The organism is Rhodococcus sp. 5G237, from assembly GCF_053764735.1.
Genome location: NZ_JBSNCD010000005.1, coordinates 1 through 56,738 on the forward strand (window position 1 = coordinate 1; position 56,738 = coordinate 56,738).

Annotated in this window: 54 protein-coding genes and 1 pseudogene (1 of these 55 running past the window's edge); 22 read left to right on the plus strand and 33 right to left on the minus strand. The window is 67.1% G+C overall.

Annotation, left to right across the window (positions count from 1 at the left end):
* From ACWPOC_RS12375 to ACWPOC_RS12440, 14 genes are all read right to left on the minus strand, one after another.
* Positions 1-948: ABC transporter ATP-binding protein (locus tag ACWPOC_RS12375; protein ID WP_455408738.1), on the minus strand; the 948-nt coding region annotated here is incomplete at its 3' end.
* A gap of 65 nt (positions 949-1,013) precedes the next feature.
* Positions 1,014-1,733 (minus strand): oxygenase MpaB family protein, encoded by a 720-nt coding sequence (locus tag ACWPOC_RS12380; RefSeq protein ID WP_455408739.1) that lies wholly within the window; start codon positions 1,731-1,733, stop codon positions 1,014-1,016.
* A 7-nt stretch (positions 1,734-1,740) separates the two neighbouring features.
* Positions 1,741-2,646 (minus strand): oxygenase MpaB family protein, encoded by a 906-nt coding sequence (locus ACWPOC_RS12385; protein WP_455408740.1) that lies wholly within the window; start codon positions 2,644-2,646, stop codon positions 1,741-1,743.
* A gap of 23 nt (positions 2,647-2,669) precedes the next feature.
* Entirely contained in the window at positions 2,670-3,224 is a 555-nt protein-coding gene (locus ACWPOC_RS12390; RefSeq protein WP_455408741.1) for a mce associated protein mas1a, read from the minus strand.
* Positions 3,211-4,428: an MlaD family protein gene (locus ACWPOC_RS12395; RefSeq protein WP_455408742.1), complete on the minus strand. Its 1,218-nt coding sequence runs from the start codon at positions 4,426-4,428 to the stop codon at positions 3,211-3,213. Before ACWPOC_RS12395 ends, ACWPOC_RS12390 begins: the two co-directional genes overlap by 14 nt.
* Positions 4,425-5,519 carry an MlaD family protein gene (locus ACWPOC_RS12400; RefSeq protein ID WP_455408743.1) on the minus strand — a complete coding sequence of 365 codons (1,095 nt, stop codon included), beginning with the start codon at positions 5,517-5,519 and terminating at the stop codon, positions 4,425-4,427. The genes ACWPOC_RS12395 and ACWPOC_RS12400 overlap by 4 nt, the downstream gene beginning before the upstream one ends.
* On the minus strand, positions 5,516-6,640 hold the full coding sequence (locus ACWPOC_RS12405) for an MCE family protein (RefSeq protein ID WP_455408744.1): 1,125 nt from the start codon (positions 6,638-6,640) through the stop codon (positions 5,516-5,518). Before ACWPOC_RS12405 ends, ACWPOC_RS12400 begins: the two co-directional genes overlap by 4 nt.
* A complete protein-coding gene (locus tag ACWPOC_RS12410) occupies positions 6,631-7,683 on the minus strand; it encodes an MCE family protein (RefSeq protein WP_455408745.1) in 1,053 nt (350 codons plus the stop codon). Before ACWPOC_RS12410 ends, ACWPOC_RS12405 begins: the two co-directional genes overlap by 10 nt.
* On the minus strand, positions 7,680-7,901 hold the full coding sequence (locus ACWPOC_RS12415) for a hypothetical protein (RefSeq protein ID WP_455408746.1): 222 nt from the start codon (positions 7,899-7,901) through the stop codon (positions 7,680-7,682). The genes ACWPOC_RS12410 and ACWPOC_RS12415 overlap by 4 nt, the downstream gene beginning before the upstream one ends.
* Positions 7,901-8,941 (minus strand): MCE family protein, encoded by a 1,041-nt coding sequence (locus ACWPOC_RS12420; RefSeq protein WP_455408747.1) that lies wholly within the window; start codon positions 8,939-8,941, stop codon positions 7,901-7,903. Before ACWPOC_RS12420 ends, ACWPOC_RS12415 begins: the two co-directional genes overlap by 1 nt.
* Positions 8,938-10,212 carry an MCE family protein gene (locus ACWPOC_RS12425; RefSeq protein WP_455408748.1) on the minus strand — a complete coding sequence of 425 codons (1,275 nt, stop codon included), beginning with the start codon at positions 10,210-10,212 and terminating at the stop codon, positions 8,938-8,940. The genes ACWPOC_RS12420 and ACWPOC_RS12425 overlap by 4 nt, the downstream gene beginning before the upstream one ends.
* A gap of 3 nt (positions 10,213-10,215) precedes the next feature.
* Complete coding sequence (locus ACWPOC_RS12430; protein WP_455408749.1) at positions 10,216-11,070, minus strand: MlaE family ABC transporter permease; 855 nt, start codon at positions 11,068-11,070, stop codon at positions 10,216-10,218.
* Positions 11,067-11,879: an MlaE family ABC transporter permease gene (locus ACWPOC_RS12435; protein ID WP_016696353.1), complete on the minus strand. Its 813-nt coding sequence runs from the start codon at positions 11,877-11,879 to the stop codon at positions 11,067-11,069. The genes ACWPOC_RS12430 and ACWPOC_RS12435 overlap by 4 nt, the downstream gene beginning before the upstream one ends.
* Positions 11,880-12,047: 168 nt before the next feature.
* A complete protein-coding gene (locus tag ACWPOC_RS12440) occupies positions 12,048-12,272 on the minus strand; it encodes a hypothetical protein (protein WP_059383518.1) in 225 nt (74 codons plus the stop codon).
* A gap of 339 nt (positions 12,273-12,611) precedes the next feature.
* Between ACWPOC_RS12440 and ACWPOC_RS12445 the strand changes: the two genes are divergently transcribed.
* From ACWPOC_RS12445 to ACWPOC_RS12455, 3 genes are all read left to right on the plus strand, one after another.
* Entirely contained in the window at positions 12,612-13,880 is a 1,269-nt protein-coding gene (locus tag ACWPOC_RS12445; RefSeq protein ID WP_455408750.1) for a TetR/AcrR family transcriptional regulator, read from the plus strand.
* A 212-nt stretch (positions 13,881-14,092) separates the two neighbouring features.
* Positions 14,093-15,082, plus strand: coding sequence for an NAD(P)H-dependent flavin oxidoreductase (locus ACWPOC_RS12450; RefSeq protein ID WP_106199766.1), 990 nt, complete (start codon positions 14,093-14,095; stop codon positions 15,080-15,082).
* Positions 15,083-15,101: 19 nt separating this feature from the next.
* The gene (locus ACWPOC_RS12455) at positions 15,102-15,686 is read left to right on the plus strand and encodes a PadR family transcriptional regulator (RefSeq protein ID WP_455408751.1); all 585 of its coding nucleotides are present in this window, start codon (positions 15,102-15,104) and stop codon (positions 15,684-15,686) included.
* A 173-nt stretch (positions 15,687-15,859) separates the two neighbouring features.
* Here ACWPOC_RS12455 and ACWPOC_RS12460 read toward each other — a convergent pair whose 3' ends face one another.
* From ACWPOC_RS12460 to ACWPOC_RS12485, 6 genes are all read right to left on the minus strand, one after another.
* On the minus strand, positions 15,860-18,118 hold the full coding sequence (locus ACWPOC_RS12460) for an NADP-dependent isocitrate dehydrogenase (protein ID WP_120282593.1): 2,259 nt from the start codon (positions 18,116-18,118) through the stop codon (positions 15,860-15,862).
* 569 nt (positions 18,119-18,687) lie between these two features.
* Positions 18,688-19,137, minus strand: coding sequence for a cupin domain-containing protein (locus ACWPOC_RS12465; RefSeq protein WP_120282591.1), 450 nt, complete (start codon positions 19,135-19,137; stop codon positions 18,688-18,690).
* A 110-nt stretch (positions 19,138-19,247) separates the two neighbouring features.
* Positions 19,248-20,024 carry a VOC family protein gene (locus tag ACWPOC_RS12470; protein WP_455408752.1) on the minus strand — a complete coding sequence of 259 codons (777 nt, stop codon included), beginning with the start codon at positions 20,022-20,024 and terminating at the stop codon, positions 19,248-19,250.
* A gap of 189 nt (positions 20,025-20,213) precedes the next feature.
* Complete coding sequence (betT, locus tag ACWPOC_RS12475; RefSeq protein ID WP_455408753.1) at positions 20,214-22,454, minus strand: choline BCCT transporter BetT; 2,241 nt, start codon at positions 22,452-22,454, stop codon at positions 20,214-20,216.
* A gap of 170 nt (positions 22,455-22,624) precedes the next feature.
* Entirely contained in the window at positions 22,625-23,122 is a 498-nt protein-coding gene (locus ACWPOC_RS12480; RefSeq protein WP_120282588.1) for a hypothetical protein, read from the minus strand.
* Positions 23,123-23,281: 159 nt separating this feature from the next.
* A complete protein-coding gene (locus ACWPOC_RS12485) occupies positions 23,282-24,187 on the minus strand; it encodes a macrolide 2'-phosphotransferase (RefSeq protein ID WP_120282587.1) in 906 nt (301 codons plus the stop codon).
* A 543-nt stretch (positions 24,188-24,730) separates the two neighbouring features.
* Between ACWPOC_RS12485 and ACWPOC_RS12490 the strand changes: the two genes are divergently transcribed.
* The 5 genes from ACWPOC_RS12490 (at position 24,731) to ACWPOC_RS12510 (ending at position 26,995) form a co-directional block, all read left to right on the plus strand.
* On the plus strand, positions 24,731-25,501 hold the full coding sequence (locus tag ACWPOC_RS12490) for an 8-oxoguanine DNA glycosylase OGG fold protein (protein WP_120282585.1): 771 nt from the start codon (positions 24,731-24,733) through the stop codon (positions 25,499-25,501).
* Positions 25,502-25,650: 149 nt separating this feature from the next.
* Entirely contained in the window at positions 25,651-25,962 is a 312-nt protein-coding gene (locus tag ACWPOC_RS12495; protein WP_455408754.1) for a hypothetical protein, read from the plus strand.
* Between the two features lie 41 nt (positions 25,963-26,003).
* Positions 26,004-26,378 (plus strand): gas vesicle protein GvpJ, encoded by a 375-nt coding sequence (gene gvpJ, locus ACWPOC_RS12500; protein ID WP_120284271.1) that lies wholly within the window; start codon positions 26,004-26,006, stop codon positions 26,376-26,378.
* A 51-nt stretch (positions 26,379-26,429) separates the two neighbouring features.
* Complete coding sequence (locus ACWPOC_RS12505; RefSeq protein ID WP_455408755.1) at positions 26,430-26,759, plus strand: hypothetical protein; 330 nt, start codon at positions 26,430-26,432, stop codon at positions 26,757-26,759.
* A gap of 32 nt (positions 26,760-26,791) precedes the next feature.
* Positions 26,792-26,995 (plus strand): zinc-ribbon domain-containing protein, encoded by a 204-nt coding sequence (locus ACWPOC_RS12510; RefSeq protein WP_016694796.1) that lies wholly within the window; start codon positions 26,792-26,794, stop codon positions 26,993-26,995.
* 6 nt (positions 26,996-27,001) lie between these two features.
* Here the strand turns inward: ACWPOC_RS12510 and ACWPOC_RS12515 are convergent, their stop codons facing one another.
* On the minus strand, positions 27,002-27,808 hold the full coding sequence (locus ACWPOC_RS12515; protein ID WP_455408756.1) for a crotonase/enoyl-CoA hydratase family protein: 807 nt from the start codon (positions 27,806-27,808) through the stop codon (positions 27,002-27,004).
* 216 nt (positions 27,809-28,024) lie between these two features.
* Between ACWPOC_RS12515 and ACWPOC_RS12520 the strand changes: the two are divergent.
* A pseudogene (locus tag ACWPOC_RS12520) lies at positions 28,025-29,497 on the plus strand (Hsp70 family protein).
* Positions 29,498-29,501: 4 nt separating this feature from the next.
* On the opposite strand, the gene ACWPOC_RS12525 reads toward ACWPOC_RS12520, so the two are convergent.
* The gene (locus tag ACWPOC_RS12525) at positions 29,502-30,113 is read right to left on the minus strand and encodes a hypothetical protein (RefSeq protein WP_455408757.1); all 612 of its coding nucleotides are present in this window, start codon (positions 30,111-30,113) and stop codon (positions 29,502-29,504) included.
* Positions 30,114-30,279: 166 nt separating this feature from the next.
* Here ACWPOC_RS12525 and ACWPOC_RS12530 point away from each other — a divergent pair, with 166 nt between their 5' ends.
* A complete protein-coding gene (locus ACWPOC_RS12530) occupies positions 30,280-32,940 on the plus strand; it encodes a LuxR C-terminal-related transcriptional regulator (RefSeq protein ID WP_455408758.1) in 2,661 nt (886 codons plus the stop codon).
* 13 nt (positions 32,941-32,953) lie between these two features.
* On the opposite strand, the gene ACWPOC_RS12535 is transcribed toward ACWPOC_RS12530, so the two are convergent.
* A complete protein-coding gene (locus tag ACWPOC_RS12535) occupies positions 32,954-33,502 on the minus strand; it encodes a DinB family protein (protein ID WP_455408759.1) in 549 nt (182 codons plus the stop codon).
* A 100-nt stretch (positions 33,503-33,602) separates the two neighbouring features.
* Here ACWPOC_RS12535 and ACWPOC_RS12540 point away from each other — a divergent pair, with 100 nt between their 5' ends.
* On the plus strand, positions 33,603-34,565 hold the full coding sequence (locus tag ACWPOC_RS12540; protein ID WP_159418338.1) for a helix-turn-helix transcriptional regulator: 963 nt from the start codon (positions 33,603-33,605) through the stop codon (positions 34,563-34,565).
* 80 nt (positions 34,566-34,645) lie between these two features.
* The gene (locus ACWPOC_RS12545; RefSeq protein ID WP_120282579.1) at positions 34,646-35,722 is read left to right on the plus strand and encodes an alkene reductase; all 1,077 of its coding nucleotides are present in this window, start codon (positions 34,646-34,648) and stop codon (positions 35,720-35,722) included.
* A 9-nt stretch (positions 35,723-35,731) separates the two neighbouring features.
* Here ACWPOC_RS12545 and mqo read toward each other — a convergent pair whose 3' ends face one another.
* The gene (mqo, locus tag ACWPOC_RS12550; protein WP_455408760.1) at positions 35,732-37,246 is read right to left on the minus strand and encodes a malate dehydrogenase (quinone); all 1,515 of its coding nucleotides are present in this window, start codon (positions 37,244-37,246) and stop codon (positions 35,732-35,734) included.
* Positions 37,247-37,333: 87 nt separating this feature from the next.
* On the opposite strand from mqo, the gene ACWPOC_RS12555 reads away from it, so the two are divergent.
* The 4 genes from ACWPOC_RS12555 (at position 37,334) to ACWPOC_RS12570 (ending at position 44,824) form a co-directional block, all read left to right on the plus strand.
* Positions 37,334-38,251 (plus strand): LysR family transcriptional regulator, encoded by a 918-nt coding sequence (locus tag ACWPOC_RS12555; protein WP_455408761.1) that lies wholly within the window; start codon positions 37,334-37,336, stop codon positions 38,249-38,251.
* Positions 38,252-38,583: 332 nt separating this feature from the next.
* Positions 38,584-40,062 (plus strand): aldehyde dehydrogenase family protein, encoded by a 1,479-nt coding sequence (locus ACWPOC_RS12560; protein ID WP_455408762.1) that lies wholly within the window; start codon positions 38,584-38,586, stop codon positions 40,060-40,062.
* Positions 40,063-40,334: 272 nt separating this feature from the next.
* Positions 40,335-43,340 (plus strand): FAD-binding and (Fe-S)-binding domain-containing protein, encoded by a 3,006-nt coding sequence (locus ACWPOC_RS12565; protein WP_183070696.1) that lies wholly within the window; start codon positions 40,335-40,337, stop codon positions 43,338-43,340.
* Positions 43,337-44,824 carry an NAD-dependent succinate-semialdehyde dehydrogenase gene (locus ACWPOC_RS12570; protein WP_120282574.1) on the plus strand — a complete coding sequence of 496 codons (1,488 nt, stop codon included), beginning with the start codon at positions 43,337-43,339 and terminating at the stop codon, positions 44,822-44,824. The genes ACWPOC_RS12565 and ACWPOC_RS12570 overlap by 4 nt, the downstream gene beginning before the upstream one ends.
* Before the next feature lie 121 nt (positions 44,825-44,945).
* Here ACWPOC_RS12570 and ACWPOC_RS12575 read toward each other — a convergent pair whose 3' ends face one another.
* From ACWPOC_RS12575 to ACWPOC_RS12600, 6 genes are all read right to left on the minus strand, one after another.
* A complete protein-coding gene (locus tag ACWPOC_RS12575; RefSeq protein WP_120282573.1) occupies positions 44,946-46,415 on the minus strand; it encodes an FAD-dependent monooxygenase in 1,470 nt (489 codons plus the stop codon).
* A 114-nt stretch (positions 46,416-46,529) separates the two neighbouring features.
* Positions 46,530-47,006, minus strand: a complete 477-nt coding sequence (locus ACWPOC_RS12580; RefSeq protein ID WP_120282572.1) for an SRPBCC family protein — start codon at positions 47,004-47,006, stop codon at positions 46,530-46,532.
* Between the two features lie 51 nt (positions 47,007-47,057).
* On the minus strand, positions 47,058-47,714 hold the full coding sequence (locus ACWPOC_RS12585) for a GntR family transcriptional regulator (protein WP_016692755.1): 657 nt from the start codon (positions 47,712-47,714) through the stop codon (positions 47,058-47,060).
* A 101-nt stretch (positions 47,715-47,815) separates the two neighbouring features.
* Positions 47,816-48,805, minus strand: coding sequence for a transketolase family protein (locus tag ACWPOC_RS12590; protein WP_120284262.1), 990 nt, complete (start codon positions 48,803-48,805; stop codon positions 47,816-47,818).
* Positions 48,802-49,695: a transketolase gene (locus tag ACWPOC_RS12595; protein ID WP_120284264.1), complete on the minus strand. Its 894-nt coding sequence runs from the start codon at positions 49,693-49,695 to the stop codon at positions 48,802-48,804. The genes ACWPOC_RS12590 and ACWPOC_RS12595 overlap by 4 nt, the downstream gene beginning before the upstream one ends.
* Positions 49,692-51,092 carry an MFS transporter gene (locus ACWPOC_RS12600; protein ID WP_085468180.1) on the minus strand — a complete coding sequence of 467 codons (1,401 nt, stop codon included), beginning with the start codon at positions 51,090-51,092 and terminating at the stop codon, positions 49,692-49,694. The genes ACWPOC_RS12595 and ACWPOC_RS12600 overlap by 4 nt, the downstream gene beginning before the upstream one ends.
* 152 nt (positions 51,093-51,244) lie before the next feature.
* On the opposite strand from ACWPOC_RS12600, the gene ACWPOC_RS12605 reads away from it, so the two are divergent.
* The 4 genes from ACWPOC_RS12605 (at position 51,245) to ACWPOC_RS12620 (ending at position 53,679) form a co-directional block, all read left to right on the plus strand.
* Positions 51,245-52,099 carry a sugar phosphate isomerase/epimerase family protein gene (locus ACWPOC_RS12605; protein ID WP_455408763.1) on the plus strand — a complete coding sequence of 285 codons (855 nt, stop codon included), beginning with the start codon at positions 51,245-51,247 and terminating at the stop codon, positions 52,097-52,099.
* A gap of 23 nt (positions 52,100-52,122) precedes the next feature.
* Entirely contained in the window at positions 52,123-52,896 is a 774-nt protein-coding gene (locus tag ACWPOC_RS12610) for an SDR family oxidoreductase (protein ID WP_120282571.1), read from the plus strand.
* 84 nt (positions 52,897-52,980) lie between these two features.
* Positions 52,981-53,307 carry a WhiB family transcriptional regulator gene (locus tag ACWPOC_RS12615; RefSeq protein WP_120282570.1) on the plus strand — a complete coding sequence of 109 codons (327 nt, stop codon included), beginning with the start codon at positions 52,981-52,983 and terminating at the stop codon, positions 53,305-53,307.
* Between the two features lie 108 nt (positions 53,308-53,415).
* Positions 53,416-53,679 carry a GlsB/YeaQ/YmgE family stress response membrane protein gene (locus ACWPOC_RS12620; RefSeq protein WP_120282569.1) on the plus strand — a complete coding sequence of 88 codons (264 nt, stop codon included), beginning with the start codon at positions 53,416-53,418 and terminating at the stop codon, positions 53,677-53,679.
* A 44-nt stretch (positions 53,680-53,723) separates the two neighbouring features.
* Here ACWPOC_RS12620 and ACWPOC_RS12625 read toward each other — a convergent pair whose 3' ends face one another.
* Entirely contained in the window at positions 53,724-54,095 is a 372-nt protein-coding gene (locus ACWPOC_RS12625; protein WP_120282568.1) for a winged helix-turn-helix transcriptional regulator, read from the minus strand.
* Between the two features lie 79 nt (positions 54,096-54,174).
* On the opposite strand from ACWPOC_RS12625, the gene ACWPOC_RS12630 reads away from it, so the two are divergent.
* Positions 54,175-54,585 carry a RidA family protein gene (locus tag ACWPOC_RS12630; RefSeq protein WP_120282567.1) on the plus strand — a complete coding sequence of 137 codons (411 nt, stop codon included), beginning with the start codon at positions 54,175-54,177 and terminating at the stop codon, positions 54,583-54,585.
* 10 nt (positions 54,586-54,595) lie between these two features.
* On the opposite strand, the gene ACWPOC_RS12635 is transcribed toward ACWPOC_RS12630, so the two are convergent.
* Positions 54,596-54,949 (minus strand): Zn-ribbon domain-containing OB-fold protein, encoded by a 354-nt coding sequence (locus ACWPOC_RS12635; RefSeq protein WP_060653435.1) that lies wholly within the window; start codon positions 54,947-54,949, stop codon positions 54,596-54,598.
* A gap of 522 nt (positions 54,950-55,471) precedes the next feature.
* Between ACWPOC_RS12635 and ACWPOC_RS12640 the strand changes: the two genes are divergently transcribed.
* A complete protein-coding gene (locus ACWPOC_RS12640; RefSeq protein ID WP_455408764.1) occupies positions 55,472-56,494 on the plus strand; it encodes an alpha/beta hydrolase in 1,023 nt (340 codons plus the stop codon).
* 7 nt (positions 56,495-56,501) lie between these two features.
* Here ACWPOC_RS12640 and ACWPOC_RS12645 read toward each other — a convergent pair whose 3' ends face one another.
* A protein-coding gene (locus tag ACWPOC_RS12645; protein WP_120282566.1) for a helix-turn-helix domain-containing protein crosses the window boundary here: on the minus strand, positions 56,502-56,738 show its final stretch. The gene runs 1,092 nt beyond the window's last position; only the last 237 of its 1,329 coding nucleotides appear in the window; its start codon lies beyond the right edge, outside the window; it ends in the stop codon at positions 56,502-56,504.

The window sequence follows — 56,738 nt, forward strand, 5'->3', positions numbered from 1 at the left end:
CTGGGCGGCCGGGGGCAGAGTGTGCAGGATCGAGCGCACCCGCTCCTGCCGACGCGCCACCGCCTGCCGCTCCGGCATCCCCGGCGTGGCCTGCATCTGCGGCACGATCCCCTCGACATCATCGACACCACCGGCATGATGACCCGCCTCGACGAGCGCCTGCTCGTGCGCCATCGTCGCCTCGTCCTTCTCCTCCGACATCCCGATCGGACCGATCATCGTGCCGTTGAGGAACTGCTTGACCACCGGCTCATCCGAAGTCAACAACACCTCACGCGGACCGAACATCACCAACTGCCGACGGAACAACATCCCGATATTGTCCGGCACCGTGCGCGCCAGATTGATGTTGTGCGACACGATCAGAATCGTCGCATCGATCTCCGCATTGATATCGATCAACGTCTGCGAAATATAGGTCGTGCGCACCGGATCGAGACCCGAATCCGGCTCGTCCACCAGGATGATCTCCGGATCGAGCACCAACGCCCGCGCCAGCCCGGCGCGCTTGCGCATCCCCCCGGAGATCTCCCCGGGCAGCTTGTCCTCGGCGCCGAGCAGACCGACGAGCTCGAGCTTGCTCATCACGATCTGCCGGATCTCCGACTCGGACTTGCGGGTGTGCTCGCGCAACGGGAAGGCGACATTGTCGTAGAGGTTCATCGACCCGAACAACGCACCGTCCTGGAACAGCACCCCGAACAACTTGCGGATCTCGTAGAGCTCCTTGCTCGAGCACTGCAGGATGTCGGTGCCGTCGATGACGATCGAGCCCTCCTCCGGGCGCAGCAGACCGATCAACGACTTGAGGAACACCGACTTACCCGTACCCGACGGACCGAGCAACGCACTGACCTCACCGGCCGGCAACGTCAACGTCACGTCCTGCCAGATACGTTGCGAGCCGAAGGACTTGGTCAGCCCCTCGACGGAAACCTCGACTCCCACACTTACCTCCTGATGGACCCGGCGCGGTGCCGGGTGATGATCCGTTCTGTCGATCCGCGGTGCGGTTACCGCGTGATCGGTCCTCGACGCAGTCGCCGGTACGTCGCGTACGCGGCCAGTGCGCGTCGATCGGCGGCGCCGACGTCGACTTCCCACAGCGTGCGCGCGGCCGGGTGCAGCAGCGCGCGGACGGCCCGGGCCGGGATCCCGCGCTGGACCCAGTCGCGGGGACGCAGGATCTGGTCGCGGTAGCGGTCGCCGCTGGGTGTGCGTGCCAGGACCGAGGCGCAGGCGTCGTCGAAATAGTCCGTGAACTCTGTCCAGTCCTGCGGCATCCGCCGATCCGAGATGCCGTAGCGCCGGTACCACGCGCAGCTGTCCCGGTAGAGCGCCTCCTTCTCCCCAACCTCGAGGCGCCGGACGAAGACGTCGATCATCGTCACGAGCGTGTCGACGTAGGTGGCGTGTTGGAAGAAGAAGACGTCCGGGTCGAGCGCGTGGTACCGGCGGCCGAGGTCGTCCGTTCCCTTCACGTCCTCGTGCGCGAACCGGACGATCGGGCGGATGTGTCGATCATCGTAGGCGGCGCGGACGAGCACGGGCACCGTCCGGCGTTTGTGCAACCAGAGCCGGCGCGGTGTCCGCGAATGGTCCATGCCCGCCGCGATCGCCGGATGCAGCATCTGCAGCGCCACCGCGCGCGGCAGGACGAGCAGGAAACGCCGGTCGTGCAGGTAGCGCCGGAGCAACCCGTCCGGGTCGATGTCGGTGTCGGGAACGGTCATGCGCCTGTCAGATCAGATTGCGGCCGGACTTGACGCGGCGACGCAGATCGGCGACGAGCGCTTCGCTTCCACCGTGCCGCAGGAAACGCGGGATGAACCGGTTGACGAACGAGACGAACACGAACAGATGCTCGTAACGCCGGCGGTCGGCTTCGCTCCATTCCAGATCGAGCGCTTCCCGGAAGATCGGGGGCAGGCTCCCGATGGTGAGGAAGCGCAGCAGATTCCGGAACATCAGACGCATCGGCCAGTTGATCATCTTCAGATCCACCAGGTCGATCAGGTACGCCTTGGTGGTCTCGTCGAAGACGACCCTCTCGCACGCGATGTTCCAGTACCTGTCGAAGTCGGCTCGCGTCGTCGGCCACATGTCCTCGGTGACCTGCAGGGTCGTGCCGAGAGTGGAGCCGGTGCGGTAGAACGCCTCGAGCTGCTCGTCGTCGAGCTTGCCGTGCAGCAGTTGGTACATGTCCTCGATGCCGATGTACAGGCAGGCCGCGACCCACAACTGCAGCTCGCGGTTGAACGCGTTGTACTTGACCGGGCTGTTCTCGTCGGAGCGCACGAACCGGTGGGCACCGTTGACGGCCTCGCGGTAGGCCTTGCGGTCCTCGTCGTTGCCGAGGATCGCCACAGCCAGGTAGGTGGCGGTGGTGCGGGCCCGCTTCCACGGGTGTTTGACCAGCGAACCGGATTCGACCTTGCTCTCCATGACGCCGTACGCCACTTCGGGCCAGCCGAGCTGCATGATGACGTTCGCGGCGGCCCCGGCGAACGACCAGAAGTCGACGGCGTCGGAGACCTTGTGCTGCTTGCGACTCCACCGGTTGGGGCCGCTGGTGATGGTGATGCGGGTCCGGCGCGAGCTCAGTACCGGTTCCCGGTCCAGGTCGTCGAGATAGGGAGTGGGCATCGCGTGTCTCCTCGTGGTGTGGGTCAGAGTGTTTCGACGTTGTCGACGAGCCAGCGGTCGTCGACGCGGACCAGGGAGAACACCATGCGGAAACGCGAGGTTCCCCCGTCGGGCGTCGAGACGTTCGTGGCGTTCTGGTCGGCGAAGACGAGCACCGTGGCGATGTCGCCGTCGGAGTGCTCGGCGGCCGCGTGCAGCGCCTGCGCTTCGGCGCTCCCCTGCCCCTCGGTGACGAGTTCGCGCAGCGCGTCGACCATCGATCCGTAGCGTTCGGCGAAGGCCGGCGTGGACATCTCCGCGATCCGTTCGCGGTTGGCGTCGAGGTTCTGGTAGTCGAAGGTCGACATCACCACGGCGTACTCGCGCGCCAGTGCCACCGCCTCCTGCTCGGTCTGCTCGCCGGTGCGGTGCTCGACGAGGACCACGACGAGCGCTGCCAGCATCACGAGCAGAGCGTTGATCGAGAGGATCAGCGCGACCACCAGCCCGCGGGGTTTCGACGAGCGTCGTTCGACGGTCGCGGACTCTGCGACCGGAGTCTTGTCGAGGACTGCCGTACCGGTGTCATCGTGTGCCATGAATGTTGCCTTCCAGCAGGCTCTTCCAGAAGTGCAGCAGTTCGGTGCCGCTCGGGATGAGGATCGGATCGGCGACGACGGGTGGTCCGATCACCGTTCCCGGGGTGGTGCCTCCGAGCCCGAGATCGTTCGGGCGGGGTGCGTTGCGGGAGCCGCGTTGCTCGAGGTCCTGCCCCGGTGGGCAGTAGTAGTCGAGGTTCGGTTCGACCGGGGACGTGTCGCCGAGCGCGCGGCGGGGATTGTCGTAGTAGCAGGCCGGTCCCTGCGTGGCAATCAGGGCGAAGTCCGCGCGGTCACCGTGCACGATCGATTCGAGTGCCGCCAGGCCGCGGGGAATCGCGTCCAGGCCGGTGCGCAGCGCCGCGGACCGGTCGGAGATCACCGGACCGACGGCGCCGAGGTTGGCGAGCACCGCGGAGAACGACTCCTGGTTCGCGCCGATGGCCTCGTCGGCACGGCGCATCGCGTCGGGGCCGGTGGCCATCATCGAGGCGATGCGATCCTCGTTGGCCTGTAGTGATTCGGCGACGGTCCGCGCCGACGCCATCCCGTCGACGAACTCTGTGGAGTTCTCGGCCATGGTGCCTGTCAATCCGGCCGCGCGGTCGAGCAGTTCGGCGACGGCGGGCGCGTCCTCGGCCAGCTGCGCGGAGAGCCGGTCGGCGTCGGTGACGAGACGGGCCAGGTCGGGTCCGAGTCCTTCGAAGGCGCTGCCGAGCTCCTGACCGACGGTCGAGATCACCGCGGGGTCGATGGTTTCGAGCAGATCGGCGGTATGGGCGAGCGTTTCGGAGATCTGGGTGGGCTGTTCGTCCGCGGGCATCGCGATCTCGTCGCCGTCGGAGAGATAGGGGCCGTGGTCGACACGCGGAAAGATGTCGACGTTGAGCATGCCGGCCATGGTGCCCTGGGTGATCTTGGCGTAGGAGTCGACGGGGATACGGGTGTCGCCGTCGAGCGCGAAATCGATTCGGACACGCCGGGTTTCGGAGTCGAATCCGATGTCGGTGACCATGCCCGCCTGGACACCGCGATAGGTCACGACGGTGCCCTCGCCGACACCGAGGGCGTTGTCGACCGTGGCGTGGATGTTGATGCGGTCGCCGACGCCGGTGGGTCCGACGATGTAGTAGATGCCGTAGGGCACCACGGTCAGCGCGGTGATGACGAACAGGACCAGCTGGACGACGACGATCTTCTTCATCGCTCTCCTCCGAGCAGTTCTTCCAGCGAGGCCGGTGCGGATGCGTCGTCGAATCCGGTGAAGTCACCGGTGAAATAGCCGCCGGTGAAGATCGTGTCGAGACTCTCCGGGATCTCCAGGGCACCGTCGAACACCAGGTAGTCGCCACGGACGGAACTGTCGAAGGCGGCCATGAAGGCGTTCATGTTGGCGAGGGTGGTGCCGATGCGGTCGTTGAACGACGCGAGCGTGGCGGTGATCGTGTCGGCGTCGCGCAACAGTCCGCCGACCCCCTCGGGGGTCGCGGCGGTCAACTCGTTGACGTTCGCCGCCAGGCGCGTGGTGGCGTCGAGCAGAGAGGCCATGCTCTCGCGCTGGGCCACCAGCACGTCGACGGCGCCGGCGGATTCGACGAGATAGCGGTCGAACATCTCCTCCTCCTCGACCATCCGTCGGGTGACGTCGGCGGCGAGCGTCATGGCCTGGTCGAAGGAGGTCTGTTCGTCGATCGCGCGGGTCATCATCTCGGTGGCGGTGTCGGCGAGGGCCTGGACGCTTCCGGATCGGCCGGTGAACGCAACGTTGAGTTCGCGCACAACGGTTTCGAGTTGGGTCAGGCCGCTGCCGCTGACGACATTGCCGAGCGCGGCGAGCATCGTCTCGACCCGGGGACCGAGGTCGACATTCTGCTCGGAGACGACGTCACCGTCGGCGAGCAGCGACGAACTCGGGTTCGGTGGCGGGACGAGCCGCAGGTACGGACTGCCCAGCGCGGACGGGATCTCGACGGAGACGAGGACATCGGACGGGACCTCGAGCTCCTCCTCGAGCGAGACCCGCACGTCGGCGCCCCCGGGCGCGGTGTCGAGTCCGGCGACGCGACCGACGATCTGCTGGCCGTAGCGCACGTCGGCTCCGAGGACCAGGCCGTCCGCGGACGGCAGTTGCACGGTGACCTCGAAGTCGCCACCACCGATGGAGCGTCCGACGGGGAGATCCTGAATGCCGTAGCCGCATCCGGACATCACTGCCGCGCAGGTGAGAGCAGCACCGACGAGGGCCGGGCCCCGCGTCACGGATCGACGCGGTGACGCTGCAGAAACTGGGCTCACGGGTTGCCTCCTGGTTGTCCACCGGTGACCGCGCTGACGATGCCGAGCGGATCCGAGGCGCTGATCGGGAAGGAGATCGGGTTGGTGAAACCGGCTCCCGTGCACAACGGGAGCGGGTGCTCCGCGCACAGTGGGGCCGCGACCGCGAACTGCGTCAGCGCGGTGGAGATGTTCAGACGGATGCGGCCGCGACCGTCGGGGCCGATCGTGTTGGTCAGGTTCTCCATCATCAACGGGACGAGGTCCATGAACTCGGCCAGGCCCTGCGGGTTGTCGCCGAGCGTGTCGCCGATGACCTTCAGGTTGTCGGAGATCGCACCGAAGCTCTCCTGGTGCTGAGCGACGAAGGTGTCGACCTCGTCGAACACGACCTGCAGTTGCTGCAACGGCTCGGTGACGTCGAGATCGCTCTCCTCCCAGACCGCGGCGAGCGCACTGAGATCGGTGACCATGCTGTCGAGACCCACCGACCGTTCGTCGAGGGCGCGCAGCAGCATCGACAGATTCTCGACGAGCAGTGCGAAGTCCTCGCTGGATGCCCCGACGACGCCCGTGGCGGCGGCGAGATCGGCGATGGCGTCGTGGAAGGCCGCGCCGCGCCCCTCCCACACGTCGGCTCCGCTGGTGAGGACGGCGCCGAGGTCGGCGTTGTCCGGTCCCATCGTCTCGATGATCGCGGACAGGCTGTCGAGCATGTTGTCGATGTCGATCGGCGAGTGGCTGCGCTCCTTCGAGATCACCCCGCCGTCGGCGAAGGTGGGACCGCCGTCGTAGGCGGGGCCCAGTTCGACGTAGCGTTCGCTGATGATCGCGGGGCTCATCACGTAGGCGGAGACGTCCTCGGGCAGGGTCACCTCGTCGGGGACGGTCATCGTCACCCGCACGGAGGTTCCCTGGGGTTCGATGTCGGTGACGGTGCCGACCTCCACGCCGAGCACGGCGACGGTGCTGCCCACGTAGATGCCGTTGACGTATTCGAAGTCGGCGTGCACGGTGTGGCTGCGGTCGGTGCGGCCGAAGACGTACCACGCGGGCAGAGCGATCAGGAGGAGTAGGACAAGGGTCGCCGCGACGATCTTCTTCCGTCGCGAGGTTCCCGTCGGTGCCGAGGTCACCGGCATTCCTGCATCACTCCGATCGCGCAGAGAAGATTGTCGGGAAGGACCGTGGCCGGGGTGACGACGTCCGCCCACGAACCGTTGCCCGTGGCATCGGTGACGGTGCGCAGGGCCGGAGGCAGGCGGTCCATGAGCAGGCCGATCTGATCGGCGTTGCGCTGGAGGGTCCCGGAGACCTCGACCAGGTCGGTGACGAGCCGGTCGGCGTCGGCGCGGTTGGCGGTGAGTGTCTCCGACATGGTCGCGATGACGACCCGCAGGTTCTCGACGAGCCGGGTGAGCGTGTCCTTGCGGACGACGAGGGTTTGCACGAGGGTGCGGGCGTCGACCGCGTTCTGCACCAGGGTGTCCTGCTGGTCGACCGCCATCTCCGACAGTTTCCGGGCGGTGTCGAGGAGTTGGTCGAACTGTTCGCCGTGCCGGGAGAACGCGGTCGAGGCGGCGCTGATACCGGTGAGGGCACGGTCGAGCTCGTCGCTCTCCCGCGGCAGCACCTGCGACAGGGTGCTCATCATCTCGGTCATCGCGTCGAGGTCGAGGTCCTCGGCGACCGCATCGGCGCCGGCTCCGATCTCGTCGAGCGAGTAGGGAACGGTGGTGCGGGCCAGCGGGATCCGGTTCGCTCCGTCGTCGACCCCGGCGGGACGGAGGTCGAGATACCGCTTGCCGAGCACGGTTTCGAGCCGCACCGACGCGGTGGAGGTGTTGCCCACGGCGCGCTGCTTGTCGAGGCGGAAGTCGACGTCGACGTGGGTGCCGGCGAGCCGGATGTCCTCCACGCGCCCGGCGGGCACGCCCGCGACGTAGACGGGGTCGCCGGTGGCGAGTCCGGCGGCGTTGGTGAACTCGGCCGTGTACGGCTCGGTGCGCACCTGGTACCACACCCGCGGAAGTCCCACGGCGGCACCGAGACCGATGACGAGGACGAAGATTCCGATGGTTCCGAGTACGAGCGGCATGTGGGTGGTGTTCTGCCGTCGGCCACCGCCGAACAGGAATTCGAGGGCACCGACGAAGACGTCGATGAGCTTGACGAGGAACATCATCGGGTGCGTGCCCCTCCCCCGGCTGCCGAGGCTGCGTCGCCTTCGAGGACGTGGACGAGATCGTCGATGTAGGCGATGCCCACCGCGACAAGCGAGACACCGGCGACCGCCACCACGACGACGACCGTCCAGGCCGCGAACTGGGGCACGCGGCCGATGCGGCCACCGAGTGCGGTGACGAAACGCACGAGCAGATCGATGATTCGGGTGAGGGTCATCATGAGCACACCGGCGAATGGGTCGGGCCGAAGATGTTCACTTCCGCGTCGCCTGCTTTCAGGGTGAAATTGCAGAGGTAGAGACTGATGAAGCTGCCGTACTGCCCCGTGTGGTTGATGTTGTCGGCGAAGGCGGGCAGGCCGGCGAGCATACGCTCGAACTCGGGTGTCGATGCGATCCACTGGTCGGTGACGGCGCCGAACTGCTGCAGGCTGCGGGTGAAGGCGCCCTGCGAGTCGGCGATGGTGTCCGCCAGTGCGGACACGCTCTGCGCACCGGTGTCGAGGAAGGCGGCCAGTTGCTGCCCGTCCCCCACCACCGAGGCGCTGAGCGCGGCGAGCCCGTCGGTGAGGTCGCGTAGTTCGTCGTGCCGGTTGTCGAGCGAACCGAGGATGCGGTTCATGTTCGTGGTGACCTCGCCGAGGATGTGCTCGCGGTCGCCGAGCTGCGTCGACAGCACCGCCACCCGGTCGAGGAACCGGGCGACCGCGTCGCCTCGGCCGTTGAAGGTGTCGACCACGTTCCGGGCGAGGACGTTCACCTCCTGCGGGGGCAACGACTCGAACAGGGGCCGGAAACCGTTCATGAGGGCGGTGAGGTCGATGGGCGGGGTGGTTTGCGAGACGGGCACCACCCCTCCCGGTTCGAGCACCTCGGTGCCGTCGGATCCGGCGGGGACCCCCGCCTCGGGCAGGGTGAGCGCCACATAGCGGGCGCCGAGCATGTCGCCGTACCGGACGGACGCCTCGACGTCCTTCGGGAGGGTGCGCCCGCGTTCGACCTCCACGGTGACGCGGGCGAGCGCGCGACCGTCGTCGGTGTCTGCGACGTCGACCGCGTCGACCCGGCCCACCCGCACCCCGGACAGGGTCACGGGGTTGCCGGGGTTGAGCCCTTCGACATCGGTGAACTCGAGGACGTAGTTGTCGCTGGCACCCCGCACCGGCACGGCCAGCGCGTTGTAGACGAGGGTGCTGCAGACGGCGCCGATGGTGCAGTAACCGACCAGGGTCGAAATTTGGAGTCGTGTCAGTTTCACGGAATCCGTACCTCGCTTCCGCGGAAGAGGGGGGCGAGCAGTGCCGTCACCGCGGCGTGCGGTCCGGTCGGCTCCGCCGTGTCCTGTTCCGCCGGCGCCGCGGCGGGCTCGCCGCGCAATTGCTGTTCGAGAAGTTGCAGGGGACCGGCCTCGTCGGCCGCGTTGATCACCGGCTTGGCGGCACTGTAGGAGCCGTTACCGGGACTGTTGCAGTTCGCGCCCGTGAGGGACCCGTAACTGGGGCAGTCCGCAGCGGTGTAGGGCAGCGGGCCGGCGAAGGTCGGGACGGCGGTGATGTCGAACCGGCCACTGCCGAAGACCCGGGCACCGGCGGCGCCGAAAGTCTCCGCGTTCGCGAGGGTGGCGTAGAGGCCGTCCGGGTCGGCACCGGTGGTCGCGAGGATCGTGCCGATCGAGTCGGTGACCGTGATCATCGTGTCCAGTCGGGGGCCGGTGAATCCGTCGACGGAGGCGGCGAGCAGAGTCGCCGCTCCCATCGTGTCGGCCAGGTCGCCGCGGTGTTCGACGAGGGCCCGGAAGACCTCGGTCGCGGCGGAGAGCATGCCCACCATGTCCGGGGTCGCGGTCTGGATCGATTCCATGATCGTGACGAATTGCGGTGTTGCGTCGATGAACTCGTTCAGCGACGGGGTGAGCTGGTCGGTGCTCGCGGCGAGCCGGTCGATGGTGCGTCCGATGGTCTCACCGTTGCCGTCCAGGGCTCGCCCGAGCGCGTCGAGGGCCTTGGCCATCTCCTGCGGCTGCATCTGTTCGAGCACACTCGACATGCGGGTGAACACGTCGTACATCGCGACGGCCTCGGGGCCGGTGTCGACGGCGATGGAGTCGACGTCGGCGAGGGCGACCGCCTCGGTGCGCGCGGAACTGCGGCGCGCAGCATTCTCTTCGTCGGTATCGGCCACCAGTTCGACGTAGATGTCGCCGAAGAAGGTTCGGGGTACCACGCGCGCCAGGACGTCGGACGGGATCGTGCGGGAGGCATCGATGTCGACGGCCAGTCGCACCCGCGATTCGGTGGCGCCGGCCTCGATCGAGGCGATCCGACCGATGTCGACGCCGAGATACCGGACCGGCGCTCCGGCGTTGACGAGGCCGACGGCCGAGGGCACCTCGACGAAGACGTCTTCGGTCCGATCGAGCGCACCGGTGCCACGCAGCACCATCACGGCCGCGACCCCGACGGCCACGGTGAACGCCACGGCACCGCGGACCAGGTAGCTCAGTCGTTCGTGTGAACTGGGACGGTCCACGAATCACACCCCCATACCAGAAATTTCGGGAACCAGTCCCCACAGCGCGAAGGTCAGCAGCACGTCGAGCACACCGATGGACAGGATCGCCGTGCGCAGCGCCCGGCCCGCGGCGGCACCGACGCCGGCGGGACCGCCCGAGGCGTAGTAGCCGTAGGCGCAGTGCACCAGGCTGACGACCATCGCGAAGACCATGGCCTTGATGCCCGAGTACAGCAGGTCCTGCGGGGTGAGCACGAGGTGGAAGAAGTAGTCGTAGGTGCCGGCGGACGCGCCGTTGAACACCACCACGACCAGCCGGGTGGACAGGTAGCTGGCAAGCAGCCCGATCATGTAGATCGGGATGACACACACCATCGCGGCGATGGTGCGGGTGGCGGCCAGGAACGGGATCGACTTGATGGCCATCGAGTCGAGCGCGTCGATCTCGTCGGAGATGCGCATTGCCCCGATCTGGGCGGTGAAGCCGACGCCCACCTTCGCCGACAGGGCGATGGCGACGACGACCGGCGCCAGCTCGCGAGTGTTGGCCACCGCGGAGAGCATGCCCGACATCGTGGTCATCCCGACGAGTTCGAGGCCGCGCTGGGTCTCGACGCCGAGCATCATGGCCGCGGCGAGCGACATCGCGAAGACGATGCCGATCGTGCCACCACCGGAGAGCAGTGACTGGGTACCGAAGCTGACCTCGCTGATCTGCGCGATGACGTGCTTGCGGAATCGGGTCAGCGCGTACGGAATCGACGCAATGGTGCGGCAGTAGAAGGTGACGTGCATCCCGAGTGTCGCGAGATTGTCGCCGGTCTGTCGGAGCGGCTGCGCCAGCCGGGTGGCCTGCAATCGGACATCGGTGCTCATCGGAACTCACCCACTGCCGGGACGATCACCGTGTACAGCGCCGACAGAGCGGTGTTGACGATGAAGACGAGCGCGAAGGCGATGACGACGGCTTCGTTCACCGCGTCGGCCACCCCGCGCGGGCCGCCCTTGGTGTGCAACCCCTTGAACGTGGCGACCAGCGCCGCGAGCAGGCCGAAGACCGCGGACTTCACGAGGGCCATGACGAAGTCGGCCGGGCGGCCGTACTCGGCGAAGGTCGCCATGAACGTGCCGGCGGGCAGATGCTGCACGTAGATGTGGTAGAGCCAGCATGCGGCGACACCACCGACCGTGACCATCGAGCACAGCGCCAACGAGACGATGACCGCTCCGACGAGCCGGGGGGCGACGAGGCGCTCGAGGATGTCGAGACCCATCACCTCCATCGCGTCGATCTCCTCGCGGATCTTGCGGGACCCGAGATCGGTGCAGATGGCGGAGCCGGCGACGCCGGCGAGCATGAGCGCGCAGACCAGGGCCGAGGCCTGGCCGACGATGATGAACGCGACGACGGCACCCGAGTAGCCGCCGGCTCCGATGCGGCCGGCGAGTTCGCCGACGGACACCGCGATGAACACCCCCACCGGGACCATGAGCAGCAGGGACGGCCCGGTACAGACCCTCCCGATGAAGAGTGTCTGAGTGACCGTCTCGTGCAACGAAAGTCGCCGTCTGAGTACCGCGGCCGCGAGGACCACGAGCGATTGGACGGCGAAGCCGATGAGATAGCCACCTTCCGTCGCGACGTCCCTGATGGGACCACGCGAGTTCGGCAACTCGTAGGTCATCTACCGGTTCCCTTCATCGAACCCCCTGGATGTCGGCGCCGGAAACCGCCCGTCGGCGCCGAGTGGAACTGTCCGGCCGGTGGCGGAGCACGTCACGGTCCGAGCGCGTGAAGTGTGCCACACCCGCCCTGTGCCGGACAAGAGCTAAGTGAACACCCATTCCGACGTTCACGTCATGCACACGTCGGAGAAGATAAGGACCGGCCAGCACACGATCGATCCGAGGAACGAGATCACCAGATCCACCCCGTCCATGGCACCGAGATGCGAGGTGTGGGTGAGGGTCCAGATCACCCCGACCAGGCCGTAGGGGATTGCGACGAGGATGACGAGTCCGATGAACTCGGCGACGGTCATCTCGTAGGACAGGATCCTGCGGGCGATGGCAAGCATGGCAGAGCCCTCCTCGATGGATGGAAGAACGAGCGGAGAACGACGGTCCCGGCCCGGGCCGGATCAGGATCGACCGAACCGGTCCGCCGGCACGACCGCCGGGGAGGTTATCAGGAACATCCGGAATTTGTGAACGGCCATTCCGACCGTCTCCGAAGACCCGATCGACGTCGCGCGGACATCGTTCAGACCGCGCCGATGGCAACAAGGAACCGGCCGCTCGGATGGATCGATGCCCCGCCGGTGTGTACGCTGCTCGCAGAACGGGTCGAGAATTCCCCCGGCGGAGCGACACCGATCCTCCGCGAACGACATCCAGAATCAGTGAGGCGAACACGCGTGGTCGGCAAGACGTCCCCCGACACCGGACGACGAACCCGCCCGAAGGATCGTCGTGCGCGAATCGCCGCCGCAGCTGCCGTCGCCTTCGCCGAGCGCGGCTACCACGGTGTGAGCGTCGAGGACATCGCGACAGAAGTCGGTGTCACCAAGTCCGCGTTGTACCGGCACTTTCCGGGTAAGTACGCACTGTTCCTGAATTCGGCGCTCATGCTGATCGATTCGCTCGAGGGCGCTCTCGATTCCGTGCACGATAATCCCGCACGCCATCCACGCGAGACCCTCCGTGCCCAGGTGTCCGCGATCGTCGCGGTGACGGTCGAGCAGCGTCGGTCGGCCGGGATCTACCGATGGGAACGCAGGTATCTCCGCGAGGAGGACCGGCCCGCCATCCGGGAACGCTCGTGGGCGGTCAACGCCCGCATCCGTCGCACACTGCAACGGATCCGGCCGGATCTGTCCGATGAGGACGCGTTCGTGCTCGTCGCGGCGATGCTCAGCACCATCGGCAGCATCACCGTGCACAATCTGACGTTGCCGCCGCGGTACATGGAACAACTCTTGCTCGATGCGTGCACCGCACTCGCCGAGACCTGCTTCTCCCCCGCTCCCGCCGCACCCGAGCGTGCCGCCGCCGCGGATCGTCCGGGCCAGGACAACATGCGGGAGAACCTGTTGCGCTCGGCGATCGTGCTGTTCCACCAACGGGGCTACAACGAGGTCGCGGTCGAGGACATCGCTGCCACGGTCGGTCTCCCCGCTTCCGGGATCTACCGTTATTTCGTGTCGAAGGCCGACATCCTCGCCGCGGCTTTCCACCGAGCGGCCGACCGACTCGAGACGGCCGTGGCCTCCGGGACGGCCGCAGCGTCCGATCCGGAGGACGCGCTGCGGTCACTGGTCTCGATCTACGTCGACCTGTCGTTCTCCCAACGGGAACTGATGTCGGTGTACTTCGCCGAGCTCGTCAACGTTCCGGATGCCTCGCGCGCCGATCTGCGACTACGACAGCGCGCCAATGTGGAGCAGTGGTCGTCCTATCTGCAGGCGATCTGCGACGGCCTGTCCGCGGCGGATGCCCGCTTCCTCATGTACGCCGCGATCAACCTGGTGCCGGACCTCGGGGTCCTGCTGGGCACGTCCGCGGCACAGCAGCAGGCGGAGAACATCCACCGGTGCATGCTCGCCGTGCTGCTGAGCCGGTCCGGGCAGCGGGTCGACCACGACGAGGACGCCCAGTGCACGCCGACGATCGGGTCCGCGCACTGAGCGATCACGCTCAATACGCACCGAGCGGTGCCCCTCGTTGCACACTGAGCGAGATCACCCGCTGACGCCCGTAGTGCCACTGGGTGCACTCAGCTGTGATCCCCGAAAATACTCTGTTCCAATCTAGGTGACGTCGACCCATTGTTTTTTGCACCTTGTTGCACATAGTCTGACGGCAGAGGGACCGTTCGGAGACGAAGAAGGAACACACCATGACGCTGCCACCGATTCTGTCCGGCCCGCTGAGCGTGCCCCTGGTCGCTTCCCCGATGTTCATCGCGTCGGGACCGGAACTGGTGTCCGCCCAGTGCCAGGCCGGAGTCGTCGGGTCGTTCCCGGCACTCAACGCCCGTCCCCAGTCGATGCTCGTCGACTGGCTGCAGCAGATCACCGAGAGCAACGCCGACTACGCGGCGCGCCACCCCGAGGAGTACGTCGCGCCGTTCGCCGTCAATCAGATCGTGCACCGCTCCAACGAGCGACTCGAGCAGGACCTCGAGGTGATCGTCGAGCATCGGGTCCCCATTGTGATCACCTCGCTCGGTGCCCGCGAGGAGGTCAACGAGGCTGTTCACTCCTACGGCGGCATCGTCCTCCACGACGTGATCTCGAACGAGTTCGCGCACAAGGCGATCGACAAGGGCGCGGACGGCATCGTCGCCGTCGCCGCAGGCGCAGGCGGCCACGCCGGGACGCAGTCACCGTTCGCATTGCTCCAAGAGATCCGCCGGTGGTTCGACGGCCCCCTGCTGCTGTCCGGCTCCATCGCCCACGGCCGCTCGATCCTCGCTGCCCAGGCCGCCGGCGCCGACCTCGCATACGCCGGCACGGCCTTCCTCGCCACCGAGGAGGCCCGCAGCGCCGACGACTACAAGAACATGATCGTCGACAGCACCGCCAAGGACATCGTCTACAGCAACCTGTTCACCGGCGTGCACGGCAACTACCTGCGAGGAAGCATCGTCGCCGCCGGACTCGACCCCGACGACCTCCCCGAGTCCGATCCGTCCGCCATGAACTTCGGGTCCGGCGGCAACACCGACGCCAAGGCCTGGCGCGACATCTGGGGCGCCGGCCAGGGCCTCGGCGCGATCGAGTCCGTCGTCCCCGCCCGCGAGCTCGTCCAACGACTCCGCGACGAATACGAGCAGGCGTGGACGTCCCTCGAACGACGCCGAGTCGCCATGATCGACGCCGGATAGCGTGACCTAGGCTGACGCGGTGTCTCTCAGGTTCGCCATCCTCACCGCACTGGTCGAGCGCGACAGCACCGGTCTGGAACTGGCGCGGCGCTTCGACCGGTCGATCGGGTACTTCTGGCCCGCGACCCACCAGCAGATCTACCGCGAACTGGACCGGATGCGGGCGGGCGACCTGATCCGCGAAGTCCCGACGGACGGAAAACCCGGTCGCGGTCAGCCCCGACGTTTCACCATCACACCCGATGGTCGCCGACTGCTGCGCGGCTGGATCTCCGAGATCGAGGATCCGGACGTAGTGCGCTCCGGTGTCTCCGTGCGCCTACGCGCGGCCGCGGCGCTCGACGATCCCGACTCCGCGCGTCCCGCGTTGGAACATCAACGCGCATACCGCGCGGCGATGCTCGAGCAATATCGCACCATCGAGCAACGCGACTTCGCCGATGCTCGGGGCGACGCGCGGAGCACCCTGCAGCATCTCGTGCTCCGCCTCGGCATCCTCCTCGAAGAGACCTGGCTGACCTGGCTGGAGGAGGCGCTCGACACGATCGACCGGCTCGACTCGACACCGGATTCCTCCGCCGACCGCAGCGGAACGGTCCCGTAGACCGGAACACGAGAACCGGGCCGAGGCGTACCACGCGAGGGAGGTCGACCGGCCCTCCGTTCGGGGGCCGGTCGACCTCTCTCTGCCCGTGCATTCTCGGGACTGCTCGACGACCCGCGCGGTCACACCGGTCGAGGAGCGGCGGCTTGCCTACACGGATGCAGGTCTACCTGTCACGGTGCGTTTCCGGCCTCAGGGTCGACTGCCGTCAGCGCGGTGGCCAGGGTCCGACTCGGCCGCATCACGGCCACCGTCTTGTCCCTGTCCGGCCGGTAGTAGCCGCCGATGTCGACCGGCGCGCCCTGCACTTCGTTCAGCTCCCGCACGATCGTGTCCTCGTCCCTGGCCAGCGCCTCGGCCAGCGGGGCGAACTGTTCTGCGAGTTCCGGGTCCTCGGTCTGCGCGGCAAGTTCCTGTGCCCAGTACATCGCGAGGTAGAACTGGCTGCCCCGGTTGTCGAGCTCGCCGACCTTGCGCGACGGGCTCTTGTTCGTCTCCAGCAGCTTGCCGGTCGCTGCATCGAGCGCGTTCGCCACGATCTTGGCGCGCTCGTTGCCGGTCTTGATGCCGAGGTCCTCCAGGCTTACGGCCAACGCCAGGAACTCACCGAGCGAATCCCAGCGCAGGTGGTTCTCCTCCACCAACTGCTTGACGTGCTTGGGCGCCGACCCGCCGGCACCCGTCTCGTAGAGGCCACCGCCCGCCATCAGCGGCACGATCGACAGCATCTTGGCGCTCGTACCGAGTTCGAGGATGGGGAACAGGTCGGTGAGGTAGTCGCGCAGGATGTTGCCGGTCGCGGCGATGGTGTCCATCCCGCGGATCAGCCGCTCCAGCGTGTACCGCATCGAGCGCACCTGCGACATGATGTGGATGTCGAGGCCCTCGGTGTCATGATCCTGCAGGTACAGTTCGACCTTCTTGATCAACTCGTTCTCATGGGGGCGGTACGGGTCGAGCCAGAACAGGACCGGCATACCGGAGTTGCGTGCCCGGGTGACCGCCAGCTTGACCCAGTCGCGAATCGGCGCGTCCTTGACGGTGCACATGCGCCAGATGTCACCCGCCTCGACGTGCTGGGTGAGCAGCACCTCACCGGTCTCGACATCGACGAAGTTGGCCTCGCCCTCCTCCGGAACTTCGAAGGTCTTGTCGTGCGAGCCGTACTCCTCGGCCTTCTGCGCCATGAGACCGACGTTGGGGACGGTACCCATGGTCGTCGGGTCGAACGCGCCGTTGGTCTTACAGAAGTTGATGATCTCCTGGTAGATGCGCGCGAAAGTGGACTCCGGCATGACCGCCTTGACGTCCTTGGGTCGTCCGTCGGCGCCGTACATCTTGCCGCCCGAGCGAATCATTGCGGGCATCGAGGCATCCACGATGACATCGCTGGGGGAATGGAAGTTGGAGATGCCGCGGGCGGAATCGACCATGGCCAATTCGGGACGGTGCTCATGGCAGTTGTGCAGGTCCTGCTTGATTTCGTCACGCTGCGTGCTGGGGAGCGTCTCGATCTTGTCGTACAGGTCGCCGAGACCGTTGTTGACGTTGACGCCCAGTTCGTCGAACAGCTGCTGATGCTTGGCGAAGGCGTCCTTGTAGAAGGTCTTCACCGCATGGCCGAAGACGATGGGGTGCGAGACCTTCATCATCGTTGCCTTGACGTGGAGGGAGAACATCACGCCCGTCTTGCGCGCATCCTCCATCTGCTCCTCGTAGAACTCGAGCAACGCCTTCTTGCTCATGAACATGCTGTCCATGATGTCGCCCTCACCCAGGTCGACCTCGGGCTTGAGGACGATCGTCTCGCCACTCTTGGTCACCAGCTCCATCCGGACCTTGCGCGCCCGGTCCAGCGTCATCGACTTCTCGCCATGGTAGAAGTCGCCGTGCCGCATGTGCGCGACGTGGCTGCGTGAGGCCATCGACCACTCGCCCATGCTGTGCGGGTGCTTACGGGCGTACTCCTTCACCGCCCGGGGTGCGCGCCGATCGGAGTTGCCCTCACGCAGGACAGGGTTGACCGCACTGCCGAGAATCTTGCCGTAGCGCTCCCGGATGGCACGCTCTTCGTCCGTCTTCGGGACGTCCGGGAAATCCGGGACCTGGTAGCCCTTGCTCCGCAGTTCCTTGATGGCAGCCAGGAGCTGCGGCACGGACGCACTGATGTTGGGCAGTTTGATGATGTTGGTCTCGGGCAGTTGCGTCAGGCGGCCCAGCTCGGCCAGGTGGTCCGGGACGCGCTGCTCTTCCGTGAGGTACTCGGGGAACTCGGCCAGGATCCGCGCAGGTACCGAGATGTCGCTGGTCTCGACTTCGATGCCCGCGGCCCCAGCGAAAGTACGCACGATCGGCAGGAAGGCGTAGGTCGCAAGCAACGGCGCCTCGTCGGTCAACGTATAGATAATGGTCGACTGCTTGTCGGCGCTCATTCTTGTCTCGACTCCCTACGTCGGTTCGGTCCGCCTCACGAAATGCTCCGCGTGCGGTATTGCATCGGGTATCAGGCTACGTCCGAGAACACCAGAACGATATTTACTCACCGGTAACTCGGACTTCGCCGACAAGCTCCGACTGCCCGCCGGACACCAGACCGTCGACGCCATGGCCGCTCGCGACCGGGAACGCCGCAGTCCGGCGCGCCAGCGATTCGATCGCCCCTCGAGCCGTCGTGATGCGGGTGCGACCAGCGCACCGCATCGCCGTCAGAAGAAAGTCTTCGCGACCAGCGTGAAGACCGCTGTCACAAGCGATCCCGTCGTCGAACTCGACTTCGATCCCTCAGCCGACCGATGGCGAGTCGAACGCCGACGCCGGCAGATGCTGTCGGCGGGGACGATCGTTCCGTCGAGGATCGAGGGTCGTCGATCGTCGCTGAGAGGGATAGACGACCACGGACCCGAGAGGGAACCGCCCGCCTGCGTCCCGATGAAAAACTTCACATTTCTCGCCGACGACTCGACTCGGGCGGTTACGACAGGAGCCCCGCACCGCTCCGACATCAATCGCAGGCGGGCGCCGGAACATCTTCGAACAGCGGCGACCCGATCGGCACGAGGTACACCACGTCGAGGATCACCGCTTCCGTGCCGAGATTCCGGCCCACGTGCAGGTGGTCCCGGCCCGAGGGTTCGTTGATGAAATCACCGGTCTCGAACACGGCAGGCTCGCAGTCTCCTCCGGGATGCGTCAAGGTGCCGGCCCGCACGATGCCGAGCACGGGACCATCGTGATAGTGCCAACCGGTGCTACCGCCCGGTTCGATGGTGATCTCCCGGGCCACGGCGTGCACGCCGTCCGGTACGAGCGGCAGCAGTCCCGGTGGCACCTCGATGTCCACCCAGGTCACCCCTGAGATGCCCTCGCTCGGGGTGGCGTACGCCCACCCGGGCACCGCCACTGTTGCTGCACATGCCATCGCCGCGAGTACACCCTGCACGGAGCGCTTCATGCGCACGGACGCTACCGCCTACACGACACTGCTGCAGGACAACTCGTACACCCGATGAACCCGCCCTTCGGTTGCCGCTCGGCCGCGGGCAGACAGCCCGACGGGAGCGTCTATCCCTCTACACCCCGCAGCGGGGAACCCACCGTGAACTTCGCACCGAACGGATCGGTGACCTCCGCAGTCCGCCCGTACGGCATGTCCGTCGGATCGTCCGCGGTACCCCCGCCGGCCCGGGCAGCGGCGACGACCACGTCGGCATCGACGACCTGGAAGAGCGTGCCCCAGGAGGACGCCGAGGCGGACGGGTCACCCACGATGCCGCCGATCTCGTGCCCATCCGGTCTGCGCAGAAAGGTGAAGTCCACGCCGGGCAGGTCGTCGTTCCCGTCCAGGGTGAAGTCGAACACCGCCGCGTAGAACTCCCGCGCCGGACCGGGCGCCGGAGTCACCAAGTCGTTGCGTAACAACGTGTTCGGCTCGTTCACGAGCTCGCAGCCGACGTGTGCCCGGCCCTGCCACAGGCCGAACTGCGCACCGGACGGATCCCGCACCATCGCCATCCGACCCTGGTCGGCGATGTCCGTGGGCTCCATCAGCAGCGTGCCGCCTGCGTCCACGGACCGAGCGACCGTCGCATCGACATCGTCGGTCGCCAGATAGACGTTCCACCAGAACTCCGTCGCACTCTCGTCTGAATTCGGCATCAGCGCAGCGACCTTCTTGCCGCCGAGCAGACACATCGTGTACCTGCCGTACTCCTCGGGACCGACGTCGAACTCCCAACCGAAGACCGACCCGTAGAAGGCCATCGCCCGGTCGAGATCCGGGATGCCCAGGTCGATCCACGTGGGAGTGCCGAGAGGTTGATTCGTCGTGACCTCGCTCATCGCTGCTCCTCCGCTTGGTGGATACTTACTCGACGCTAGCCCTCGGCACCGACAACCGACCGCAGAGCCACGGAGTCGCTGTCGCGCTACGCGAACCGCCGGTGCCTCCCCGTCGGTCCGCATTTCGCCAGCTGAACGGACGTCGGCTCTCATAGGCGCGCTGCTCGGTCGGGGGCAGCACGACCGGCCTCACGGTGTCTCCACGTCGTCGGCGGTGTCGGGAATGGTCGAGGTCTCCGAGGGAAGCGACGGTTTCGGCGGTGTCAGCGTCGATGCGTAGTCGTGTTCCGTGGAATAGCGGAGGAACGCGAGGTGCGCCTCGTAGCGGTCGAGAACGTCGTTGATGACCTGTTCCTTGGTCAGCCCCATGAGGTCGTAACCTTCTGAGCCGGTCTGGGTGAACACTTCGAGTCGGTAGTAGACGTCACTGCCGGGTACGGCCGTACGACCACCGAACATCGGCACCGGTGCCTCCACTCCCGCAACTTGGTAGTGGAAGTCGCGAAACTCGCCCATATCGACGACAAGGACGTGTTCGTCGATGCGGGTTTCGTCGTTCGGGGTGCTGGTGAGTTCAGCCTCGTAACCGAGCTTGCGGAATTCGTCCGCCACATCGCGCAGCGCGGGACGCACGACCCGTTCGGCGAATTGCGCGACCGCCCTGTCGGAAGGGTACGACCGCAAACGGCCCAGTCGTTGCCGCCAGGTCTTCTCCGGCGTCTGGCCACCATGCACAGCTACGGTTCGACGACGCAACCGCTGTCCTTCACGTTCGGCCCGTTCCATTCTCAGGACCTTCGAGAACGACGCCATGACGAGGTAGGCGATGATCGTCACTGGCAGGGCGAAGATGAGGGTGGCGTACTCCATCGTCGTCACACCACCGGCGACGAGCATCGCGACGGTGAGCACGGCAGTGACCAAAGCCCAGAAGATGCGCAGCCACTTCGCGCCGTCGACCGCCGGATCGGGAATCGACGAGGAGAAGTTCGACATCACCATGGCACCGGAGTTGGCGCTGGTCAGGTAGAACAACAGCCCGGACAGGGTAGCCAGCCCGATAAGAAATGTCGCGCCCGGGAACATTTCGAGCAGCGCGTACCAGCCGTGTTCGGGACTGTCCATTGCCTCCTGCGCGAAGTCCTCGTTGCCGTCGAGCACCTGGCGCATGGCACTGTTTCCGAAGATCGACACGATGAAGAAGTCACACAGCACCGGGGCGGTGATCGCGGCGATGACGAATTCGCGCAGTGTTCGTCCGCGTGAGATTCGGGCGAGGAAGAGCCCGACGAACGGACCCCATGCGAGCCAGAACGCCCAGAAGAACAACGTCCAGCCCGCCATCCACGCCGATCCGTCCTCTTCGTACGCGAACGTCTGCAACGTTCTGCCGGGCAGGGTGAGGACGAATCGGCCGATGTTCTCCACCAAGGCGTTGAGCAGAAAAGCGGTCTGCCCGGTGACAAGGATGTAGAGCATCATCGCGGCGGCGGCCCACAGATTGAGCTCGGAGACCAGGCGAATTCCGCGGTCCACACCGGACGTACATGCCGCGACCGTCATCAGAACGGCGACCAGCACCAGCGCGATCTGCAGCGCGAGCCCTTCCCGCAGACCGAAGAGCATCGAGAATCCGACGTTGAGCAGAACGACGCCGATACCCATCGACGTCGCAACCCCGAAGACCGTCCCGACCAGCGCGAAGATGTCGATGATATCGCCGGTCACACCCCGTACGCGTTTGCCGAAAAGCGGATAGAGCGCCGCCCGGATCGACAACGGCATGCCCCAGCGATAAGCGAAGTAACCCATGGCCATGCCCAAGAGGGCATACATCGACCAGCCTGCGATGCCGTAGTGGAACATCGTCCACACCACGGCGTCCTGCGCTGCTTCCGCCGACCGCGGGTCCACCGAGGGCGGCACGATGAAATGGGTGATCGGGCCGGTCACCGAATAGAACAACATGTCGATACCCACGCCTGCCGCGAAGAGCATGGCTACCCAGGTGAACAAGTTGTATTGGGGCCGTGAGTGATCCGGCCCCAACCGGACGCTGCCTTCCTTCGACAGCGCCACCCACAGGACGAAGAGGATCACCAGTGTGATGGTGAGGACGTATACCCAGCCGACGTTCGTAGAAATCCACGTGACCGCGGTCAGCATGGTGTCGGCCGCCTGGTCCGGCATCGTCATCGCCCAAACCGAGAAAGCCAACACGATAGTGGCCGAGACGACGAAGACCCGCCAGTTGACGCGCGGTCCGCGACTTTCTGCAAGTTCGGTCGGGCCTTTGCTCAGTTCCTGACTGGAGATCGGCGGACGCGCTTCGGTCCCGGGATCCCTGCGACGATCGGGCACGCCGAACTGGGTGCGTTCGATTCGCAGCGGTTCGTTTCCGTCCCGTCGTCCATCCTCTGCATCTGCCACCGGTTCTCCTCCATTTCTGAAGACCGGACAACCGTAGCGCTGAAAGATGGCGACGAACGGTGTTCGCTATACGTACGCCTCTCATAGGGTGGCGGATTCATCGGAATGGACAGTTGAGTACTGGCGATACCAGTTGTACAGCCCGCGGAGTCAGCTGTTCGAACAGTCGCTCATGCGACAGGCCGCCGATGTCGGCCGGTCGTCGGCGCGCCCCACCCGCTGGTCGTGGACGGACCCTGCCTGTCACCGCCACCGACATCGGGTGTGGACGCGGACGGCATGTAAGGCGGCGGATCGACCCGCGAACTCGACGGTTGCAGCATCCAATCGGCCAGAAAGACACCGGCCAGGACTAGCAGCGCAACGAACGTGCCGGCGGCGAACGACTCTGTCACCAGGACCGTCGGCACCGCCGCGATGAGGATCAGGGCCAGTGCCGGGGTGGCCCGGGGCGAGGAATCGAGCAGGGCGGACTCGGCATGTTCATTCCTCGTCCGCGCATCGCCGTCTCGACGCGTGTTCGAAGATGCAGCGGACACATTCGTCGACAGTGCCACGGCCGGAGGTTCGAAATCGAGGCGGGCAGCGCCCGTTCCGCCGTGTTGTCTGCGCGCGGTCACGACAGGACGTGAACGCGGGGTGGTGATCGGGTCGAAAGCCACGGTCACGAAGGCTCCCTTCCGGGTAACGGTGAGGTGGCGTGGAGACACGCCTCGCCCGCTTCCCAAACGAAACGATACATGTATCGTAGCGCTCAGTTCTGAGAGCACTCTGAGAGTGAAGACGCAATGCTCGGCTGGGAGAAGATGGAGCCGACGCGTGACGGTTCAGCGCTGTGGATCGAGCATCGCTGCTGCCGTGGCGAGGTCGGATTCCTTTCCGGTGATCAGCGCGAACAGGGCGTACCCGACGGGGGCCGCGTTCCAGAGATGCTCGACCTGAGCCGCCAGACCGTCATGGACACATCCGCCTGCGTCGACGTAGGCGGCGAGGGTGACCCGGAGCATCCCCTCCCCCGCTGCCCCGTACTGGATCACGAAGTCCCGCGCGGGATCGTCCACGCGTGCCGTCGTCCAGTCCAGAACACCGGCGAGGACACCGTCTTCGTCGAGCAGGACATGCGCGGGATAGATCTCACCGTGTGTCATGACCGTGTGGTCGGGCCAGCAACCGTCGTCGGCGAGCCACGCCTCCCACTCGTCGGCGAGGGCGGGCGCGACGGTGAAGGCGTCGCGCACCCGAGCGATGTCGTCCCGCCAGGCTTGGCGTGCCCGGTCGGGCGTGCGCACTTCCACACCGGCAGCAGCGGCCCGTTCCACATCGATCGAGTGCAGGCGTGCCAGCAGGCGTCCCAACCGTTCGGCATAGCCGGGATCGGCGGGGTCCATGTGCCAGACGGGCTCACCGGCATCGTTCAAGGTCAATCCTGGCGAACCGGGTAGAGCACGGTAGGCGATGAGGTCGGGACTGTGGATCTCCCAGCGCGGCACCGCGATGCCGTCCTCGGCGAGAACGGGCCCGACCAGATCGAGGATGCGCAATTCGTCGGCCGTCTTCGCCGAGACGTCGGGCCGGCGCGGGATGCGCAGGACCCACCGTCGGCCGCTGTCGTCGGAGGCGAGAAGGACGCGGTAGTCGAGTCCCGCCTCGTTCACCGTGACGCCGTCGGCCGAGAGGTACAGGTCGTGCCGGGCGGCAAGCGACAGGGCGTCGGTGACGTCGAAGTGACTCATGCGGTTCACGCTCTCATCGCCGCACGCATCCGGTCCACCGAATTCCTGTGACACCGGCGCGGCTGCCCGAACCGACGACGAGGAATCATGCGATGACGTCACACCCCTCACGGGAGGTGACCCGACGCTCCAGGGGCCGTTGTGCACCGTGGAGGCCGAAGGCAGGGCCTTCGTCTCGATGGCGGTTCCGACCCAGCGATACAGAAGCGCGCGCAGCTCCCCCGGAGAACGGAGAGGATCATCAGGGTCGACGAGGAACTCGTCGGTGACGTGTTGCGCAGTCGCGGCCAACATGAGCACATGCTCATCGGGCGCAACGAGATAGGCGTGCAGCACATGATCAGGGTGATGGCCGAGAGGGTGGGGATCGACCTGAAATGACCCTCGTTGCCCGTCGCCATGCCCCCTTCCCGTTTCGGCTCGGGTGATCCGTCAGCACCGGATCCGACGAGCGCTCACCTCGTGTGACGACACGGCAACATGTCCACAGTCAGAGCGTGTCCTGCCCCGGAATAGCCAGTCACTCGTGGCAATGTCCACAGAATGCATCCGTACGACCAGGGGTTCGAACCTCCGCAAGCATGCTCCGAGTGGTGTCGGGCGCGCTCGTTCGACCTGCAGGTGCTCGACGAGGGCGTCACCGTCGACCTGGAATGGTGGAACAGCCATCTCGAACGTGCCGGGCACGAGATCCGCCTCCGGGGACGGAATCTCGACGGACGGATCATCGACGACGGTGACGCGATCGTCCAACGCAACGACCTCCGATTGGACAGTGAACTGATCGAAGCCGACCACGCCGGCCTGGGGCTGTTGTTCCTGTGCGCGGCCTGGCGCAGTGCGCATCCGCGACGACGCGGCGCCCGACGTTTTCCGGACGTCCGCGACGCACACGCCCCGAAGGACCGGGACCGGTTCACCAAGATCAAGGGAGTCCTCGACTACTGCGCGAAGACCAAGTCTCTGCCCGACACCGCGCGGCAGACCTGGTCCGGATGGCCGGACACTCCCGGCGTCGGCGTACCGCTGCTGGCGACCTATCTGTGGGCGGTCGAGGTGCGGACCGAGGCGGGCCCGGCGCAGCTTCTCGATCAGCACGCGGTGTCGACGCTCATCCACGAAGGGTGGCTCGAGGATCCGTCGGTCGCCGACTTCACGCTGCGGCGCTATCACCGGTACGTCGAACTTCTCAACATGTGGGCGTCGTTGATCACCACGCGTCCGGAGATGGTCGAGATGTGGCTCGTCGACCGTTGGCACGCCCGTATCTGTGAAGCCCGGGACGGGTCGCACGCGACTCCGCGATTGTTCTGATCCTCCCGGGCGTCGCGGTGAGGCCGCCCGAATCGTCCCGTCGAGGCTGATGCACACTCTCACGAATGGCGTCACCGCAGCTTTCGACAAGCAGCCCTGCGACCACCGACTCCCCGCCGATTCCGCAACCTCGATGGAGACTGCCGCTGGTGGGTGATCTGCTCAGCATCGACGTGGCCAAACCGGTTCAGCGTGAGATGCAGATGGCTCAGGAACTCGGTGGGATCTTCGAACGCAAGATCCTCCAGCACCGGCTGATCGTGGTCTCCGGCGCCGACCTGGTGCGGGAGGTCAACGACGAGGAGAAGTGGGTCTTCCTGGTCGTACAGGAGGGCAGGCGTCATGATGGAGAAGTGACGCCCGCGTCGCCCGGAGACTTCGTCCTCCTCGCCCGGATCCATTCGTGTGGTCCGGAAGCGCTGTGCGCCAACTCCGTTCACGCACGAGGAGCAGCACCATGACATCGATCGAACCCGCTGGCGGCGGGCACGGCGGCGGGACGATGGCCCGACCGAATTCGTCCGGACTGGCGGACGTCATCGACACCATCCTGGACAAAGGCCTGGTCATCGACGCGTTCGTGCGCGTCTCTCTCGTCGGCATCGAGATCGTGACCATCGACGCCCGCATCGTGGTCGCAAGCGTCGATACCTACCTGCGGTTCGCTCAGGCCGTCGACAGACTCGAGATCTCGCAGACCCAGCCGAAAGGTGTGCCCGAGATCGTCGGCGACGTCAGCGGCAAGGCCGTGGAGAGCGCCGCAAAGCACAAGACCCACAGCGCTCTGGACTCCGCGGCCGAGAAGGTGCTCGGGTTCCTCGACGACGTGGCCGAGAAGCGGCAGGAGGCTCCGCGGCGCAAGAGAAAGCAGCGATGAATATCCGAACTGGGAAGGTGTTGTGGCGGACTTCGAACAGGACCGGCACTGATGATCCGGCAGTGGCGTATGCGGGGTTCCCGCGCCGCGGAGATGCTCCGGATCCTCAACGCCGATCCGGTCGAGGCCGAATCCGAGTTCCCCGCCGCCTTCGACCGGATCCCCGGATCGAGCCGTGCGTCCGTGATCGCGCACCCGTTCCTGGAGTCGGTCGCGCTCGGCGCTTTTCTCGACATGATCGACCCGGTCGGCGGACCACGACCCGAGGCGATGGCGCTCGAACGGACACGGGACGTCCTCGCCGCGGTGCCCGATCCGCTCACCTTCGTCGAGGCGGCGTCGGGCCGCTCCGACCCGGCGACCCTTCCGGTCATGCACTGAAGGACCACGCGTCGTCGCTCTATGCTCGGACGATGTTCCTTCTCTTCGGCTTCGGCACCAAGCGACAGAACCTCGGTCCAGGGCAGAACCGGACGTGTCCGCGCTGCCACAACACCACGCAGTGGCTCCGGATCCGGGAGTCGAAGCAGTTCACGCTGTTCTTCGTGCCGGTCGCGCGGTGGGGTCGCCGACAGTTGGAGCAGTGCGGGATCTGCGGTACCGCCGTGGAGATCTGAGTTCGGTCAGTCGGGATCGGCGAAGGCGGGAGCACGCTCGGCTCTCCCCGCCGTGACCGCCTCGATCTGATTGGGCGAGCCCATCAACTCGACCTGCAGCGTGCTCTCGAGCATCAGCGCGGACTCCGCATCCGAGCCCATCCACGTCTCCTCGTACAGACGCTTGGCCGCCTGCACGGCGTGTGGCGACTTGCCGGCGATCTCGTGGGCCAGCTCCTGCGCCGCGGCGAGCGGATCGTCCGAGACGTGGGTGACAAGTCCGAGCGCGTCGGCCTCGGTGCCGGTGAGGATGCGCCCGGTGAAGGTGAGTTCCTTCGCTACGTCGAGGCCGACGAGTCGCGGCAGGCTCTGGGTGATCCCCATGTCGGGGACGAGGCCCCACTTGACCTCCATGATCGACAGCCGCGCGTCGGGCGTCGCGAAGCGGATGTCGGCGCCGAGGGCGATCTGCAGGCCGCCGCCGAAGCAGTTGCCCGTGATCGCGGCGATCACCGGGGCCGGGACGCGGGACCAGCCGTAAGCCACGCGTTGGGCGTGGTTGGCGATGTGGCCGTCCGCGCGGGCGAGCAGATCCCGCGGGCCACTGCCGTCGTGGTTGCCGAGACCTGTGATGTCGAGACCGGAGCAGAAGCTCTTACCGGCGCCGTGGAGCACGACGGCGCGGACCGTGCGGTCGGTCGCGAGCTGCTCGGTGGCGTGGACGATCGCATCGAACATCGCCGGGTCGAGCGCGTTGTGCTTCTCGGCGCGGGTCAAGGTCACGGTTGCGACACCGAACTCGTCGATCTCGATCCGCACTCTCTGCTCGCTCATCCGCCGAACCTCCTCGAGAACTGGTGGGGATCGGGACGTCCGGAGAATCCTGCCCGCGATCGCGAAGCCGACTGTACAGCAGGGATTTCGCTGTCGACGGCGAACATGCGAGCGGCCGCGGCCAACGTCCTCGGAGGCCGTTCGAAGACACGCCGTCATCTGCTTCCCGCCCGCCTCCGGCGTGCGGACCGTGACCGAACCGTTATAGTCGGCGTCATGACTACAGTTCTCGGTGTCTCGGTCGGTGCCAGCGCGGTGCGCTTTGCGCGACGTGACACCGGGAGCGTCGACAGCCCGATCTTCCGCTCCCACTCGATGCCCGCCCTGCTCGACCGGCCGGCCGAACTGGCCGCGGAGTCCATCGAGACGATGCTCGCCGAGACCGACGAGATCGAGCAGGTGCGCGCCGTCGGCGTCGCGTACCAGAACGAGACGCAGGCCGATTTCGTCCAGGGCGCGATGAGCCGACTGGACATCGACAACTTCCGGCTCGTCCCGGAAGTGACCGCAGCGCTCGAAATGCTGGAAACCACAGGAGATCTCGGCGACCACGAGACACTCGTGTTCTACGACCTCGGCAGCTCGGGCCTCACCGTCACGGTCGTCGACCGGGGCACCCGCATTGCATTGAGCACGGCGCGCTCGGACCGGATCAGCGGCGACCTCGTCGACCGCCTGATCTACGACCACCACGTCGAACTGCAGCGTTTCACCGAGCCGGCCGACATGGCGGCACAGCGGGCCCTCACCGCCCGGTGCCGCGACGCGAAGGAGCAGCTGTCCTCGAAGGACGCGGTGTGCATGCCCGGCGAGGGTGGTCTGCTGCTGCTCTCGCAGGACAGCTTCGATTCGCTCATCGACGGACCCGTGAAGGCCTCGGCCCGCCTCACCCTCGACGTCATCCGCCGCTCGGGACGCACTCCCGACGCCGCGGTGCTCATCGGGGGCGGAGCGAACATTCCACTGGTCACCGCCGTGATGGAGTCGTGGCTCGACATTCCGGTGATCGTGCCCTCGCAGCCCGAACTCGTGGCGGCGGAAGGCGCGGCGCTCCTCGCCCGCCCGGACACCGCGAAGGTCGTCGAGACGGCGGAGTTCGCCGCGCCGACGGAGTTCACCGAGACCGCACAGTTCGCCCCGCAGCTGGTCGCGCCGGACGCGCCGACCGAGAGCTTCGCTGCCGCCGACATCCGGCAGGAGACCTAGACGCCCGCGCAACCACGGAACCGTCGACGCCTCCTGCTCGCCGGTGGTGCCGTCGTCGTCGCAGCGGCGATCGGCCTCGGTGTCGACCTGCTGCAAAATTCCGGTCGCGATCCGCAGCCCACCGCCACCCAACAGGAGATGCAGGAGCCACCGGCGCAACCGGCAGCGGAGCCCCGGCCCACGACCACCACGGACGCATCGACCGCGCCTGAAACCGTCCCGGCGGTGTCGGACGAGCAGTCGACGGCCACCGATCGCAGCGAGACCCGCACCACCTACCGGCCGCAGACGACGGCGGAGACCTCCACACAGGTCCCCACCACCACCGGCGCGCAGGACGACGCGGCGGCCGACACCTCGGTGCCGTCACTCGAACCGGAGCCGGCCCCGCTGGTCCCCGGACTCCCCCAGTTCGAGCTGCCGACGCTGCCGCCGCCTCCGCAGATCCAGCTCCCGCAGCTGCCCCGCATTCCCGGTTTCTGATCGGTCAGCCGAAGACCGCCGGGGTGTGGCGCGCCGTCGCAGGTTCCGGATGAGGCAGCAGTCGCTGCCACCACCGGGCCACCCGCGGGCTCGGAATCAGGCGCGCGACACGGAACCGGTTCGTCTCGGGTCCGGTGCGAACCGGCGGCTCGGGCGGCAGGATCTGCTCTCTCGGCGCCGAGCGCACGTGTTCGTCGTGGCACCAATCGACCACCACGGACCGCGCTCCGCTGCGGATGATCAGCGACCGCACGGGCCCGTCCACGAAGACCTCCCGATCGACGTGATGAGGGCCTGGATGCCCGGGCTCCGGGGCGGAGGCGACGCCCAACAGGATCTCGGGTTCGGTGGACGGCCGGCTCGCCTCGACCAGCAGACGCTCCTCGTCGACCTCGCGGACCGTGACGTCGCTGTGTCCCGAGACGTCGCCCACCAGCAACGCCACGTAGTCGGTCTCGCTCTCCGAATCGCGAATGGCCAGCAATCGGGCCTTCCGGGAGCCGCAGCGCAGGGACTCGTCGAGCTCCGGCGTCACCGCGCGCGCATCCGCTGCAGCGCTCAGGTCGATCCGTCTCGACGTCCAGCTGAAGAACGGCTCCGACGATGTCGTGGTCATCACCAGCTCCTTCGGCCGTTTTCCGTTCGCGTGCTCCGACGACTCCATCGTGGTCGCCGAGAGTGGGGACGTCGCGCGTAGTGGAGTACTCGATCTGCGGTCGCCCGCGGGAGGCGAAATCTCCAACCCGGAGATATCCGCACTTCGCGGATCTACGATCGTGTGCATGGATCAGCGCTGGCCACTGATTCAGCGGCGGGGGGAACTGGAAATCATTGTCGCGGCCCTGACGGACCACGACCGAGGCGGTGTGGTCCTCACCGGAGATCCCGGAGTCGGCAAGACCACCCTGGCCCGCATGGCCACCGACTCGCTGTCCGCCCCGGTGCGCTGGATCGCGGGAACGGAATCCGCTCGGAGCATCCCTCTGGGTGCCTTCGCGCACCTCATCGAAGCTCCTCCTGCCAGCGACCCCGTCGCCTTCCTTGCCGCCGCACGGCAGGCGCTGCTGAACGAACACGGATCCGATCGCGCACGCCTCGTCCTCGGTGTCGACGACGCCCACCTGCTCGATCCTCTGTCGGCCACCTTCCTCCATCAGCTCGCCCTCGATCGTGCGGTCCACACGGTCGCCACGGTCCGCAACGGCGAAGTCGTGCCCGACGCCGTCACCTCCCTGTGGAAGGACGGCCATCTCATCCGCCTGGAGCTGTCACCGTTCACCCGGCAGCAGTGCATCGATCTCATCGAGACCGTGCTCGGTGGACCCCTGGAGGAGTTGAGCGCCGACCTGATCTGGAAGGCCTCGGGTGGGAACGCCCTGTTCGTCCACCACCTCGTGGTCGGCACTCGCGAGGCCGGCACGCTCCGCCGGGTGGGGAACGTGTGGCAGCTTCGAGGCGGCACCGCCGTCACCTCCGAACTCGCGTCGCTCCTCGAACATCGCATCGACCACCTCACGCCCGAGGTGCTGCAGGCCCTGCAGTTGCTGGCGTTCTGCGAACCGCTCGATCTCGAGATCCTCTGTGGCCTCGCCGGCGACGACGCAGTCGAGGAAGCCGAACGACGAGGACTGATCGACGTCGTCGACGACAACCGCAACTACCGCGTCCGCTACACCCATCCCCTCTTCGGTGAGGTCGTGCGCCGCCGCGTGGGGCGGGTCGCGGGTCGCAGGATCCGCGGGCAGCTCGTCGAAGCACTGAACTCGCGCGTGCAACGAGGCCCGACCGACCGGATCCGTCTGGCCGAACTCTCCCTGGACAGCAGCCGGTCCGTCGACCCGGAGTTGCTCGAGACCGCGGCCCACGACGCGATCGCCCTGGGCGATGCCCCGCTGGCCGAGCGTCTTGCACGCGCGGCATTCGATGCCACGGGGACGTTCTCGGCCGCGGATCTCCTCGCCCGAGCATTGGTGTGGCTGGACGGGATCAGCGAGGCCGAGTCCGTGCTCGCTTCGTTCGATCCCCGCACCCTCGACGAGAGCGAACTTGTGCGATGGGGCACGACCCGCATTTCCAATCTGTTCTGGGCGATGGGAAACGCCGCCGAGGCCCAGCAGGTGCTCGCGACCCTCCGCGAACTCGTCACGCGCCCGCACCTGAGGCAGGTGGTCGATGCGATCGACTGCGGGTGCACGGTGTACGAAGGGCGCCCCCGCGACGCGCTCGCTCTCGCCCATCGCGTCCTCGCCACCGAAACCGCGCTCCCCTGGGCCGTCGAGTGGGCGTTCTTCGGCGGCGGACTCGCCCTCGCCGTGATGGGACGCGGTCACGAGGTCCCCGCGATGGCGGCGCGCTGCTCGGCGATCGCCCATCAGGTCGACGGCCTGCTGCGTTATCCGGCCGGACTGGGCGAGGTCCTCGCACTGCTCCTCACCGGAAACCTCGACGAGGCCGAGCGTCGGGCCGAAACCTACCGGGAGAGCGCGATGCGCGGTCCCGCCGACGCCCACGGGACCGTCACGTCGACGGGGCAGTATCTCGCGTGGGGCCTGGCGAACATCCTGCTCGGCGTCGTCGACACCGCGCGCGGGCGGTTCGTCCACGCTGCGCACCGCCTCGAACAGGCGGTCGCCGCGCTCCAGGTGGACGACCGGGCTGCCACCGTCTCCTGGAACGTGCCGGCGTACATCGCCCTCACACAGGGCTACGCCGTCCTCGGGCGTGTCAACGACGCGGATGCCGCTCTGGCTCAGGCGACCTCGCGCAGCGGGCGGCACGTCGCCGTCTTCGAGCCGCAACTCCGGATCGCAGAGGCCTGGCTCGCCGCGGCGCGCGGCGAGACCACGAACGCAATCACTTCGGCCCGTGAGGCGGCGGAGATCGCGGCGCGACACGATCAGTTCGCCGTCGAGGCGATCGCCCTGCACGCCGCCACCCGGTTCGGGGATCGCACCACCGCGGAACGACTTTCGGTGCTGGCCGAGCAGTGCGACGGACGTCTCGTCGCCGCCATGGCCGCCCACGCGACCGCTTCCGCGGAGGCGGAAGGCCGAGCGCTGACCGTGGCCGCGGAGACCTTCGAGGCGCTCGGGGCCCTCGCCGACGCAGCCGATGCCCACGCCCTGGCCGCCATCGCCTACCGCGACCACGGCGACACCCGACGGTCCGTCGAAGCCGCCGCCGCGGCCGCGGCCCTGGCTACGCGATGCGATCACGCCACGTCGCCGGCGCTGGACGAAGCGGCCCGCCCGCTTCCCCTGACCAGCCGGGAACGAGAGATCGCCGCCATGGTCACCGCCGGGCTGACCAACCGGCAGATCGCCGACCGGCTCGTGGTATCGGTCCGCACCGTCGAGGGGCACATCTACCGGGCGTGCACCAAACTCGACGTCTCCGACCGCACGGAGCTCGCCGAGTTGATGCGCGACACGGGTCGGCGCTAACGCGACCGCCGGTTCATCCCATCGACTTCGACCCATCGAGGGACTCGCGGATGATGTCGGCGTGGCCGGCGTGCTGCGTCGTCTCGGCGACGATGTGCAGCAGGGCGCGACGCACCGACCAGGCGTCCTCGGTATTCCACGGGGCCTTGGGAAGTTCGTGCACGACGTCCAGCGACGGCAGCGTGCGCACCAGCTCGTCGGTTCGGGCCGCCACCTCGTCGTAGGCGCGCAGCGCACCTTCGAGGGTCTCACCGGGCTGCAGCTGGAAGTCCTTGTCGCGTTCGGCGAAATCCTCTTCGGTCCACTCGGTGAAATCCTTCTCCATGTAGTCGGCTCCGACCACGAGGAAATCCGCCCATCCCCGCTCGACCGCGGTGACGTGCTTGATGAGTCCGCCGATTGTCAAGGCGCTCAACGTCATTCGTTGCGACGCCTGTTCAGTGGTGAGATCGCGAGCCGTGAACCGCAGGAAGTGCCGCGCGTGGGCGAGGCTCGACAGCAGATCGCGGCGTTCCTGGTCGAGGGTCGGGGTGGCGTTCCGGGTGGTGGTGGTCTCGGTCATCGGGTGCTCCTCGTCGTCGTGGTCCGGCAAGAACTACGCTACGAGCCATTGGTGCCAGTTTCTGTCACTTATAGGTCTGCAGGTGCGGAAGAATGAGGTCATGTCCGACACGAGCTCCCGCACCCTGCGGCTTCTCTCGCTGTTGCAGACCCACCGCTACTGGCTCGGCGCCGAACTCGCCGACCGGATGGGAGTCTCGCTGCGAACCCTGCGCCGCGACATCGAACGTCTCCGCGATCTCGGTTATCCGGTGCGGTCCGATCGTGGGGTCGGCGGCGGGTACCAGCTCGCGCCGGGCGCGTCGTTGCCACCGCTGGCCCTCGACGACGACGAAGCGGTCGCACTCGCGGTGGGACTTCTCACCGCGGCGCAGACCTCCATCACCGGGATCGCCGAGATCTCGGTGCGGGCGCTGGCCAAGGTCATCCAGGTGATGCCGCCGCGGCTGCGACGCCAGGTGGAGGCGCTCGATGCGGCGACGGTTTCCGCCGACATCCCCTGGGCGACCCGCGCGACCGATTCGCAGCAACTCGTCACCGTCGCGCGCGCCTGCCGCGACGACGAACGCATCGTCTTCGAGTACACCGCGGCCGATGGCACCGCGACGAGCCGGCGCGTCGAACCCCGGCAACTCGTCTCCCTCGGACGACGCTGGTATCTCGTCGGCTACGACCTCGACCGCGGCGACTGGCGCAGCTTCCGGCTCGACCGCATGGCCGAGACCGCCGCCACCGGGATGCGATTCCGGCAACGCGAGCTGCCCGGGGGTGACGCCGCGACCTTCGTCGAACGCGGCATCCGGAGCCGTTCCCAGGTGAAGGTCAGCGCGGAACTGGAGGCGTCGGCGCACGAGGTGCGGCGTCGGATCGGTCAGTGGACCGAGGTGATCGCGATCGACTCCGAGCGCTGCCGGATCGAGGTGGACGCCGACAGCATGGACTGGGCGGTCTTCGCCGTGGGCATGTCCGGTGGGCGGCTGCTCGGCGCGTCGCCACCGGAGTTCGTCGAGTACCTGGAGAACTGGTCGAATCGGCTGGTCACCGCCGTCGAACACTCGGAATGACCACCATCCGGCGCTATGACCCATCCCACAATCGGCCGGGCATCGGAATGCCGTCGGGGGTGGGGGTGGTTGCGCCACCCATGGATCTGTTCACACCTGTAGCCCTCGGAGACCTCGAACTCGCGAACCGCATCGTCATGGCCCCGCTGACCCGCCTGCGTGGTGGTTCCGCCGGTGTACCCGGAGATCTGATCGTCGAGCACTACCGTCAGCGGGCGAGTGTCGGCCTGATCATCGCCGAGGGAACCTATGTGAACTTCGAATCGCAGGCCTTCGTCGGTCAGCCCGGCATCGTCACCGACGAGCAGGTCGCCGGCTGGCGTCGCGTCGCGGATGCCGTGCACGAGCGCGACGGACGCATCGTGGTGCAGTTGATGCACGGCGGCCGCGTCACGCATCCCGACGTCAACGGCGGCCGACGCGTCGTCGGGCCGAGCGCCATCGCGATCGACGGCCAGGTGCACACCGAGCAGGGCAAGCAGCCCTACCCCGTGCCCCACGCACTGACCACCGACGAGATTCCGTCCGTCATCGACGACTTCGTCGCCTCGGCCCGCCGTGCGATCGACGCCGGACTCGACGGTGTCGAGGTCCACAGCGCCAACGGATATCTGTTGCACGAATTCCTCTCCCCCGCATCGAACGTGCGGGACGACGAGTACGGCGGTTCGGTGGAGAACCGGATCCGTCTCGTCGTCGAGGTCGTGAAGGCCGTGTCGGAAGCGGTCGGCGCCGGGCGCGTCGGACTGCGGATCTCCCCCGAACACAACATCCAGGACGCCGTCGAGACCGATCGCGACGATGTGCGTGCCGCCTACGGTGCTCTGGTCGAGGCCCTGCAGCCCCTCGGTCTGGCCTATCTGTCCGTCCTCCACAAGGAGCCGACCGGCGATCTCGTGCAGGAACTCCGGAAGCGTTTCGGCGGCAAGGTGATCGCCAACAGTGGCTTCGGTTCGCCGACCACGCGCGACGAGGCCGTGCAGCTGATCGAGGATTCGCACGCCGACGCCGTGGCCGTCGGCCGCGCACTGATCGCCAATCCCGACCTGGCCGAGCGCTGGCGGGACGGGCAGCCGGAGAACGCACCGCGTCCGGAGCTGTTCTACGCGTCCGGAGCCGAGGGGTACACCGACTACCCGTTCCTGCAGACCGTCTGAGCGTAAGCCCTACGAGGAGTTCGGATCCTTGCGCGCCGAACCGTTTCTCGCCGCTGCTGTAGTGCAGGCGGGGCCCGGTTCGGCGCGCGAGGTCATTTCGGTCATCCGAGACAGGTCGGGCATCATCCGTTCGAGCACCGGCCGCCATCGCGCCGCATCATCCGGGAAACACGTGCTCAGCAGCTCGACCATCGCCGACGGAGCGATCGAGGCGCCGGGCGACGCCCCGAGCAACCCGGCGATGCTGCCGTCCGCGCTCGCCACGACCTCCGTGCCGAAGGCCAGAACCCCGATCCTACGACGATCGGGCTTGACGAGCTGGGCCCGCTGACCCGCGTCGATCAACTCCCAGTCGGACTCCCGTGCCTCGGGACAGAATCGCTGCAACTGCCGGAACTTCCGCGTCGGGGACGCGAGCAGTTGGCCGACAAGATAGCGCACCAGCGACAGATTCTGCAGGCCCACCGCCACCAACGGGGCGATGTTGTGCAGGCGCAGCGTGGTGAACAGATCGGTGAGCCGGCCGTGTTCGAGCAACCTGGTGCTGAACGTGGCGTACGGGGCGTACGGGCCGAACATCAGCCACTCGCATCCGTCGACGATCCGCTTGTCGAGATGCGGCACCGACATCGGTGGTGCGCCCACGTCGGCCTGGCTGTAGACCTTCGCCGCATGCTGGGACACCACGTCGGGATCGCCGGTGCGCAGGAACTGCGCGCCGATGGGAAAGACCGCGAAACCTCGCACCTCCGGGATCCGGGCCTTCTGCAACAGTTTCAGGGCGTACCCGCCTGCGCCGACGAACACGAACCGGGACCTGACCGAGAACCGTCCCGTCCTGGTACGTCCGGAGACCGTCCACCGCCCGTCGGCGGCGCGGCGCAGTCGCGTGACCTCGTGCCCTGTACGAATCTCGGCGCCACGATCGCGTGCGTCCACCAGCAATCGGTGTGTCAGGGCACCGAAGTCGACGTCGGTGCCTGCCTCGTAGCGCGTGGCCGCGATCGGCTCGGACCCCGAGCGACCGGTCATCACCAGCGGTGCCCATCGGGCGATCGTGTCGGGGTCCTCGCTGTACTCCATGGCGGAGAACAGTGGAGAGCGTTGCAGCGTGGCGTGCCGCCGACGTAGATAGTTCACATCACGCTCACCGAAGACGACGTTCATGTGCGATGTCGCGTTCACGAATGTCGTCTCATCCGGCTCGTCGAGGGACTCCCAGAACTGCCGTGAGATCCGGAACTGTCGTCCGATCTCCTCGGCCCGGGTCGAATCCGTGGGATCGGGCATGTAGTTCAGTTCGCACAGGCCCGCGTGGCCGGTGCCGGCGTTGTTCCATGGGGCGCTGCTCTCGGCCGCGACCTCGTCGAGTCGTTCCAGGACGAGGACCGACCGATCGGGTTCGAGCCGTGTCAGCAGTGCACCCAGTGTCGCCGACATGATGCCGCCGCCGATCAGGACGGCGTCGTACTCGTGGTCGTCGTGCTGTGGCCCGTCGGCAGAGTGCTTCCGATTCACCATCATTCTCCTGCTTTCGCCGTTGTCGATCTTCAGCGTGCCCCTTCCCCACTCATCCGTCCAATGAGATATCGCAGGTATTACCATGCAGATGTGGATTGGTACGTGACGCCCGAGACCGCAACGATTGCCCCGCTGCTCGTCGCCTTCGACGCCGCGGCGCGCGAAGGTCACATCACACGCGCCGCGGATCTGCTCGACGTTCCCCAGTCCTCGGTCAGTCGCCGAATCCGGGCACTCGAGAAGGCAGTGGGTGTGGCGTTGTTCCAGCAGTCCGGGCGAGGGGTCGTATTGACGACGGCCGGACGGGAGTTGCACGAACGCACCCGGCATCTGATCCGGGAACTCGACGTTGCGATCACCACGCTGCGTGAGCACGCCGATCCCGACCACGGCGTCGTCCGTTTCGGATTCCCGCTCACCCTCGGGCCGGTGAGCATCCCGTCGCTACTGGCCGAGTTCCACCGTCTCGCCCCCGGCGTCCGGTTGCACCTGGTCCAGGCGCACGGCGAAGCGCTCGCCGACATGGTTCGGGACGGCCGGCTCGATCTCGCCGTCATCATTCCTCCGCCGGAGGATCTACCGGTCACCGTGCTGGCCCAGCAGCGACTGTTGCTCCACCTCCCGAGCAGCCATCGACTCGCCGGCCGTGCCTGCCTCGACCTGCGCGAGCTCGCGGACGACCACTTCATCGCGAGCCCGCCCGACTACCACATCCGCAGAGAGCTCGAAACTGTGTGCGGCGAAGCAGGATTCGAACCGTACATCGCGTTCGAGATCAGTGAGTTCGAAACGATCCGGGCACTGGTCGCCCAGGGCCTCGGGGTTGCACTGCTACCTCGCTCCGAAACGCCTGTCCCCGGAATCGCCACCGTGCCGGTCGCCGGAATCGCGAATCGCACCATCGGACTGACGACCGGTACGCGGACGCCGTCCCCGGCGGTCGCGCGACTGCACGCTCACATCGCCGGGCACGCCGCCAGATTCGACGATCGCCGGTTCGATTCATAGGCATCCCTCTCGAGCGCCGGAGACGGTGCACAGCTTCGCGAGCCGTGCGCCATCTCCTGCGTCGCCGGTGCCGACGAGGCGCAAGCTCCGGGTTCGATTGGTGGCCGGCGGGGTATGCCACACAGATGCGATCGTCTGCAACGAGTGTTACCCGACGCCGCTGTCGGCAGTTCTCGGAGACGAGGACGTCGTGCGGACTGCGGCATCCAGACCGGCAGGTGGAGCCTATTTATTCGAGCAGATCAACACCACATTCGGCGATTCGGTAAACGCATCGACCTTCGAGCCCGTCGTCGCTTTTCCCTGACCTACCTACCGTCGAGGAGTTCTCCATGACAGCAACAGATCTCGGTTCCACCGCCACGTTCGCCGGGAAACCGGTCGCCTCCCAGTTCATCGATGGGCAGTGGCGCGAGGGACGCTCCGACCGCGTCCTGACCGACACCAATCCGTTCGACGACAGCGTGGTCGCCACGATCCGCCTCGCCTCCGCCGAGGACGTCGACGCCGCCTACACCTCCGCCCGGGCAGCACAGGCCGAGTGGGCCGCGACCGGTCCCGCCGACCGCGCCGCGGTCCTGCGTCGCGCCGCGCAGATCCTCGAACAACGCCGAGCCGAGATCATCGACTGGCTGGTCGCCGAGTCCGGCTCGACGCGGATCAAGGCCGATACCGAGGTCTCCCTGGCCATCGGCATCACTCAGGAGGCGGCGTCGTTCCCGTCCCGGGTCCACGGATCGATCTTCGATTCGAACACCTCGAACCGTGAGATGCGGGTGTACCGCAAGCCGATCGGAGTGGTCGGGGTGATCAGCCCGTGGAATTTCCCGCTGCACCTGTCGCAGCGATCGGTGGCACCGGCGTTGGCGTTGGGCAATGCCGTGGTGATCAAGCCGGCCTCGGACACTCCGGTGACCGGCGGCCTGTTGATCGCACGGATCTTCGAGGAAGCAGGCCTACCGGCGGGAGTGTTGTCGGTCGTGATCGGCTCCGGTTCGGAGATCGGCGACGCTTTCGTCGAGCATCCCGTCCCGCGGTTGATCTCCTTCACCGGCTCGACACCGGTCGGCAAGCAGGTCGGTGCGGTCGCCACCGGCGGTGAGCACCTCAAGAAGGTCGCACTCGAATTGGGCGGCAACGCGCCGCTGGTGGTCCTCGACGACGCCGATCTCGACGCGGCCGTCGAGGCAGCGGTGACAGGGTCGTTCCTGCATTCCGGACAGATCTGCATGGCCGTGAACCGCATCATCGTGCAGGCGCCCGTGTACGACGATTTCGTCGAACGGTTCACCCGAGCCGCGCAGGCCGTGCCCTACGGCGATCCCTCCGCAGACGGCACTTTGGTCGGGCCCGTCGTCAACGATTCGCAGTTGAAGGGCCTCGAGGAGAAGATCGAGCAGGCCCGGCACGCCGGAGCACGCGTTGCGCTCGGTGGGGAGATCAACGGCCGGGTCGTGCCTCCGCACGTGTTCGTCGACGTCACGCCCGACATGGAGATCGCCCGCGAGGAGATCTTCGGCCCGATGGTCGCGGTCCTGCGCGCCGATGACGAAGCACACGCCCTCGAACTGGCCAACGACCACGAATTCGGTTTGTCCAGCGCGGTCTTCACGCAGAACATCGACCGCGGACTGCAATTCGCGCATCGGGTCGAGGCAGGCATGACGTTCATCAACGAGATGACCGTTCAGGACGAGGCGCACGTGGCATTCGGTGGCGAACGCAACTCCGGTCTCGGACGATTCAACGGCGAGTGGGCGATCGAGGAGTTCACCACCGATCACACCATCGGCGTGACACGGCTGGTGTAGGCACGCCGCAGCGCTCTCCGGCTCCGATACAGCATTCTGCCGTCTGCACCCTGCCCAGCCTCGCGGTGCAGACGGCAAGCTGTCACAGAGGCCTCCTCGGTTGACGGTGAGAACGCCGACCCAGCGTGCGTTGCGTTCGCCGTCTCCGCTTTGTAGGCTCCGTGCATGGCAGGATTGTCGACAATCCTACAAACCGGGAGGCGGTCGATGATGTTCCTTGAACCGGCGCGCCCATATTCTCTGCGGTCCCCGTTCCTGACGCGGCGCACGCGATGAACGACGACCAGCTCACCATAGGACAGGACGGCGGAGCTTCCTCGACCGACGAGAACGTCCGAGTTCGACTCCTCACCAACAGACTCCACGCACTGGGCGTCCCGATCGACACCGCCATGCGTCGACTGGACGAGTACTCCTACGACGCCTCCAACTACCGGGTGCGGCCGTCGGCCGTGGTCTTTCCTCGGTCGGTGGACGACGTCGTGGCGGTGGTGACCGCCTGCGGCGACACCGGGATTCCGCTGGTCAGCCGAGGGGGCGGGACGTCGATGGCGGGTAATGCCGTCGGCCCCGGTGTCGTCCTCGACTTCTCCCGGCACATGAACCGCATCCTCGGTATCGACGAGACCGCCGGTGTCGCCGACGTCGAACCGGGCGTCGTACTCGCGACCCTCACGCGGGCGGCCGAAGGCGCGTCCTCGGGCCGGATGACCTTCGCCCCCGATCCCTCGTCGAAGAACCGGGCAACGGTCGGTGGCGCGCTGGGCAACGACGCCTGCGGCAACCACTCGGTGCGCTACGGCCGCATGTCCGATCACGTCCACGAGATCGACCTCGTCACCGCCGACGGGTTCCGGCTCACCGCGGCGCAGCGAGGCCTGCGTGCCACCGATCCCGACGACGCGGCCGCTGCGGCGCGTGCGGAACAGCTCGACGCCGAGCTCACCGCGCTCGCGGGCGAGCACCTGTTCGAGTTCCGCACCGAACTCGGGAGGATCCAACGGCAGGTTTCGGGGTATCGCCTGGACAATCTGTTGCCGGAGAAGCGGTTCGACGTCGCCCGTGCGCTCGTCGGATCCGAGGGAACGTGCGCGGTGATCGTCGGGGCCCGCGTCGAGCTGGTTCCCCGCCCGTCCAGCGCGTTGCTGGTCTGCCTCGGCTACGACGACGTCGTCGACGCGGCCCGCGACATCGGAACCATCCTGGAATTTTCTCCTGCGGCGGTCGAGGGTGTCGATGCGGCGATCGTCGAGACCATGAGGTTCCGTCGAGGCGAGAACTCCGTCCTCGGACTTCCCGCGGGAAACGCGTGGCTCTACGTCGACCTGGACGGTGACGACCCGGACTCCGTGGCCGCGGCCGCCGACGCACTGCTCGACAAACTTCGCCGCAACGGCCGTCTCGTCGACGGCCGCATCGCGGCCGACACCACCGAGCGCGCTTCCCTGTGGCGGGTGCGTGAGGACGGCGCCGGACTCTCGTCCCGCCTGGCATCCGGCGGCGAATCCTGGCCGGGCTGGGAGGATTCCGCTGTCGCGCCGGAGAACCTCGCCGATTACCTCCAGGACTTCCGCGCATTGCTCGACCGGCACGGTCTGCAGGGCGTGATGTACGGGCACTTCGGCGCCGGCTGCATGCACATCCGCATCACCTACGACCTGCGCACCGAGGAGGGCCGGCAGGTCTTCCGCGAGTTCACGCACGAGGCCGCGCGTCTGGTGGTCCGTCACGGCGGATCGCTCTCCGGAGAACACGGCGACGGCCGTGCCCGCTCGGAACTGCTGCCGGTGATGTACTCCGCGCGGATGATGAGCGCATTCCGTGCCTTCCGCACGATCTGGGACCCGCAAGGCATCCTGAACCCGGGATCGCTGACCGACCCGGCACGGATCGATGACGATCTGGCGTTGGCGGGCGTTCCCGAACGCACCTGGCGTACCCACTACGACCTGCACCCGATCGAGGCGGTCCGTCCCGACGGCGCGCGGCCGCAACACACCCCCGACCCGTGGGTGCACGCCGTCCAGGGCTGCATCGGCGTCGGACGATGCCGGGCCGACTCCGGCGGCGTGATGTGCCCGAGCTACCGCGCGAGCCGCGACGAGAAGGACTCCACTCGCGGCCGGGCCCGGGTCCTGCAGGAGATGGTGCGCGGCGCCCGCACAATCGAACAAGGGTGGAAGTCCGAACAGGTGCGTGAGGCACTCGATCTGTGCCTGTCGTGCAAGGCCTGCTCGACCGACTGCCCGGCCGGCGTCGACATGGCCACCTACAAATCCGAGTTCTTCTCGCACTACTACGACGGCACACGACGACCGGTATCGCACTATTCGCTGGGTTGGCTGCCCCGCTGGCTCCGCATCACGGGGTTGGCAGCACCGCTGGTCAACGCGGTCCTGCGCACTTCTCTCGCGAAGCGCGCCGCCGCTCTCGGCGGCATCTCCCCCGACCGGGTACTTCCGCCCTTCGCCTCCCGGCGAGCCTGGAAGAAGGCCGTGAGCGACGCGCCGAGCGGCCGATCCGGTTCGACGCCGGTGGTGCTGTTCGTCGACACCTTCACTCGCGGGTTGCGGCCGGAGGTCGCCGGTGCCGCCGCCCGCGTGCTGGCCTCAGCGGATCAGCAGGTGAACTGCTCCGCGGACGCGTGCTGCGGACTGACATGGATCTCCACCGGCCAGCTCGACACCGCGAAGAAGAAACTCTCCCACGCCGCCCGGACACTGGACGACGGCACCGACCGGCCGATCGTCGTCGTCGAGCCGAGTTGCGCCGCCGCACTGCACAAGGACCTGCCCGAGCTGGTGCCCACCGAGGCTGCGCGTCGCGTCGCCGCACGGGTCCACAGCTTCGCGTCCTATATGGACATCTTGGTGCGCAACGGCTGGACACCCGCCCCTGCACAGCCGCTGCCGAACGAGATGGTGCTGCAGACGCACTGCCACGAGTATTCCGTGTTCGGCGCCGGAAGCCATCGCCGGATCCTGACCGCAGCGGGAGTCGACGACGTCCGCGACGCAGTCGGATGCTGCGGCGTAGCAGGAAACTTCGGGTTCGAGAAACAACACCACGACATCAGCATGAAGGTCGCCGAGACCTCCCTCGCCCCGGCGCTGCGCGCGGCCGGCGACGATTCCGCGGTGATCACCGACGGATTCTCGTGCGCAATGCAGGTCGCGCAGATCGATGTATCCGCCCCGGGCCGGCACCTTGCAGAACTGCTCGATCCCGGGCCGCGAATGTCGATGAACAACACCATCTCCGAGGAGGAAAGCGCATGACCGACACAACGATTGTCGGGACACGGGTGGGCGTCTCCGACGCAGTGTCCCGCGTCGACACAGGATTGTTCATCGACGGTGAATGGGTCGAATCGAGCTCCGGTGAACGATTCGAGGTCGTCGCCCCGGCGACCGAGGAGGTCGTCGCGACCGTCGCGAACGGCAACGCCGACGACGCCCGGCGTGCCATCGAAACCTGTGCCCGCGTGCAGAAACAATGGGCGAAGACCGCCCCGCGCGAACGCAGCGTCATCCTTCGCCGGGCCTACGAGCTCATCCTGGAGCGGCAGGACGAGTTCGCGACCATCATGACCACCGAGATGGGCAAACCCTTCGCCGAGGCGAAGGGCGAGGTCGCCTACGCGGCGGAGTTCTTCCGGTGGTTCTCCGAGGAAGCCGTCCGCATCCGCGGTGATGTGACCAGTACCGGCGACGGCGCGACCCGCATCCTGGTGTCCAAGGAGCCGGTGGGACCCTGCGTCCTCGTCACGCCGTGGAACTTCCCGCTCGCCATGGGCACCCGCAAGATCGGACCCGCCATCGCAGCCGGGTGCACCATCGTCTTCAAACCCTCGGAGCTGACCCCTCTGACCTCGCTGGCCCTGGTCGACGTGCTCGTCGAGGCCGGTGTGCCGAAGGGTGTGCTGAACGTCGTGCCCACCACCGCACCCGGGGAGGTCGTCTCGACCTGGATGTCGAGCGGTATCGCACGCAAGGTCAGTTTCACCGGGTCGACCGCGGTGGGCATCCGATTGCTCGAACAGGCATCCCAGCACGTGATGCGGAGTTCGATGGAGCTGGGAGGAAATGCTCCGTTCATCGTGTTCGAGGACGCGGATCTCGACCGGGCCGTCGACGGCGCGCTCGCCGCGAAAATGCGCAACATGGGTGAGGCGTGCACCGCCGCGAACCGCATCTTCGTGCAGCGCGCGGTCGTCGATCGGTTCGCAGAGAAGCTCGCTGCGCGTATGGATGCCCTCGTCGTCGGGGACGGCCTGGTCGAGGGCACCCAGGTCGGTCCCCTCGTCGAGGAGAAGGCTCTGACGAAGGTGGAGCGTCTCGTCGCCGATGCCGTCGAACGTGGAGCGCGCGTGGTGTGTGGCGGCAGCCGGCCCGAGGGACCCGGCTACTTCTACCCACCCACCGTCCTCGCCGACGTGTCGAAGGACGCCGCGTTGATGAGCGAGGAGATCTTCGGGCCGGTCGCGCCCATCATCGTCTTCGACACCGAGGACGAGGTCGTCGAGATCGCCAACAACACGCCCTGGGGACTGGCCGGATACCTCTTCACCCAGGATGTCGACCGCAGTTTCCGTGTCAGCGAAGCGCTCGAGGTCGGCATGGTCGGGCTGAACACCGGCATCGTGTCCAATCCCGCGGCACCGTTCGGCGGCATCAAGGCATCGGGTCTCGGACGCGAGGGAAGCACCATCGGCATCGACGAGTTCCTCGAGGTCAAGTACGTCGCGGTCCCCCGTAGGTGACGCGCTGTTCCGCCGACCCTTGCGCGCCGAACCGTGTCTTGCCGCCGCTGCAACGCGCGCGAAGCCCGGTTCGGCGCGCAAGGTCTATACGGCCTACCCATGTAGGTCAGGAATCCCCTGATCACGCAACGGTTCCTGATCGGCGGGCCGCAGTGCCGCACCACTTCGCGAGTGCGTCGTCGAGACCGTCCGTCGAGCCCTCCCCCACCCAGGCCACGTGCCCGTCCGGGCGCACGAGCACGGCCGACGGTGCGTCCACCTCACCGAGCAACGGCAACTCCCAGGAGCCGTCGTAGCGCACCCGCACGAGGTCGACGCGTTCCGGAAGATGCCCGGAATCGATTGGCGGGCCGTCGAATTGTAGCAGAAGTGGACGAGCCCAGTGCATGAGCCCGAATACGCGCACCGGCTTCTCCTCGGCGATGATGTCGAGATCCGGCATGCGTCGTCCCAGCAGCGGGTGTCCCTCACCGAGGCCGTAGGCGACGTCGAGGCCGGAGATCAACGCCGCGATCGGTGAGCCGGCATCGCCGACGCGAAGCACCTCGTCGATCAGATCGCGCAGGGCCTCCTGACGCGGATCGGCCTTCTGGAAAAGAGATTGGGCCATCGTGAATTTCAGTGCTCGCGCCCCGGCCGGGTGCCGTTCGGCGTGGTAGGTGTCGAGCAGGTCGTCCCCCGAGACCCCTCGCACGACCTGCCCGAGTTTCCAGCCGAGGTTGACGGCATCCTGGATGCCCAGGCCGATACCCAGTCCGCCGGTGGGTGAATGCACGTGTGCGGCGTCGCCCGCGAGCAGGATCCGGCCCGCGCGATAGGTCGTCGCCTGCCTGGTCGCGTCGGTGAACCGCGAGAGCCAGGTGGGATCGTGCACACCGAAATCGGTGCCGAACACGTGGAGCAGTTCTCGTCGCAGGTCGTCCAGCGTCGGCGGCGTGGGAGGCCCCAGTTCGGCTTCGGTCACCACGACCCGCGCTCGGCCCTCTCCCATCGGGTACAGACCGTGCACGCCGCGTTCGTCGATCTTCGCGTCGGTGGGGAGTTCCTCGGTGACCCGTACCTCGGCGATCAGGCTGCTGCGTGTCGCAGCCGGCCCTTCGAATCCGATCCCGGCCTCGCGGCGCACGACACTGCGCCCGCCGTCGGCGCCCACCACGTACCGAGCCTGCACCGTCTCCCCCGATGCGAGCCGAAGGTGCACGTTTTCCTCGTCCGCGTGAACCCCGACGACCTCGATGTTCCGCCGGATCGGCACGCCGAGTTCCTCGATCCACTGCAGCAGCAGCCGTTCGATGTGGTTCTGGAACAACGCCAGCGTGTACGGATGGCGGGTGGGCAGACGGCCCACGTCGAGCCTGGTGCCCCCGAAGGTCGCGGTGTTCACCGTTCGTCCCTCGGCGAGGAAGCGCTCGGCGATCCCTCGTTGATCGAGCAGTTCGATGGTGCGGGCGTGAATACCACCACCCCGCGATCCTGCGAGTTCCTGCGATTCGCGACGTTCGAGTACGACGACGTCCGCGCCGGCCAGGCGCGACTCCCCCGCCAGCATCATCCCCGTCGGCCCGCACCCGACCACTGCGACCTCGTACATGTCCGCCCCTCTCCACGACACCGGACGGGCAGTATGAGCCCCAGGTGGGGGCTTGCGACAAGCCCCCACCTGCGCGATACCGTGGAAACGGGACGGGACGACGAGCGTCCCGGGTCAGCCCTCGAGGATGCGCTTGATCGCGTCCAGGGTCTCCGGAATTCCACTGCGGGCGGCCTGTTCCCGCGCAGCGATCTGGGCAGGTGCCTCCGCCCCGAACTTCTCGTGGAAGAACTTCTGCCCCGATTCGGTGAACTCCCAGGTCTCCGTCAGTTCCGTGCCGGCGTCCGCGGGCTTGATGACGTAGCTCCAGCGCACGAGGCCGGGACCGACCGACCACGCGAATTCGCGGCCCGGGGAGGCGACGACGACCTCCGAGCGGGTCTCCCAGGTGCGTTCGGGGGTGACGTTCCGGCCGGTGAAGAAGGACCCGACCTCGGGGCCCTGCCCTTCGTCCCACCAGCACTCCGCGCAGACGGGCGACCATTCACCCGTGCGGGTGACATCGGAGACGAGGGCGTACACCTCGTCGGGGGTGGCGGAAACGACGACGGAGGACTCGAAGGTCAGAGGTGTGGTCTGCATGGCCACCATCCTGCCCGACGAGAACCCCGGAATCGGCAGCGACACCCTGAGGAGTACGGATCAGGACACGAGATTGCTTGCCGCCCACGCCATGTGCGAACGCACCGTGGACGCAGCCTTGTCGGAGTCGCCGGTTTCGATGGCGTCGACGATGGCACTGTGACGCCCGACGTCCATGTTGCCGACCGCCTTCTCCAGACCGGCGAACATGATGGACATGCGGATCGATCCCTCGAGCGACTGCCACGAGTGCATGAGCGTTTCGTTGCCGGTGAGACGGCAGAGCAGTCGGTGGAAGTTCAGGTCGGACTCGATGCGCGCCTCGAGGTCGTTCTCGGCATGAGCCATGGCCTCGAGAGCTTCGCGCAGGGCCGGGATCACCGAGGCCCGGTCGTCCCGCTCGGCGAGGTCGCGGACGGCCAGCGCTTCCAGTGCCGCGCGCACGGCGAAGATGTCGCGGATCTCCTTGGCGTCGAGGTGCCGAACGTAGAGGCGACCGCGGGCACCGGCAGAGATCAGACCTTCCTGCTGCAGCTGGCGCATCGCCTCGCGCAGGGTCCCCCGGCTGATCTGGAGCATCTCGGACAGCTCGGTTTCGACGAGGGGGCTGCTCGGGGCGAGCGCGCCGCTCGTGATCGCGGTGCGCAGGGCGGTGACGGCCTGCTGGCGCAGGCTGGTCCTCTCGAGCCCCAGCAGCGCAGCGGGTTGAGCAGCCATGAGTTGCCTCCAGGTGTCAGCGGCCGACTGTCGACAACAGTCTGTCGACAATGATACGGGTCCCGCACCGAGCTGGGTGCGGGACCCGTACAGCGTGTCGGTCAGCCGAGTTCGTCGAGCACCCGCGCGACCACCCGGTCGGTGCTCAAGCCGTACCGGTCGTGGAGAGTGGGCAACGCGCCGGCATCGAGGAACCGGTCGGGCAGACCGATGGGCACGACCCTCTTTCCCAGTCCTGCCCCGACGACCGCGGCAGCGACGGTCTCGAAGAGCCCACCCACCACGGTGTGGTTCTCGAGGGTGACCGCCAGTCGGTCGGTGTCGATCTCCGCCAGGACCGTCGCCGCATCGAACGGCTTGATGGTGGGCGTGTGGACCACCCCGACGTCCACGTGGTGCGTTGCCAGCACGTCCGCCGCCTGCAACGCCCGCATCGTCATCAGCCCGCTGGTGACGAAGACGACGTCGTTCCCGCCGCGCAGCACCTTCGCCTTGCCGAGTTCGAAGCGGTAGTCGTACTCGTCGAGGACGGTGGCGACCTTGCCCCGCAGCAGACGGAGGTAGGTGGGTCCCTCACTCGCGGCGAGCTGCGGCACGGCCTGTTCGATGTCGATCGAGTCGCACGGATCGACGATCGTCAGGTTGGGCATGCCGCGGAAGATGGCGATGTCCTCGGTGGCCTGGTGGCTGGGGCCGTATCCGGTGGTCAGGCCGGGGAGTCCACCGACGATGTTGACGTTGAGGTTCGGCTCGGCGATGTCCAGGCACAGGAAGTCGTACGCGCGGCGCGCGGCGAACACCGAGTAGGTCGACGCGAACGGGATCAGGCCGGTCTCGGCCATGCCCGCCGCGGCACCGAGGAGCAGCTGTTCGGCCATGCCCATCTGGAAGAACCGGTCCGGGAACGCCTCGGCGAAGATGTGCATGTCGGTGTACTTCGCGAGATCAGCGGACAGGCCGACGATCCGATCGTCCTCCTGGGCCGCCGCGACCAGCGCGTGGCCGAACGGTGCGGCGGTGGTCCGCTGCCCCGGGTCGACGAAGGAGGCGATCATCGCCGAGGTCTTGAGCTTGGGGGCGGTGGTGGTCATCGGACGTCCTCGCGGTTGTGGCCGGCGGTCAGCTGGTCGCGGCAGATCTGCCATTCGTCTTCGTCGATGCGCATGAAGTGCGCCTTCTCGCGGGTTTCGAGCAACGGAACGCCCTTGCCGACGCGGGTGTCGCACAGGACGATCGCCGGGGATCCGGTCGGGGCGGCCTCGGCGATCGCCGCATCGAAGGCGTCGAGCAGCGCGCCCGTGTCGTTGCCGTCGACCCGGTAGGTGCGCCACCCGCAGGCCGTCCACTTGTCGTGGACCGGTTCCGTGCTCAGCACTCCGCTGGTGGCACCGTCGGCCTGCAGTGCGTTGATGTCGACCATCGCGATGAGGTTGCCGAGCCGGTGGTGGTGCGCGCTCATGGCCGCTTCCCAGGTCGACCCTTCGTCGAGTTCGCCGTCGGACAGGAAGTTGAAGACCCGTGCCGGCGAATCCTGGTGACGCAGGCCCAGTGCCATGCCGACGGCGATCGGAAGGCCGTGGCCGAGCGAGCCGCCGGAGATCTCCATGCCGGGGGTATAGGTCGACATGCCCGACATCGGCAGGCGCGAGTCGTCCGAGCCGTAGGTGAGCAACTCGTCGCGGGAGATGATCCCTGCCTCCGCGAGCGCCGCGTACAGGCCGATGGCATAGTGGCCGGTCGACAGGAGGAACCGGTCGCGGCCGTCCCAGTGCGGGTCGTCGGCGCGGAAGCGCAGATGGTCTCCGTAGACGGTGGCGAGGATGTCCGCGGCGCCGAGCGCTTGGCCGACGTAGCCCTGGCCTTGTTCCTGGCCCATGTCGATCACGTTGTGCCGGAGTCGGTAGGCGAATTCGTCGATGGCGGCGAGTCGCTCGTTCCGAGGCAGGGCGACGTCGGGACGGGGATGCGCTGTGGTGGTCACAGAAGTTCCTTTTCCTTGGTGCTCGATGCCGCGGCGGTCCCACCGGACAGGGGGCCGTCGGGGCTATCGGAAGGGTGTGAGTTCGACCGGCCGGCCTGATCGGCGAGGCGGCGCTCGGTCCGTCCCCAGGTCTCACGGGTGACGAGGGCGCAGACGAGACCGACGAGGCCGTAGAAGCTGAAGAGCAGGGCCGGGCCGATCCAGCCGAAGGCGAAGTAGAGCAGTGCGGTGATGAACGGGGTGAACCCGGAGACCATCGCCGAGATCTGGTAGGCCAGCGATGCGCCCGAGGCGCGGCGCGCTGCTTGGAACAGTTCGGGGAACCAGGCACCCTGCGCTCCGGCGAGGGCGTTCTGGCAGACGGCGTAGGCGATCACGACGGTGGCGAGGATCAGCACGAACATGCCGGTGTTGACCAGGAGGAACATCGGGACCCCGAAGAGGGCGGCGAACGCGCAGACTCCGAGATACACCGGGCGGCGGCCGATACGGTCGGTCAAACTCGCCCAGCCGATCGTGGCGAAGATGCCGATCGCCGAGGCCACACACAGCGCCAACAGGGTTTCCGATTTCCCGGCGAGGTCGTTCTCGTGCAGGTAGGAGATCATGTAGGTGATCGAGACGGCGTAGCCGGCGGTTTCGGCCACGCGCAGGCCGATGCCGCGGAGGATGTCGCGCCAGTCCTTCTTGACGGAGTCGAGGATCGGGGAGGCAGCGATTTCGCCACTGTCCTTGACGTCCTCGAAGACCGGGGACTCGGGCACCTTGGACCGGATGATCAGTCCGACGACGACGAGGACGATGCTCGCGAGGAACGGCACCCGCCACGCCCAGTCCCCACCGAGGTGGACGCTGAACAGGAATACGAGGTTCGCCAACAGCAGCCCGACGGGGAATCCCGCTTGGACGATGCCGGTGTAGCGGCCCTTCGATTTCCACGGCGCGTGTTCGTAACTCATCAGGATCGCTCCGCCCCATTCGGCGCCGAAGGCGAGTCCCTGGATGATGCGGACGGTCACCAGCAGCGCCGGTGCGACGAGACCGACCTGGCCGTAGGTCGGAAGCAGGCCGATGGCGAAGGTGGCCAGGCCCATGACGATCAGTGAGGCGACGAGGACCGGCTTGCGCCCCACCTTGTCTCCGAGGTGACCACCGAGGATCCCCCCGAGAGGTCGTGCGGCGAATCCGACGCCGAGGGTGGCGAAGGCGGCGAGGGTGCCGATGACGGGATCGCCGCTGGGAAAGAAGGCCGTCCCGAAGTACAACGCTGCGGCAGTGCCGAAGCCGATGAAGTCGTAGGTCTCGATGACGGCGCCGACAGAGGAACCGATCGCGACGCGTTTGGCGTCCTTGGTGCCCTCGACGGGACCTCGCATCTCGAGCGCTTCTGTGCTCATGAATTTCTCCTTGCGGACCGAGGATACGGCCGCTGGTGCGACGGGGAAAGAAGATGTCGACTGTCAACAGTGAACCCAGTGTGAGCACGGACACCCCATCCTGTCAACTGTTAGTAGGCAACGGTTGACTGTTGACAGTCAGCACGGTTAGCGTGGTCCCCATCACCTTCCAGGAGGTTCTCGTGTTCCACGATCGGCTCGGCTGCTCGACGATCAGCTTCCGCCACCTAGACCTGCCCACGGCGCTACGAACCATCGCCGGCCTGGGCTTCACCGAGATCGATCTCGGCGCCCTACCCGGAGTCTGCGATCACGTTCCGTTCGTGCTCGACGTGGACGCCGTCGATCGAGTCGCCGACGAGGTGGCAATCTCGGGCCTGCGCGTCCGTAGCGTCAACGGCGACATCGGCGACCTCGACGCGCCGTTGACCCCCGAAGAACAGGACCGGCGGGATCACCATCTCGACCGGTTGCTGACCCTCACCTCCCGCATCGAGGCACGCGCCCTGGTGCTGCCGTGCGGGCACCTCGACGACCGGCCCATCCGGTCCCTCGACGAAGACCTCGACACCGTCGCAGCACAACTCGAGCGCGCACACGTCCGGGCCCGGGACTTCGGGGTGGGCCTGTGGACCGAATCCCTCCACGTCCATCGACTGTGCTGCGACATCGCTCGCGCTGCGCGGCTGACAGCACGACTGTCCCCCGACATCGGCGTGGTGATGGACTTCAGTCACATCGTCGCCTCGGGCGGAGATCCCGTCGATTTCGTCGACCTGTTCGTCTCGCGCATCACGCACGTCCACCTCCGGGACGCCGTGCCCGGAAACATCAACCTCAGCATCGGCAACGGGCACGCCGACTTCGCCGGCGGCCTCGCCGCCCTCGACGCCCGCGGGTACACCGGGCATTTCGCCCTCGAACTCGAGACCCGCGACATCACCGACCCCGATCGCCCCGAAAGCGCCTCTCGGGCAGCTCGATTCGTCACCATCCTTATCCCCTGACCCAACCTTCAAGGAGAAAATCCATGTCCTCGATCCGACGCACCGCAGTCGTCACCGGAGCAACCTCAGAGCGCGGCATCGGCCTCGCCACCGCCCGTCGCTACGCCGAGGACGGCTGGGCCGTCGTCGTCCTCGATCTGGACGGTGAGAAATCCGCCAAGGTCGCCGCCGAGATCGGCAGCGAGTACTCCGTCCCGTCCTTCGGACACGAGATCGACGTGGCCGACGAGGCGTCGGTACAGGCAGCGCACGATGCCGTCGCCGCGGAAGTCGCCGCGGGAAACCTCCCGCCCGTCGGAGCGGTCGCGAACATCGCCGGCATCACCTCGCCGGTGCCGTTCCTCGAAACGAGCCTCGAACTGTGGAACAAGGTGATGGCCGTCAACGCCACCGGCACCTATCTCGTCACCCGGGCATTCCTGCCGGGCATGATCGAGAACGGATGGGGACGCATCGTGAACATGTCGTCGGTCTCCGCCCAGCGTGGCGGCGGTGTCTTCGGCAAGGTCCCCTACTCGTCGGCGAAGGCCGCGGTCCTCGGATTCACCAAGTCCCTCGCCCGCGAGCTCGGCGACTGCGGCGTCACCGTCAACGCGGTCACCCCCGGCGCGGTCGACACCAGCATCCGCGTCGGCAGCACCCCGGAGCAGGAGGCCGCCATCTGCCGCGACGTTCCCATCGGACGCACCGCCACCACCCGTGAGGTGGCCTCGGTCATCACGTTCCTGTCGTCGGAGGACGCTGCCTACCTGACCGGTACGACCGTCGACATCAACGGCGGCAGCCACATGCACTGACCACTCCGTCCGGTGTCCGCTCATGCACCCTCGTGGTCGGACACCGGACGGCACCGTTTTCACTTCGGTCGCCGGACGAGCACCATGACAACAACGCCTTTTTTCGCCCCATTCGGTAGCAGCCCCGACGTGGAACTGCAGCCGTGGCAGTCGCGCGCCGACTGCAGTCTCATCGATCCCTCGATCTTCTTCCCGCCGGACGACGAATCGCGCGGGATGCGGCAGCGCCGTGAACGGACGGCGAAACGGATCTGCACGTCGTGCCCCGTCCGCATCCCCTGCCGCGACTACGCGCTGGAAACCCGCGAACGTCACGGGATCTGGGGAGGAACATCCGAATCGGACCGCCGCAGGGGAAGACCGACCTCAGACCGCGCTCGGACAACTCACACACTCGGGATGAATCCATAGGGTGAATTCGTGACCGAGCGCCACTCCCCTGGTGAAATGCAGTGTTCGCCGCTGTGTTCATATCGCGGAAGCACTGTCGCCGTAGCGATCCCGGCCTATACTCGCGCAATGTTGATCATCGGAATCATTCTGTTCGGACTGCTCGTCGGCGCGGCGGCACAGCTCATCGTGGGCAGGTCCGGAACCGGGATCGACTGGACGCTCGCGTTCGTCGCAGGCGTAGGGGGTTCGTTCGTCGGTGGTCTGCTCATCAGCCTTCTCGCAGGTGACGGACTCGAACTGCGTCCCAGCGGGATCATCGGTTCCCTCGCCGGCGCGATCATCGTGACCGCCGCCTGGTCGGCCTGGAAGTCGCGGTCGCGTCAGGCCTAGCGGCCTCGGTCCACCGTCGCTCCGGGGCCCGCGCGCTGCCGCGCTCACTCGTCGGCGTCGTCGTCGAATCTGCGCTGCGCGTCCTCGATGCGAGAAAGATTCGTCGACGCCCACAGCAACAGGGCGTCGATCGGTTCGCGCACCGTCTTCCCCAGCGGGGTGATGCGGTATTCGACCGCGACGGGACGGGTGTTCACCACTCGACGTTCGACGATCCCGTTGCGTTCGAGTCTGCGCAGCGTGGTCGTCAGGGATTTCTGCGTGACCTCGGGAACCGCGCGCCGCAGCTCGTTGAAGCGGCGCGGAGCCTCGCACAATTCGGTGAGCACGCTCAGGGACCACTTGTCGAGGATCTGCCCCAACAGTTCCCGGTGGGCGGCGACGGCGAGCAGATCGTGGTCAACGGTATCCGACATGAAACCTGGTTTCGTTGAAGTGACTTCCGGACACCAAGTATAAATCGGATACCACTTGGTTCCGACCCGAGGAGAATCCGTGTCCGTCACCCTGTTCAGCCCCCAAGGCACGCTGCCGAACGCTCCCTACCACCACGTCGCAGTCTCCACCGGCACGCGACAGGTCCATCTCGCCGGACAGATCGCACACATGCCGGACGGCTCACCGATTCCTACCGAGCTCGCCGGTCAGGTGGCCCAAGCGCTGCGCAACGTCGCACGAGGCTTGGACGGAGCCGGCGCGACCTTCCGCGATGTCGTGCGCCTGACGTTCTACGTCACCGACTGGCATCCCGAGAAGATCGGACAGTTCATGGCGGGTGTGCAGGCCGTCGCGCAGGAGCTCGATCTGCCCGATCCGATGCCGCCGGCATCGCTGATCGGTGTCGCGGCGCTCTACGAACCTGCCGTGCTCGTGGAGATCGAAGCCACCGCGGTTCTCGAGGGATGAGCGTCGTAGATCAGGCCGCGCAGATCCCGAAGACGGGGAATCCGTCGTCGCACGCAGTGGACCGGAACGCGACCCGCACCCGGGCCTCGGCGCAGTCGGGGAACGATCCTTCGATCTTCGAGTAGAGCCATGGCCCGTCGTCGAGTTCGACGATTGCGAGGGTGACCGCGCTGTCGTCCTGCGCGCCGACGTCGAGCGGTTCGACGACCTTCCAGGACACGATCGAGCCGGTGCCGGAGCAGCGGGCGGACTCGAGGTTCGCGCCGCCGCAGGAGGAGCAGCGCGCTGTCTCGGGAGCGTGAAGCGTCGTGCAACTTCCGCAGCGCAGGATCGTCATGCAGTTCTGCGTCGCGTGGGGCGCCATCGCGGTCCTTCCGTCAACGGAGAATGTCCGAGCCACGAAGCGGTCCGTCGTAGAGGGGGCGGGACCCCCGACGGGCCGATGACGTGGCTCCGATCATCGGCCCCCTATTCGAAGGTAGGTCGACCCGGGACCTTTTCCATCGGTACGCGAGCACACAGATCGTGGGGGTTCGCTGGTCGCAGCGCACAATGCCGGGTCGGTCGGCAGGGCCATTCGGCTCGGTCGGGCCACCGGATGCCACTTGGACAAGCGCCCGAAACAAACTCCTGACCTGCAGATCTGCCCTACTTCGACGTGATCCAGCTCGCACCGGCACCCAGTGCCACGCCCGGACACTGTGCGCGCAGCCCGAACCACGACGGAAACAGTGTGCAGCCGCACCGGTGAACCGAGGGACGTTCGTCCTTAACGTGGAAGACAGCGGCACCCGCTTCGCCGGGTCGACTCGCCGCTGTTCGACCGTCTCCCCTTCGTGGATCGACCGGTCGCAGACACCCCACCGGTTGTGAGGAGCTCTTTCCCGTGACGACCGCACGTGACGTGCGCGCATCCCTCGTTCCGCGCGAGCTGCCGACGCCTCCGCCGCCGCACTCCCCCGATCGCTCGGCCCCGGTCCGCCGGCGCGACTTCCCCGGGTCGAGCCGTCAGTCCAAACTTCTGGCGCAGGCGATCCGCATGTCGGTGCGTCCACTGCTCGGGTTGTGGGGCCGTTCGACGACGCTGCCCTGGCCGACGGGTCTGCTGGACGCCGCCGGAGCGCTGCTCCCCGCGATCGACGGGACGGTGTGCGCTCCCGTCCAGCTGCCGAACTGCACAGGTTCCTGGGTGGAAGGCCCGAGAACGGGACTCGATCGTGTGATGCTCTATCTGCACGGCGGCGGCTTCCTGTGCGGCGGGATGCGCAGCCACCTCCGCCTCGTCTCGCGGATCTCCGATGCCGGCCGCACCCCCGTGCTGATGGTCGACTACCGGATGCTGCCGAAGCACTCGATCGACGACGCCGTCGACGACGGTGTCGAGGGTTATCTCTTCCTGCTCGCCGCCGGTTACCGACCCGAGCAGATCGTGATCGCCGGTGATTCCGCCGGCGGCTATCTGGCCTTCATGGTGTCGCTCGCGTTGCGCGACGGGGGCATCCCGGCGCCGGGAGCGATCGTCGCCCTGTCCCCGCTCACCGAGCTGGATCCCGCCCGCAAGCTCGGCCACTCCAACGCCGCACACTGCGCGCTGCTGCCCGGCAACGCACTCGAAGCGCTGGCCGGCCTTGCAGGACGTCGCCAGGAGCCGGGGCGGATCTGTCCCGCCGACGCGGATCTGTCGGGCATGCCGCCCACGCTCATCCAGGTCGGCTCGCACGAATTGTTCCTGGTGGACGCGGAATCGATGGCCGACCGTCTCGCCGACACCGGTATCGCGTGCGAACTGCAGGTCTGGGACCGGCAGGTGCACGTATTCCAGGCCGCCGCGGATCTGCTACCTGAAGGAGTCCGCGCGATAGGCGAGATCGGACGGTTCGTTCGCAGCGCCGTGCCCGGCTCCCGCTGACGCGCAGTCAGCCGGACGCGGGTGGAATCTCCGAATCTGAGGCGAGCACGGCGGCGCCGAGCCAGTGGCACAGCGCGAGCGCGTTCTCGAGGTCGAGTCGACACTCGCGGACACTGTGCCCGATCTGCTCCTCCGCCTTGCTGATCCGGTAGGCGACCGAATTCCGGTGCAGATGCAGCCTTTCCGCTGTGGCGACGAAACTCCCTCCGCTGGAAAGGAATTCCCGCAGTGTGTGCCGCAGTTG

Excerpts from the sequence above, each read along its gene's own strand:
- ACWPOC_RS12515 (WP_455408756.1), bottom strand. The coding sequence starts at position 27,808 with ATGAGCGAGCAGAGAGTGCGGATCGAGATCGACGAGTTCGGTGTCGCA.
- gvpJ (WP_120284271.1), top strand. The coding sequence starts at position 26,004 with ATGGCCCGACCGAATTCGTCCGGACTGGCGGACGTCATCGACACCATC.
- ACWPOC_RS12440 (WP_059383518.1), bottom strand. The coding sequence starts at position 12,272 with ATGCTTGCCATCGCCCGCAGGATCCTGTCCTACGAGATGACCGTCGCC.
- ACWPOC_RS12470 (WP_455408752.1), bottom strand. The coding sequence starts at position 20,024 with ATGAGCGAGGTCACGACGAATCAACCTCTCGGCACTCCCACGTGGATC.
- ACWPOC_RS12580 (WP_120282572.1), bottom strand. The coding sequence starts at position 47,006 with ATGGTGGCCATGCAGACCACACCTCTGACCTTCGAGTCCTCCGTCGTC.
- ACWPOC_RS12560 (WP_455408762.1), top strand. The coding sequence starts at position 38,584 with ATGACAGCAACAGATCTCGGTTCCACCGCCACGTTCGCCGGGAAACCG.
- ACWPOC_RS12565 (WP_183070696.1), top strand. The coding sequence starts at position 40,335 with ATGAACGACGACCAGCTCACCATAGGACAGGACGGCGGAGCTTCCTCG.
- ACWPOC_RS12625 (WP_120282568.1), bottom strand. The coding sequence starts at position 54,095 with ATGTCGGATACCGTTGACCACGATCTGCTCGCCGTCGCCGCCCACCGG.
- ACWPOC_RS12415 (WP_455408746.1), bottom strand. The coding sequence starts at position 7,901 with ATGACCCTCACCCGAATCATCGATCTGCTCGTGCGTTTCGTCACCGCA.
- ACWPOC_RS12395 (WP_455408742.1), bottom strand. The coding sequence starts at position 4,428 with ATGAAGAAGATCGTCGTCGTCCAGCTGGTCCTGTTCGTCATCACCGCG.
- ACWPOC_RS12485 (WP_120282587.1), bottom strand. The coding sequence starts at position 24,187 with ATGAGTCACTTCGACGTCACCGACGCCCTGTCGCTTGCCGCCCGGCAC.
- ACWPOC_RS12525 (WP_455408757.1), bottom strand. The coding sequence starts at position 30,113 with ATGACCACGACATCGTCGGAGCCGTTCTTCAGCTGGACGTCGAGACGG.
- ACWPOC_RS12575 (WP_120282573.1), bottom strand. The coding sequence starts at position 46,415 with ATGTACGAGGTCGCAGTGGTCGGGTGCGGGCCGACGGGGATGATGCTG.
- ACWPOC_RS12610 (WP_120282571.1), top strand. The coding sequence starts at position 52,123 with ATGTCCTCGATCCGACGCACCGCAGTCGTCACCGGAGCAACCTCAGAG.
- ACWPOC_RS12570 (WP_120282574.1), top strand. The coding sequence starts at position 43,337 with ATGACCGACACAACGATTGTCGGGACACGGGTGGGCGTCTCCGACGCA.
- ACWPOC_RS12635 (WP_060653435.1), bottom strand. The coding sequence starts at position 54,949 with ATGGCGCCCCACGCGACGCAGAACTGCATGACGATCCTGCGCTGCGGA.
- ACWPOC_RS12615 (WP_120282570.1), top strand. The coding sequence starts at position 52,981 with ATGACAACAACGCCTTTTTTCGCCCCATTCGGTAGCAGCCCCGACGTG.
- ACWPOC_RS12530 (WP_455408758.1), top strand. The coding sequence starts at position 30,280 with ATGGATCAGCGCTGGCCACTGATTCAGCGGCGGGGGGAACTGGAAATC.
- ACWPOC_RS12390 (WP_455408741.1), bottom strand. The coding sequence starts at position 3,224 with ATGGCACACGATGACACCGGTACGGCAGTCCTCGACAAGACTCCGGTC.
- ACWPOC_RS12540 (WP_159418338.1), top strand. The coding sequence starts at position 33,603 with ATGTCCGACACGAGCTCCCGCACCCTGCGGCTTCTCTCGCTGTTGCAG.
- ACWPOC_RS12410 (WP_455408745.1), bottom strand. The coding sequence starts at position 7,683 with ATGATGTTCCTCGTCAAGCTCATCGACGTCTTCGTCGGTGCCCTCGAA.
- ACWPOC_RS12460 (WP_120282593.1), bottom strand. The coding sequence starts at position 18,118 with ATGAGCGCCGACAAGCAGTCGACCATTATCTATACGTTGACCGACGAG.
- mqo (WP_455408760.1), bottom strand. The coding sequence starts at position 37,246 with ATGATGGTGAATCGGAAGCACTCTGCCGACGGGCCACAGCACGACGAC.
- ACWPOC_RS12465 (WP_120282591.1), bottom strand. The coding sequence starts at position 19,137 with ATGAAGCGCTCCGTGCAGGGTGTACTCGCGGCGATGGCATGTGCAGCA.
- ACWPOC_RS12585 (WP_016692755.1), bottom strand. The coding sequence starts at position 47,714 with ATGGCTGCTCAACCCGCTGCGCTGCTGGGGCTCGAGAGGACCAGCCTG.
- ACWPOC_RS12535 (WP_455408759.1), bottom strand. The coding sequence starts at position 33,502 with ATGACCGAGACCACCACCACCCGGAACGCCACCCCGACCCTCGACCAG.
- ACWPOC_RS12505 (WP_455408755.1), top strand. The coding sequence starts at position 26,430 with ATGATCCGGCAGTGGCGTATGCGGGGTTCCCGCGCCGCGGAGATGCTC.
- ACWPOC_RS12435 (WP_016696353.1), bottom strand. The coding sequence starts at position 11,879 with ATGACCTACGAGTTGCCGAACTCGCGTGGTCCCATCAGGGACGTCGCG.
- ACWPOC_RS12490 (WP_120282585.1), top strand. The coding sequence starts at position 24,731 with ATGCATCCGTACGACCAGGGGTTCGAACCTCCGCAAGCATGCTCCGAG.
- ACWPOC_RS12510 (WP_016694796.1), top strand. The coding sequence starts at position 26,792 with ATGTTCCTTCTCTTCGGCTTCGGCACCAAGCGACAGAACCTCGGTCCA.
- ACWPOC_RS12380 (WP_455408739.1), bottom strand. The coding sequence starts at position 1,733 with ATGACCGTTCCCGACACCGACATCGACCCGGACGGGTTGCTCCGGCGC.
- ACWPOC_RS12450 (WP_106199766.1), top strand. The coding sequence starts at position 14,093 with ATGACGCTGCCACCGATTCTGTCCGGCCCGCTGAGCGTGCCCCTGGTC.
- ACWPOC_RS12590 (WP_120284262.1), bottom strand. The coding sequence starts at position 48,805 with ATGACCACCACCGCCCCCAAGCTCAAGACCTCGGCGATGATCGCCTCC.
- ACWPOC_RS12600 (WP_085468180.1), bottom strand. The coding sequence starts at position 51,092 with ATGAGCACAGAAGCGCTCGAGATGCGAGGTCCCGTCGAGGGCACCAAG.
- ACWPOC_RS12430 (WP_455408749.1), bottom strand. The coding sequence starts at position 11,070 with ATGAGCACCGATGTCCGATTGCAGGCCACCCGGCTGGCGCAGCCGCTC.
- ACWPOC_RS12385 (WP_455408740.1), bottom strand. The coding sequence starts at position 2,646 with ATGCCCACTCCCTATCTCGACGACCTGGACCGGGAACCGGTACTGAGC.
- ACWPOC_RS12545 (WP_120282579.1), top strand. The coding sequence starts at position 34,646 with ATGGATCTGTTCACACCTGTAGCCCTCGGAGACCTCGAACTCGCGAAC.
- ACWPOC_RS12405 (WP_455408744.1), bottom strand. The coding sequence starts at position 6,640 with ATGCCGGTGACCTCGGCACCGACGGGAACCTCGCGACGGAAGAAGATC.
- ACWPOC_RS12620 (WP_120282569.1), top strand. The coding sequence starts at position 53,416 with ATGTTGATCATCGGAATCATTCTGTTCGGACTGCTCGTCGGCGCGGCG.